The sequence below is a fragment of the Peribacillus deserti genome, from assembly GCF_002863585.1.
Lineage (GTDB): Bacteria > Bacillota > Bacilli > Bacillales > DSM-1321 > Paraperibacillus > Paraperibacillus deserti_A.
The window spans coordinates 1-57,671 of the sequence record NZ_PGUY01000045.1; the positions used below are offsets into that span (position 1 = coordinate 1).

The 57,671-nt window shown below is 42.4% G+C and carries 54 protein-coding genes and 2 riboswitches (1 of these 56 running past the window's edge); of the genes, 8 read left to right on the forward strand and 46 right to left on the reverse strand.

Going from position 1 to position 57,671, the window contains the following annotated elements:
- Positions 1-633: 633 nt before the first annotated feature.
- The 16 genes from CUU66_RS14415 to accB form a co-directional block, all read right to left on the reverse strand.
- Positions 634-1,293, reverse strand: a complete 660-nt coding sequence (locus tag CUU66_RS14415) for a M23 family metallopeptidase (protein ID WP_101643481.1) — start codon at positions 1,291-1,293, stop codon at positions 634-636.
- Between the two features lie 150 nt (positions 1,294-1,443).
- Positions 1,444-1,989 (reverse strand): DUF6241 domain-containing protein, encoded by a 546-nt coding sequence (locus CUU66_RS14420; protein WP_101643352.1) that lies wholly within the window; start codon positions 1,987-1,989, stop codon positions 1,444-1,446.
- 255 nt (positions 1,990-2,244) lie between these two features.
- On the reverse strand, positions 2,245-3,039 hold the full coding sequence (gene spo0A / locus CUU66_RS14425; protein ID WP_101643354.1) for a sporulation transcription factor Spo0A: 795 nt from the start codon (positions 3,037-3,039) through the stop codon (positions 2,245-2,247).
- 362 nt (positions 3,040-3,401) lie between these two features.
- Complete coding sequence (gene spoIVB, locus CUU66_RS14430; RefSeq protein WP_101643357.1) at positions 3,402-4,691, reverse strand: SpoIVB peptidase; 1,290 nt, start codon at positions 4,689-4,691, stop codon at positions 3,402-3,404.
- A gap of 160 nt (positions 4,692-4,851) precedes the next feature.
- Positions 4,852-6,558 carry a DNA repair protein RecN gene (gene recN / locus CUU66_RS14435; protein WP_101643359.1) on the reverse strand — a complete coding sequence of 569 codons (1,707 nt, stop codon included), beginning with the start codon at positions 6,556-6,558 and terminating at the stop codon, positions 4,852-4,854.
- An 18-nt stretch (positions 6,559-6,576) separates the two neighbouring features.
- Entirely contained in the window at positions 6,577-7,026 is a 450-nt protein-coding gene (ahrC, locus tag CUU66_RS14440; protein WP_101643361.1) for a transcriptional regulator AhrC/ArgR, read from the reverse strand.
- Positions 7,027-7,204: 178 nt separating this feature from the next.
- Positions 7,205-8,044: a TlyA family RNA methyltransferase gene (locus CUU66_RS14445; RefSeq protein ID WP_101643364.1), complete on the reverse strand. Its 840-nt coding sequence runs from the start codon at positions 8,042-8,044 to the stop codon at positions 7,205-7,207.
- Between the two features lie 3 nt (positions 8,045-8,047).
- Positions 8,048-9,940 (reverse strand): 1-deoxy-D-xylulose-5-phosphate synthase, encoded by a 1,893-nt coding sequence (gene dxs, locus CUU66_RS14450; protein WP_101643366.1) that lies wholly within the window; start codon positions 9,938-9,940, stop codon positions 8,048-8,050.
- Between the two features lie 380 nt (positions 9,941-10,320).
- Positions 10,321-11,214 (reverse strand): polyprenyl synthetase family protein, encoded by an 894-nt coding sequence (locus CUU66_RS14455; RefSeq protein ID WP_257968009.1) that lies wholly within the window; start codon positions 11,212-11,214, stop codon positions 10,321-10,323.
- A gap of 3 nt (positions 11,215-11,217) precedes the next feature.
- Complete coding sequence (gene xseB / locus CUU66_RS14460; protein ID WP_101643367.1) at positions 11,218-11,448, reverse strand: exodeoxyribonuclease VII small subunit; 231 nt, start codon at positions 11,446-11,448, stop codon at positions 11,218-11,220.
- Complete coding sequence (gene xseA, locus CUU66_RS14465; RefSeq protein ID WP_101643369.1) at positions 11,441-12,796, reverse strand: exodeoxyribonuclease VII large subunit; 1,356 nt, start codon at positions 12,794-12,796, stop codon at positions 11,441-11,443. The genes xseB and xseA overlap by 8 nt, the downstream gene beginning before the upstream one ends.
- A gap of 294 nt (positions 12,797-13,090) precedes the next feature.
- Positions 13,091-13,951, reverse strand: a complete 861-nt coding sequence (folD, locus tag CUU66_RS14470; protein ID WP_101643371.1) for a bifunctional methylenetetrahydrofolate dehydrogenase/methenyltetrahydrofolate cyclohydrolase FolD — start codon at positions 13,949-13,951, stop codon at positions 13,091-13,093.
- A gap of 40 nt (positions 13,952-13,991) precedes the next feature.
- Entirely contained in the window at positions 13,992-14,384 is a 393-nt protein-coding gene (gene nusB, locus CUU66_RS14475) for a transcription antitermination factor NusB (protein ID WP_101643373.1), read from the reverse strand.
- Between the two features lie 739 nt (positions 14,385-15,123).
- Entirely contained in the window at positions 15,124-15,534 is a 411-nt protein-coding gene (locus CUU66_RS14480) for an Asp23/Gls24 family envelope stress response protein (RefSeq protein WP_101643375.1), read from the reverse strand.
- A 21-nt stretch (positions 15,535-15,555) separates the two neighbouring features.
- Entirely contained in the window at positions 15,556-16,908 is a 1,353-nt protein-coding gene (accC, locus tag CUU66_RS14485; RefSeq protein WP_101643377.1) for an acetyl-CoA carboxylase biotin carboxylase subunit, read from the reverse strand.
- Between the two features lie 18 nt (positions 16,909-16,926).
- A complete protein-coding gene (gene accB, locus CUU66_RS14490; RefSeq protein WP_101643379.1) occupies positions 16,927-17,412 on the reverse strand; it encodes an acetyl-CoA carboxylase biotin carboxyl carrier protein in 486 nt (161 codons plus the stop codon).
- Positions 17,413-17,733: 321 nt separating this feature from the next.
- On the opposite strand from accB, the gene CUU66_RS14495 reads away from it, so the two are divergent.
- Positions 17,734-19,215, forward strand: a complete 1,482-nt coding sequence (locus CUU66_RS14495; protein ID WP_101643381.1) for a methyl-accepting chemotaxis protein — start codon at positions 17,734-17,736, stop codon at positions 19,213-19,215.
- Between the two features lie 101 nt (positions 19,216-19,316).
- On the opposite strand, the gene CUU66_RS14500 is transcribed toward CUU66_RS14495, so the two are convergent.
- The 12 genes from CUU66_RS14500 to aroQ all read right to left on the reverse strand — a co-directional run bounded on the left by CUU66_RS14500 (position 19,317) and on the right by aroQ (position 33,446).
- Complete coding sequence (locus CUU66_RS14500; RefSeq protein WP_101643383.1) at positions 19,317-23,426, reverse strand: phosphodiester glycosidase family protein; 4,110 nt, start codon at positions 23,424-23,426, stop codon at positions 19,317-19,319.
- Between the two features lie 1,796 nt (positions 23,427-25,222).
- On the reverse strand, positions 25,223-25,786 hold the full coding sequence (locus CUU66_RS14505; protein WP_101643385.1) for a SpoIIIAH-like family protein: 564 nt from the start codon (positions 25,784-25,786) through the stop codon (positions 25,223-25,225).
- Positions 25,787-25,846: 60 nt separating this feature from the next.
- On the reverse strand, positions 25,847-26,500 hold the full coding sequence (gene spoIIIAG, locus CUU66_RS14510; RefSeq protein ID WP_101643387.1) for a stage III sporulation protein AG: 654 nt from the start codon (positions 26,498-26,500) through the stop codon (positions 25,847-25,849).
- Positions 26,490-27,110, reverse strand: coding sequence for a stage III sporulation protein AF (gene spoIIIAF, locus CUU66_RS14515; protein WP_257968010.1), 621 nt, complete (start codon positions 27,108-27,110; stop codon positions 26,490-26,492). The genes spoIIIAG and spoIIIAF overlap by 11 nt, the downstream gene beginning before the upstream one ends.
- A gap of 3 nt (positions 27,111-27,113) precedes the next feature.
- Positions 27,114-28,301: a stage III sporulation protein AE gene (gene spoIIIAE, locus CUU66_RS14520; RefSeq protein WP_101643390.1), complete on the reverse strand. Its 1,188-nt coding sequence runs from the start codon at positions 28,299-28,301 to the stop codon at positions 27,114-27,116.
- A 28-nt stretch (positions 28,302-28,329) separates the two neighbouring features.
- The gene (gene spoIIIAD / locus CUU66_RS14525) at positions 28,330-28,725 is read right to left on the reverse strand and encodes a stage III sporulation protein AD (RefSeq protein ID WP_101643392.1); all 396 of its coding nucleotides are present in this window, start codon (positions 28,723-28,725) and stop codon (positions 28,330-28,332) included.
- A 9-nt stretch (positions 28,726-28,734) separates the two neighbouring features.
- Entirely contained in the window at positions 28,735-28,941 is a 207-nt protein-coding gene (gene spoIIIAC / locus CUU66_RS14530; protein ID WP_101643394.1) for a stage III sporulation protein AC, read from the reverse strand.
- 21 nt (positions 28,942-28,962) lie between these two features.
- Positions 28,963-29,478 carry a stage III sporulation protein SpoIIIAB gene (gene spoIIIAB / locus CUU66_RS14535; protein WP_101643396.1) on the reverse strand — a complete coding sequence of 172 codons (516 nt, stop codon included), beginning with the start codon at positions 29,476-29,478 and terminating at the stop codon, positions 28,963-28,965.
- A complete protein-coding gene (gene spoIIIAA, locus CUU66_RS14540; RefSeq protein WP_101643398.1) occupies positions 29,471-30,400 on the reverse strand; it encodes a stage III sporulation protein AA in 930 nt (309 codons plus the stop codon). Before spoIIIAA ends, spoIIIAB begins: the two co-directional genes overlap by 8 nt.
- Before the next feature lie 960 nt (positions 30,401-31,360).
- On the reverse strand, positions 31,361-31,918 hold the full coding sequence (gene efp / locus CUU66_RS14545) for an elongation factor P (protein ID WP_101643400.1): 558 nt from the start codon (positions 31,916-31,918) through the stop codon (positions 31,361-31,363).
- 19 nt (positions 31,919-31,937) lie between these two features.
- On the reverse strand, positions 31,938-32,999 hold the full coding sequence (locus tag CUU66_RS14550; RefSeq protein WP_101643402.1) for a M24 family metallopeptidase: 1,062 nt from the start codon (positions 32,997-32,999) through the stop codon (positions 31,938-31,940).
- The gene (gene aroQ / locus CUU66_RS14555; protein ID WP_101643404.1) at positions 33,000-33,446 is read right to left on the reverse strand and encodes a type II 3-dehydroquinate dehydratase; all 447 of its coding nucleotides are present in this window, start codon (positions 33,444-33,446) and stop codon (positions 33,000-33,002) included.
- 309 nt (positions 33,447-33,755) lie between these two features.
- On the opposite strand from aroQ, the gene CUU66_RS14560 reads away from it, so the two are divergent.
- Both CUU66_RS14560 and CUU66_RS14565 read left to right on the forward strand, forming a co-directional pair.
- Positions 33,756-34,697 (forward strand): DUF1385 domain-containing protein, encoded by a 942-nt coding sequence (locus CUU66_RS14560; protein ID WP_101643406.1) that lies wholly within the window; start codon positions 33,756-33,758, stop codon positions 34,695-34,697.
- A 102-nt stretch (positions 34,698-34,799) separates the two neighbouring features.
- Entirely contained in the window at positions 34,800-35,180 is a 381-nt protein-coding gene (locus tag CUU66_RS14565; RefSeq protein ID WP_101643407.1) for an SA1362 family protein, read from the forward strand.
- Positions 35,181-35,196: 16 nt separating this feature from the next.
- Here the strand turns inward: CUU66_RS14565 and CUU66_RS14570 are convergent, their stop codons facing one another.
- From CUU66_RS14570 to CUU66_RS14580, 3 genes are all read right to left on the reverse strand, one after another.
- A complete protein-coding gene (locus tag CUU66_RS14570) occupies positions 35,197-36,081 on the reverse strand; it encodes a patatin-like phospholipase family protein (protein ID WP_101643409.1) in 885 nt (294 codons plus the stop codon).
- Between the two features lie 119 nt (positions 36,082-36,200).
- On the reverse strand, positions 36,201-37,229 hold the full coding sequence (gene splB, locus CUU66_RS14575) for a spore photoproduct lyase (protein ID WP_101643411.1): 1,029 nt from the start codon (positions 37,227-37,229) through the stop codon (positions 36,201-36,203).
- 311 nt (positions 37,230-37,540) lie between these two features.
- Positions 37,541-40,072, reverse strand: a complete 2,532-nt coding sequence (locus CUU66_RS14580; protein ID WP_374703003.1) for a vitamin B12-dependent ribonucleotide reductase — start codon at positions 40,070-40,072, stop codon at positions 37,541-37,543.
- Positions 40,073-40,811: 739 nt separating this feature from the next.
- Here CUU66_RS14580 and CUU66_RS14585 point away from each other — a divergent pair.
- Positions 40,812-41,195: a rhodanese-like domain-containing protein gene (locus CUU66_RS14585; protein WP_101643415.1), complete on the forward strand. Its 384-nt coding sequence runs from the start codon at positions 40,812-40,814 to the stop codon at positions 41,193-41,195.
- A 113-nt stretch (positions 41,196-41,308) separates the two neighbouring features.
- Here the strand turns inward: CUU66_RS14585 and gcvPB are convergent, their stop codons facing one another.
- The 3 genes from gcvPB to gcvT are packed head-to-tail and all read right to left on the reverse strand — an operon-like array spanning position 41,309 to position 45,245.
- The gene (gcvPB, locus tag CUU66_RS14590) at positions 41,309-42,778 is read right to left on the reverse strand and encodes an aminomethyl-transferring glycine dehydrogenase subunit GcvPB (protein ID WP_101643417.1); all 1,470 of its coding nucleotides are present in this window, start codon (positions 42,776-42,778) and stop codon (positions 41,309-41,311) included.
- Positions 42,775-44,118 carry an aminomethyl-transferring glycine dehydrogenase subunit GcvPA gene (gene gcvPA / locus CUU66_RS14595; protein ID WP_101643419.1) on the reverse strand — a complete coding sequence of 448 codons (1,344 nt, stop codon included), beginning with the start codon at positions 44,116-44,118 and terminating at the stop codon, positions 42,775-42,777. Before gcvPA ends, gcvPB begins: the two co-directional genes overlap by 4 nt.
- Positions 44,119-44,138: 20 nt before the next feature.
- A complete protein-coding gene (gene gcvT / locus CUU66_RS14600) occupies positions 44,139-45,245 on the reverse strand; it encodes a glycine cleavage system aminomethyltransferase GcvT (RefSeq protein WP_101643421.1) in 1,107 nt (368 codons plus the stop codon).
- A gap of 169 nt (positions 45,246-45,414) precedes the next feature.
- Positions 45,415-45,500: riboswitch (glycine riboswitch) on the reverse strand.
- A gap of 3 nt (positions 45,501-45,503) precedes the next feature.
- Positions 45,504-45,597: riboswitch (glycine riboswitch) on the reverse strand.
- Positions 45,598-45,875: 278 nt separating this feature from the next.
- Between gcvT and CUU66_RS14605 the strand changes: the two genes are divergently transcribed.
- Both CUU66_RS14605 and CUU66_RS14610 read left to right on the forward strand, forming a co-directional pair.
- Positions 45,876-47,564 (forward strand): DEAD/DEAH box helicase, encoded by a 1,689-nt coding sequence (locus tag CUU66_RS14605; RefSeq protein ID WP_101643423.1) that lies wholly within the window; start codon positions 45,876-45,878, stop codon positions 47,562-47,564.
- The gene (locus CUU66_RS14610; protein ID WP_101643426.1) at positions 47,542-48,330 is read left to right on the forward strand and encodes a YqhG family protein; all 789 of its coding nucleotides are present in this window, start codon (positions 47,542-47,544) and stop codon (positions 48,328-48,330) included. Before CUU66_RS14605 ends, CUU66_RS14610 begins: the two co-directional genes overlap by 23 nt.
- Before the next feature lie 497 nt (positions 48,331-48,827).
- On the opposite strand, the gene CUU66_RS14615 is transcribed toward CUU66_RS14610, so the two are convergent.
- Genes CUU66_RS14615 through comGA form a run of 9 tightly spaced genes read right to left on the reverse strand, consistent with a single transcriptional unit; the run spans position 48,828 to position 53,495 of the window.
- On the reverse strand, positions 48,828-49,004 hold the full coding sequence (locus tag CUU66_RS14615; RefSeq protein WP_101643428.1) for a YqzE family protein: 177 nt from the start codon (positions 49,002-49,004) through the stop codon (positions 48,828-48,830).
- A gap of 28 nt (positions 49,005-49,032) precedes the next feature.
- On the reverse strand, positions 49,033-49,536 hold the full coding sequence (locus CUU66_RS14620) for a shikimate kinase (protein ID WP_101643430.1): 504 nt from the start codon (positions 49,534-49,536) through the stop codon (positions 49,033-49,035).
- 14 nt (positions 49,537-49,550) lie between these two features.
- Positions 49,551-49,925 carry a competence type IV pilus minor pilin ComGG gene (gene comGG, locus CUU66_RS14625; protein WP_101643432.1) on the reverse strand — a complete coding sequence of 125 codons (375 nt, stop codon included), beginning with the start codon at positions 49,923-49,925 and terminating at the stop codon, positions 49,551-49,553.
- Positions 49,922-50,359, reverse strand: a complete 438-nt coding sequence (comGF, locus tag CUU66_RS14630) for a competence type IV pilus minor pilin ComGF (protein ID WP_180955294.1) — start codon at positions 50,357-50,359, stop codon at positions 49,922-49,924. Before comGF ends, comGG begins: the two co-directional genes overlap by 4 nt.
- A complete protein-coding gene (locus CUU66_RS24240; RefSeq protein WP_101643435.1) occupies positions 50,340-50,672 on the reverse strand; it encodes a hypothetical protein in 333 nt (110 codons plus the stop codon). The genes comGF and CUU66_RS24240 overlap by 20 nt, the downstream gene beginning before the upstream one ends.
- The gene (gene comGD / locus CUU66_RS14640; RefSeq protein WP_101643437.1) at positions 50,662-51,123 is read right to left on the reverse strand and encodes a competence type IV pilus minor pilin ComGD; all 462 of its coding nucleotides are present in this window, start codon (positions 51,121-51,123) and stop codon (positions 50,662-50,664) included. Before comGD ends, CUU66_RS24240 begins: the two co-directional genes overlap by 11 nt.
- Entirely contained in the window at positions 51,101-51,397 is a 297-nt protein-coding gene (gene comGC, locus CUU66_RS14645; protein WP_101643438.1) for a competence type IV pilus major pilin ComGC, read from the reverse strand. The genes comGD and comGC overlap by 23 nt, the downstream gene beginning before the upstream one ends.
- 12 nt (positions 51,398-51,409) lie before the next feature.
- Positions 51,410-52,441 carry a competence type IV pilus assembly protein ComGB gene (comGB, locus tag CUU66_RS14650; protein ID WP_180955295.1) on the reverse strand — a complete coding sequence of 344 codons (1,032 nt, stop codon included), beginning with the start codon at positions 52,439-52,441 and terminating at the stop codon, positions 51,410-51,412.
- Entirely contained in the window at positions 52,428-53,495 is a 1,068-nt protein-coding gene (gene comGA, locus CUU66_RS14655) for a competence type IV pilus ATPase ComGA (protein ID WP_101643442.1), read from the reverse strand. The genes comGB and comGA overlap by 14 nt, the downstream gene beginning before the upstream one ends.
- Positions 53,496-54,560: 1,065 nt before the next feature.
- Between comGA and CUU66_RS14660 the strand changes: the two genes are divergently transcribed.
- Entirely contained in the window at positions 54,561-54,806 is a 246-nt protein-coding gene (locus CUU66_RS14660) for a DUF2626 domain-containing protein (RefSeq protein ID WP_101643444.1), read from the forward strand.
- A gap of 56 nt (positions 54,807-54,862) precedes the next feature.
- Here the strand turns inward: CUU66_RS14660 and CUU66_RS14665 are convergent, their stop codons facing one another.
- Positions 54,863-55,966, reverse strand: a complete 1,104-nt coding sequence (locus CUU66_RS14665; protein WP_101643447.1) for a class I SAM-dependent methyltransferase — start codon at positions 55,964-55,966, stop codon at positions 54,863-54,865.
- A gap of 24 nt (positions 55,967-55,990) precedes the next feature.
- A complete protein-coding gene (locus CUU66_RS14670) occupies positions 55,991-56,620 on the reverse strand; it encodes an MBL fold metallo-hydrolase (protein ID WP_101643449.1) in 630 nt (209 codons plus the stop codon).
- A 334-nt stretch (positions 56,621-56,954) separates the two neighbouring features.
- Between CUU66_RS14670 and CUU66_RS14675 the strand changes: the two genes are divergently transcribed.
- Positions 56,955-57,128, forward strand: coding sequence for a DUF2759 domain-containing protein (locus tag CUU66_RS14675; RefSeq protein ID WP_101643451.1), 174 nt, complete (start codon positions 56,955-56,957; stop codon positions 57,126-57,128).
- A 62-nt stretch (positions 57,129-57,190) separates the two neighbouring features.
- Here CUU66_RS14675 and CUU66_RS14680 read toward each other — a convergent pair whose 3' ends face one another.
- On the reverse strand, positions 57,191-57,671 hold the 3' portion of the coding sequence (locus tag CUU66_RS14680) for a hypothetical protein (RefSeq protein WP_101643454.1). It continues 614 nt past the right edge of the window; 481 of the gene's 1,095 nt are visible here — the last part of the coding sequence; the start codon falls outside the window, past its right edge; it ends in the stop codon at positions 57,191-57,193.

Genomic DNA, 57,671 nt, shown 5'->3' on the forward strand with positions numbered 1-57,671 from the left:
ATGGCGATTGGCTTATGACCGAAGGTGTCAGTCCGGAGCTGGACAATACCCGCTGCTCCCGCACAGAAAAGCGGAAAGCGGTGCCTGCCCAACATGTAAATATTAAACGCTCAGTGAAAATCCCAATAGATATAAAATTCTAAACAAATTGGCAGGCAGATACCCGATAAAGAAGACTTGCTGATTGGCGAACGACAGTGAAGACAGAAGCTTAGTCGCACTTATGTGTCAGCCAAGCATAAGACGAGCCGGCTGTGGGGAGTGCTTTTCTCCGCATGGACGGATCGGCTTATGACTCGAGGGTCTCAGCTTGTAGCTGGATCAAGGAGTCTCGCACCTTACGTTCCAATCGACCTGACTGAACAATAGGATGACGTAACAAAACATATTAAAAAACAACAATCTTTTAGAAAAGAGCCTTTTAAAAAGGCCATGTTTGATGTCTGGGAAACCACGAGGAGGCGCCATCTATCTTCCTTCTATATAAAATGCTTAAATTTGCCTGTTGATTGCAGCGTAGGGCACTCGCTTTCCGCGGGTGGTACGGGAACCACTTCGGTTTTTACGCCTGTGGGTCTCACCGGTTTCCCCGCATAAGTCTCGCATATCGGCAGCCATCTGAATCGTCATGGATCATGAGGCATTGAAAATTCTCGCTCCTGTAGAACGAGCACCGTATATATTAACTTTGCCAAAATCTGAGGTTACGATCGTGTATATGTCCTGTCCTGGAGTTCCGACTATATTGTACTGCAGCCCGCCAAATTTTTTAGGATTCAAATATCCTGCTTCATTTCCCTTTATCGGCTGCTTATCAAGCGGATACACTCTCCAAGATTCAGCTTCAGCAGGAAGGATAATGATTTGCTTCGTTTCTTTAACGCTTTCTGGTATATCGCCAATATAATCAAGCGGGTTAACAACATTTGATTTTGTACCGTTCCATCTGCCTCTGTGCAGCTCAAAATGAAGATGCTGCCCTGTTGCATCACCTGTACTTCCCATGTAGCCGATTACCTGTCCCTGTTTCACAGTATCACCCGCCTGATATTTACGAGAGCCCTTTCGCATGTGAGCATATACTGTTTCATATGGTTGTCCATTTATATCATGCAGAATAAAAATTACCTCACCATAGCTGTCTGAAACATAAGAACGGGTAACTGTTCCTGCAGCCGAAGCTTTTACTGAGACATTTCCAGGGAGTGCAAGGTCGATTCCAAAGTGTTTCGGGTTAGACCTTATTTGGAAAGAATTAGTTAATGTTCCGAGAGACGGTTTAATAAAATCCATGAAATCACCCTTATTAAAACCAAATTTACTATAGGATATGCATGTCCTGATCCATCCGCAACTTGCTATCCGCCTTTTTCCCGCAATCAAAAAGCACCTTTTACAGGTGCCTGATTTAAAAACAAAGCTTAATGAAATTAAATTCCCCATCTATTCTTCAATATCGAAATGCTCCTCTATAAACGCTCTCTCCTCTTCCATTGTCATTATCCCAGTTGCTTCTCCAACGGTTCCATCTTGAAGCTTCCAGATAGCATTATGATCCTTATCTACTTTTGTAAAATCATTTTTGTGCCAGCGGCTTAGAATGTTCAAGTAAATTTCGGCATTTTCGTATTTCGCTTCATTTTTCTCTACTACAGTGATGAGCCGTTCTACTCTCTCATGAGTCAGCGGAGTAAATCCCCACTTATCTTCAGCAATGATTTTCTGATGAGTCATTCCATGAATGGCTTCTTGCACATCATACTCATTCATTTTCATTGGTAATTCTTTTTCAACCGGCTCTGTTCTTTTTTCTGCAACCTCAATGATCTTTCCTCCTGCAGGCGTACTTTCCTCTTTCACTCTTATCGTTTTCCCATCTAATTCTGATTGTTTTGAAGAAGTTAAATAAAAATAAATGCCGGCAGACAAAACAGTTAAGATCAATACAGAGCAAAATACTCCGGCGGATTTTTTGACGATTTCTTTCACACGGAGACTCCTTTCAGGAAACCCTGCTAAGAGCGGTTATCCTTATAGTAGAATGGTTACTCTTTCACATTGATATGTTTGAGCACCAGTAAATACTATGGTGAATCATAGTGATAATAGCAGCTAAGCGAAAAGATGAACTATAACAAGCCATAAAAATAAAAACCCCTGAACAAAAGTCCATAGGGCGTGCACTTAAAGAATGGAACATGGTTTATAAATCAACTATAATGCCGGGAGTTATTCCTAACCCTTTCAAGAAGCCTTGTGTTCAAGACGAAGCTTATCGGCTACCATCGCAATAAACTCGGAATTTGTCGGCTTTGCTTTTGTCATGCTCACTGTATATCCAAATAAAGAGGAAATGGAGTCAATATTGCCTCTGCTCCATGCTACTTCAATCGCGTGGCGGATCGCTCTTTCTACCCTGCTTGCTGTTGTATTATATTTCTTTGCAATATCAGGATACAGGACTTTTGTAATCGAACCTAAGAGTTCAATATCGTTATAAACCATTGAAATCGCTTCTCGCAGATACAAATACCCCTTAATATGTGCCGGTACGCCAATTTCGTGGATAATGCTTGTGATGCTTGCATCCAGATTTTTAGGCTTGGATTCCATAGAAGAGGATTTATACGTAAAGGAAGAAGGCTTTTTCATGAATGAATTGCTTTTTCCGCTGATTTGGCGGATATTATTTGCCAGGTTCTCCATATCAAACGGCTTTAAGATGAAGTATGAAGCCCCAAGATCTACGGCTTTCTTTGTCACATCTTCCTGTCCAAAGGCGGTTAGCATGATAACATGAGGAAGGGAGTTTTTCTTAATGTCGCGGATTCTTTCTAATACACCCAGACCGTCCAGGTGCGGCATAATTATATCCAGGATCAGGACATCAGGATCAACCTGGCTCAGCATCTGCAGGCAATCCTGGCCATTGTGAGCAATTCCTGCTACCTCCATATCATCTTGAGACGAGATATATTCTTCAAGGAGACCGACTAATTCCCTGTTATCATCAACAATACAAACTTTTATTTTCTTCAACCTAGGTTTCCTCCTCTAATGAGTCCTTCATTTATCTATTTTCTATTCTAAATTAAGTTTTCGACAATGCAACTCAAAATCCTTTTTAATTTTAAAAAAATAGAAAAAAATAGAGTTTAGCTTTAATTTTCTCTTGTTTTCTTCTGTTTTCGACTGAATTCGATTCTTTCTTCTCCTCTTGTCGAATTTCCTTTAATTTTTCTGTGTATCGTGACCTATTCAACTGATTTTTCAGGCCCCTTTAGGATTGCTGTGCCGCCCATGTCACTTTGTTCCGGCAGGAGTCTCTTGCAAGTAACAAAGTGTCAAATCACAATAAACGTTCATAGAGCAAAAAAAGAAGCAGGCTGTTGACTGCCTGCTTAGCTAGCTTTTCGGGCAGAATGCCCTTTTTCATAAATGTTGATTCCTGCCTCATTTAACATCCATTCAATATGAACGCCATATCCGCTAGTCGGATCATTAACGAATACATGTGTTACAGCCCCGATTAATTTACCATTCTGGATGATTGGGCTGCCGCTCATTCCCTGAACTATTCCACCTGTTTTATTTATCAGCTCCCGGTCAGTAACTTTAATGACCATTCCTTTAGTCGCAGGGAATTTTTGCGGGATCGTACTCACAATCTCTATATCATACTTCTCCACTTTATCGCCATCCACAACAGTCAGGATCTGAGCCGGCCCTTCCTTAACCTCATGAGACAAAGTGATTGGGATCGCTTTATCCATAATATGATTATCGATTTGTGCATCAAGCTTGCCAAATATGCCAAAAGAACTGTTTTTGTTAATGTTGCCTATTACTTTATGATCTGAAGAAAAGCGTGCAAGCTTTTCACCTGGATCTCCATGGCTTCCTTTTTCAATCGATGTAACAGTCGACCTAACAACCTGTCCGTCTTTTACAACAATCGGCTCTTTCGTATCCATATCAGAAATTACATGGCCCAGAGCCCCATACTTTTTGGAATTCGGTTCATAAAAAGTCATGGTTCCAATTCCTGCAGCAGAATCTCTAATATATAGGCCCAGTTTATAAATGTTTTCCTGCTGATCCTTCAAAGGCATTAAATTTGCTTTGACCTTTTTGTTTTTACGGAAGATGCTTAACTTTAAGGGCTCATGCTGTTCGCCTGCAGCCTGTACCAATGGAGCGACATCTTCCATTTTCCTGATATTTTTTCCGTTAATTTCGGTAATAATATCTCCAACATGCACCCCTGCTGTTTCACCGGGAGACTTTTTCCCCGATGCAGTCGAAACTAAATGGTGGCCTACCACTAATACTCCAAGCGTGTTTAGCTTTACACCAATTGACTGGCCGCCCGGGATGACTTTAAAGTCTTTAAGTACTTCTATGTCGACTTTTTTAATGGGAAAACCCGCAAAATCTAGAAGAAGCTCATTCGTTCCTGGTTTTTCAGCACCAAGCGTTAATATTTTGCTGCTATCATGAACACTCACATTTCCCTGGGAAACGGAAGCAGAAACAGATAAAGATTTAGGTATTTGGTAATCCTGACCTTCGAAAAGAACAATCTTGTCAGGAATGCTTAAATAATTTTTCAATGACTGGCTGAAACCTAACAGTAAAAGTGAAACAAGGAGAAGACCGCCAATAATCTTTTTTATTAAAACTACATTCAATCCATTTCACTCTCCTCGCTTCTAGTCCACACTCACTTTTATGGCTACAATTTTAATTTAGCCTTTCAGGCGGTCATTTATAACCCGGAGCCAAAATAAAAGCTATCCGTTTATGGATAGCTTTACAATGAATAAACTATTTAACATGAAGGCATGCTCATTAGGCACTTTTAATCTGGTTCGCAAGCTGTATAAGCTCTCTTGCATGTTCTTTAGTTAACTCCGTAATCTCGACACCAGAGATCATTCTGCCGATTTCCTTTATTTTTTCATTTTCATCCAGCGGATGGACTTTTGTTTTTGTTCTCCCATTCACTGTTTGTTTAGAAATAAACAAGTGGGTATCGGCCATAGCTGCTACTTGTGGGAGATGGGAGATGCAAAGCACCTGGGAACCTACGGAAACCTTGTAGATTTTTTCAGCCATGGATTGGGCAACCCTGCCGCTCACTCCTGTATCCACCTCATCAAAGATGATGGAGGTGATCCCTTGATGTTCGGAGAAAATATTTTTAAGCGCAAGGATGATCCTTGAAAGCTCTCCCCCGGAAGCTATTTTATTCAACGGCTTCAAAGGTTCACCCGGGTTCGTGGAGATAAAAAATTCAACGATATCAAAACCGCTCCGATGAATCTTCTCTGTCATATCGCCATGCTCCACCGCTGTCTGATGGAAATGCACTTCAAATACTGTTTTCTCCATATACAGGTCTTTAAGTTCTTTATGGATTTGATCTGTAAGCTTTTTCGCATATTTTTGTCTAAGCAGAGATAAATTCTTTGCTTCTACAACTAAGTCCTTGCGGATTGATGACAATTCCGTCTCAATTTTCGCAATATGGGTTTCTCTATTCAGGAGAGTTTCAATTTCCTCTTCAATAGCTGCGGAATATTCTAAGATGTCCTCAACCGTTTTGCCATATTTTCGTTTCAATCCATTGATTTCATTGAGCCTTCCTTCAATAAAGTCCAATCTTTCAGGATCAAATTCAAGAGAATCAAGCTGGTTGCGGATCGATGAGATTGCATCCTCAAGAATATAGAAGCTGTTGGCTACCTGCTCCGAAACTTCTGAAAGCGCAGGGTCCAGGGAGGCTGCTTCTTCCAGCTGGTTCATGGCCACACCTATCCAGTCGAGCCCCTTCTGTTCTCCACCGAGCGAATGATAAGACGATTGCAGGGCTTCATGTATTCTTTCGAAGTTGGATATTCTTTGCTTCTCTTCCGATAACTCTTCATCTTCGTTTAACTTTAACTCAGCTTTGCTTATTTCATCATATTGAAATTGGATTAAATCCAGCCGGTGAGCCATCTTCTGTTCATCCTGACTCAAGCTTTTTAGCTGTTTAGCTGCAGTTTCGTATCTTTTGTAAAGCTGCTGGTACTCATGGAGAGCACTGGAGATATCTTTTCCGCCAAAGTGATCCAGGAGCGGCAAATGAAGGTCTGCATCCATGAGTTCCTGATGTTCATGCTGGCTGTGTATATCGACAAGTGTACCTCCGATTTCCCTCAGGACTGCAATGGTAACCAGCTTGCCATTAACACGGCAGACACTTTTCCCAGAACTGGAAATATCACGCCTCAGCACTGCCATTCCGTCGCTGACATCAATGCCGAACTCTGCAGCCTTAGCAACGATTGCATGGTTACTCTCTATTTGAAATAAGCCCTCTAATTCGGCCTTATCCTCGCCATGCCGGACAAATTCAGAAGAACCTCGTCCACCGATTAAGAGATTAATCGCATCAATAATAATAGACTTTCCCGCACCCGTTTCACCCGTCAAAACGGTTAAGCCCTTCTCGAATGAGACGGTCAGGGATTCAATGATGGCGAAATTTTTTATTGATAATTCAGCTAGCAATTTCTGCACCTCACCTTTTTAGAGCATGTCAAGGAATCGATCCCTAATGGTTTCGGTATCTTCAGGTGTACGGCAGATAATCAGGCACGTATCATCACCGCAGATCGTTCCCATAATTTCTTCCCAGTCAAGATTATCAATAAGTGCACCAATAGCCTGTGCGTTACCAGGCAATGTTTTCATGACCAGTAAATGACTTGCAGAATCGATCCTGATAAAAGCATCCATTAAATTCCGTTTTAACTTTTGCAGCGGATTGAATCTCTGGTCTGCCGGCAGGCTGTATTTATACCGGCCATCCATAAGCGGCACCTTCACAAGATGAAGCTCTTTAATATCCCTGGATACCGTAGCCTGGGTCACGTTATATCCGGCACTCTTTAATTCATCGACTAGATCGTCCTGTGTTTCTATATCGTTATTAGCAATAATTTCTCTAATCTTAATATGGCGTTGCCCTTTATTCATGTAATATGAGCACCTCTCAAAAAATTCACTTATCTATTTGATATGTTAGCGTTTTTTGTATAAAAAGTACAATCTTTCTGTGAAGCACCGCTATAGTCTTTTTTTAATAGAGCTAAGTCCGGCTGGATCACAGGCAAAACCCCTTACCAGCTTTTCAAGTAAGGGGTCTGCTTAACGCTCATTTTTTTTCTTTTTGTTCTTTAAATGCTTGATGCGCGTCCTCCACTACCGTATCCAAGGAAATGTCAGGTGACATCTCACCCTGCACTTGTGTTCCTTCCCAGCGGAGATGCAGTAAAAACTCAATATTTCCGTCACCGCCTGTGATAGGCGAGTAGGATGCTCCTGCCACATTATACCCTTCAGCCAGTGAGAATTGAGCTATTTTATCGAATACTTCCTTGTGCACCTTACTGTCTCTGACAATTCCCTTTTTCCCAACCTGTTCCCTGCCTGCCTCGAACTGTGGCTTCACAAGGGCGACGATGTCACTTCCCGGCACTAATAATGTTTTAAGTACTGGGAGAATCAGGGTAAGCGAAATAAAAGAAACATCGATGGAAGCAAGATCCGGAGTTTCATCTTTTAGATCTTCTGGTGTTACATAGCGGAAATTCGTTCTCTCCATTACGATTACACGCGGGTCCTGCCGAAGCTTCCATGCAAGCTGATTGTATCCGACATCCAATGCATATGAAAGTTTCGCCCCATTCTGGAGGGCACAGTCGGTAAATCCTCCTGTCGAGGATCCTATATCCAGCAGTACTTTATCTTTTACGTCTATATGAAAGACCTTTAGCGCCTTTTCAAGCTTGAGTCCGCCTCGGGATACATAGGGCATGACCTTGCCTTTGATCATGAGCGGTGAATCCTCGGGAATTTTCTCCCCGGGCTTATCCAGGCGCTGCTCATTCGTGTAAACCAGCCCGGCCATGATGGACCTCTTTGCCTGCTCACGCGTTTCTGCAAGTCCTCTTTCAACAAGTAATACATCAAGTCTTTCTTTTTTTATCTTCATTCCTTAAGCCCTTTTTTGTTTTTTCATTGTAATGGATTTTAATTTTTTGACTGCGTCATCTACTGTAAAGTGTATTTCTTCAAGCAGCTTATCCACTTCACCATGTTCGATGAATTGATCGGGAATACCCATTCGGTCAATAACCGCGGAACTAAAACCGCGCTCTGCGGCAAATTCCAGGATAGCACTGCCGAATCCGCCTTGAAGAACCGCCTCCTCAATCGTTAAAACAGGCATCTTAGACCGGAAGATTTCAGAGAGCATATCCTCATCTAGCGGCTTAATAAAGCGGGCATTAACTACCTTAATAGAATACCCCTGCTTTACTAAAATATCAGCCGCCTTCAACGCCATTCCTATGGTTGTACCAAATGTTAATATACATGCATCCGTTCCTTCTCTCAGAACTTCCCATGTACCAATAGGAATGGACTTTAACTCCTCATCCATCGGCACACCCAGGCCGTTCCCTCTTGCAAACCGCATCGCAATTGGGCCGTCATTGTAAGTAAGGGATGTATATACCATATGCTGTCCTTCATTTTCATCCTTCGGCATCATCAGGACCAAATTAGGCATATGGCGAAGGAAAGCTATATCAAATACCCCCTGATGCGTTTCCCCATCCGCTCCAACTAGACCCGAGCGGTCGATTCCAATGAACACGTTCAAATTCTGCCGGCAGACATCATGCAGCATTTGATCATAGGCTCTCTGAAGGAAGGTTGAATATATTGCTAGGAACGGCTTCATATCTTGAGCAGCAAGGCCGGCTGATACAGTAACAGCATGCTGTTCCGCTATCCCAACATCAAACATACGATCAGGAAACTCCTTTGCGAAGCTTTCGAGCTTAGAGCCAACAGGCATTGCAGGTGTTACAGCAACAATTCTTTCGTCCTCACGCGCCATTCTTCGGACTGTCTCGCTTACAAGCGAACTCCAGGACGGGGCAGCGGTAGCAGGTTTTACAAAAGCACCGGTTTCGATCTTATACGGGCCAGTACCATGCCAGGTGCCAATTGTATCACTTTCTGCCGGGTGATAGCCCTTCCCTTTTTTCGTAATCACATGCAAGAGAACAGGACCGCTAGTCTTTTTAGCATATCGAAGCTGTTCAATTAGAGCTTCATAATCATGCCCATCTACCGGGCCTAGATATGTAAAGCCGAGTTCTTCAAAAAACATCCCTGAAACCAGCAAGTATTTCACTGTATCTTTAATGCGCTCTGCTGTAGCCGCCAATTTACCGCCCACAGCCGGTATCTTTTTCAGCAGCTGCTCCAGTTCATCCTTTGCCCAGTTGTACTTCCCGGCCGTTCGCAGCCTGCCGAGCACGTTGTGAAGAGCTCCCACATTAGGGGCGATGGACATCTCATTGTCGTTAAGAATGACGATCATATCCTTTTTCTCGGAACCAATATGGTTAAGAGCCTCCAGTGCCATTCCACCGGTTAAGGCGCCATCCCCGATCACGGGAAGTATAAAATTTTTCTCTTTCTTCAGGTCCCTGGCAATCGCCATACCCATTGCTGCAGACAGCGAAGTGGAGCTGTGTCCGGTTTCCCAGACATCGTGTTCACTTTCTGCCCGTTTCGGGAAGCCGCACAGGCCTTTATGTTTTCTTAATGTATCAAATTCGCATGCGCGCCCTGTAAGGATTTTATGGACATAGGATTGATGTCCGACATCCCAGATGATTTTATCCTGAGGGCTGTTGAACTCCTTATGCAGAGCGATTGTCAGCTCTACTACTCCAAGATTCGGGCCAATATGGCCGCCCGTTATTGAAAGTTTTTCAATTAAAAAATCTCTTATTTCCTTACTTAATATCTCAAGTTCACTTATGTCCATTTTTTTTAAAAATGAAGGGTCCTTTATAGATAGAAGATCCAAACAGGATCACTCACTTTCATTTCGGTTTCTTTACGTCTGTTAGATGTGTACTTTCCTAATTATAAACAACTGTTATATTAACTCAAGCGATTTATAGCTGTTCTTCCATTAAAGCTGCTGTTTATAGTATACAAAATTTCACAGCGGTCACGGCTGCGGAGCCTCCCTTGACCCTATTTATGCCCAGGGTCCATCACCGGCAATGAAGGTCCGCATAGTGCCAAATCTAATCATGAGCATAACTGAGTCAAATGGAAAAAAAGCCGCTAACACGTAAGTGATAACGGCAGCGTTCTGTATCTGGCGATTTCATTATGATTACATTTACTCTTGATATTACTATTATTATAGCATACTGACTATATCACCACAAATAAGGCTTAATGGTCTCTTACTGCAATCAAATCAGTAAGCTGCAATAACATTTCAATGTTCAAGCTTGTCTGGGCCAAGGATTGTTTAGCCAGCTGGATATGTTCACTCAGTTTTTCTTTTGCACCATCTAATGTCAGCAGTGCCGGATATGTGTTTTTCTGGTTTCCAACATCGCTGCCAACCGGCTTTCCTATCTTATCCTGCATTCCGATGATATCTAGAATATCATCCTGGATTTGAAAGGCAAGCCCAATATGACGGGAAAAATCCCTTAGAAGCTCGAGTGTCTCAGAATCGCTGTCTGCTAATAGTGCTCCCATCATCACACTGCAGGTCAGCAGTTTCCCAGTTTTATTCCTATGGATATATTCCAGTTCTGTGAGATTCAGCACTTTCCCTTCAGCTTCAATATCTGCAGTCTGGCCCCCTACCATTCCTTCTGCGCCAGCAGAAACCGCAAGCTCTTTAACCAATAGCAGTTTTGTTTCAGCCGAAGCTTTTTCAGGGTCTAATGCGGCCAACAGCTCAAAGGCATACGTTAATAATGCATCCCCTGCCAGAATAGCCGCCGCTTCTCCGAATACTTTATGATTTGTAGGCTTGCCTCTTCTTAAGTCATCATTATCCATGCTTGGCAGATCATCGTGAATCAACGAATACGTATGAATCATTTCAATCGCGGCAGCAGGTTTCAGCCCTATTTTAGGATCCCGGCCAAACGCATCCAGTACGGCAAAAATAAGCAGCGGCCTGATTCTTTTTCCGCCTGCCTTTAGTGAGTATATCATCGCCTCTTTTAGAACGGCAGGAGCTGAAAGCCGCTCAACAAGCGAGACTGTTTCCTTCTCTACTAACGTTTTGTAAGTTAAACTGAAGTCTTCCAGAAGGGAGGATTTCACAGTTTATTCCTCCTCTGCGGTAAACTTGGCCAGCTCTCCGTCTTCACGAAGGATTTGTGTAAGCTGCTCTTCAACAGATTTTAATTTCTTATGACATACTCTGGAAAGATCCATGCCTTCTTTATAGATCGCAATGGCTTTTTCAAGAGGGGCTTCTCCGTCTTCTAGAAGTTCTACAATGCTCTCCAGCTTTTCCATTGCTTCTTCAAAGCTTAATTCTTTTTCTTCACTCATCTATCGGTCTCTCCTTCTTATCTTCTACCTTACAGGATATTTCTCCATCTTTCATTTTCACCACAATTTTATCTCCTGGCTTAACACCTGCTGCGCTTTTAACCAAATGTTCTTCCTCTGTATACACCAGACTGTATCCTTTGTCCATTATCTTCAATGGACTTCTGGCATCAAGGGCAGAGGCAGCGTGGAGGAAGCTTTGAAGCTTGGATTTATAAATGCCGTCCATCAGCCGCTTCAGCATCCTGGATTGAAGGTCCAATTTTGAATGAGCAGCTTTGAGCAGCTCTTCCGGATCTCTTCTCCTAAGTGCCGCTGATAATCGCTGAACAGACTCCTTTTTTCTTATGAAATACTTATCAAAACCTCTGTTGAATCGATCCATGGTCCTGTCCAGCTGTTCGAGCTTTTGCTCATACAGCCTCTGCGGGTAACGGAAAGCATATGATTTCTCCAGATTCTGCAGCCTATTTTGTTCTGTGGACAGCTTTTTTTGCATCTCCCTTGTCATCCGGTTTTTCCTGCTCAGCAGTTTTTCCAGGACTTCATTGATATGCGGCACAGCAAGCTCCGCAGCTCCTGTAGGAGTAGGAGCCCGCAGATCAGCGACAAAGTCGGAAATCGTAAAATCCGTTTCATGTCCTACAGCGGAAATGACCGGGATTCTTGAAGAAAAAACGGCTCTGGCCACTTTCTCCTCATTGAAGGCCCATAGCTCTTCAATCGATCCGCCGCCTCTTCCAATTATCAGAACATCAGCCTCATCCCTGCTGTTAGCCGCTTCAATCGCTCTAACAACAGACATGGGCGCCTGGGTTCCCTGAACAAGAGCTGGGTAGATGATTACATTTGCAATCGGGTACCTCCTGCGAAGGGTAGTGATGATATCCCTTAGCGCAGCACCAGTCGGAGAAGTAATAACCCCGACTGTGTTGGGATAAGGAGGAAGCGCTTTTTTGTACCTATCCAAAAATAACCCTTCCTGCTCCAGTTTCGTTTTCAGCTGTTCATACGCTAGGTATAATTCACCGATTCCATCCGGTGCCATTTCTTTCACATAAATTTGATATTGCCCGCTTGGCTCATAAACGGTTATATCGCCTTTGATCAACACATGCATTCCATTCTCGGGTACAAATTTCATTCCCGAAGTGTACGTTGAGAACATAACAGCTAAGATCCGGGCCTTTTCATCTTTCAGGGTGAAGTACATATGGCCGCTGGAATGCTGTTTTAAATTAGAGATTTCCCCTTTTATGTACATGTTTTGCAAATGGGGGTCGGCATCGAACTTGCGTTTTATATATTTGGTAAGTGCGTGAATGGTTAAGTAAATTGGCTGATTCATTTCATAACTCCTTTAGTGAAAAGGCTCTGTTAAACTCGTCTGTTGATTGCCGCAGGAGGTCACTCGCTTTTTTGACTAGGTCTGTGAGCCTTCTAGAGCGGCTCCTCTGTAGACAATACACGCTTATCCCGCAGGAGTCCCGCAATCAATCAATAGTTGAAAATCAACAATGGACTTTAACAAAGCCTAAAAAAGCCTTAAGCAGGATTAGAAAATAGTGCCTAATAGAAAAGCTGTCTATTTGTTATTATAAAACAAGCAGACAGCTTCGTTTAGTATTTTAACCATTTAAGGCTATAAATTATTTTTATTCATCAATTTCAGTGATTTTACTGTGTTAAATAATAACATGGTAATGGTCATTGGACCAACTCCGCCTGGGACGGGGGTAATGTATGATGCGATTTCTTTTACTTCATCAAAAGCTACATCGCCGCATAACTTGCCCTCGCTGTTTCTGTTCATAGCAACATCTATGACAACCGCACCTTCTTTTACGTGACGGGGACCGATTAAATTTTCCCTGCCTGCTGCCGCAATCAGGATATCGGCTTGTTTGGTATGATACTCCAGATCAGCCGTTTTGGAATGGCAGTATGTGACTGTAGCATGAAGATTAAGGAATAGCTGTCCAACGGGCTTTCCGACTATATTACTTCTGCCTACCACCACTACATGCTTACCTTCAGGGTTCACGTTGATAGCTTCCACCATCTTGATGATACCATATGGTGTGCATGGATAAAACGTATCCTGTCCTGTCATCAGCCTTCCAATGCTGACAGGATGGAATCCATCTACATCTTTATCAGGCGAAATGGCTTCAATGATTTCCGTTTCATTTATATGACCGGGAAGGGGAAGCTGGACCAATATCCCGTGTATTTCAGAGTCTTCATTTAGGTGCTGAATTTGTTCAATAAGGCTTTCCTTGCTGACGGTATCCGGCAGTTCAACCATCACCGAATGAATTCCAAGCTCCTTACAGGCTTTTTCCTTCATGGTAACATACGTTCTGGATGCCTGATTATTCCCCACTAAAATAACAGCTAAACCAGGAATCAAATTCTGTTCCTTCAAGCTCTCCACTTCAGCTTTAATCTCTTTTCGAATGTCAGCAGCAATTTCTTTCCCATTAATAATAGCAGCAGTCAATTTTCTCTTCCCCTTCCGATTGTCTCTGTATTTTTGGCGGTTACTTGCTTGATTCGTCTTTAACTTTTGATAAAACGGCATTAACAAATTTCGGAGATTGATCATCCCCAAACGTTTTTGCAATTTCAATTGCTTCATCCATAATAACGTTCACAGGAACGTCTTCCGAGAAGGTCATTTCAAAAACAGCAAGCCTGAGCAGGTTTCTGTCAATAGCTGCAAGACGCTCAAGCTTCCAGTTCTCAAGATGAGATGTGATCGTTTGGTCGATGGTTTCCATATTCCCGGTCGTTCCGGTGACCAGAAAGTCAAAATATTCGTCCTTTTCCATTCCATCCAAAACATTCTCCATGCTTTCCTGTACATCTGCTTTTCCTATTTCTATTTGAAAAAGTGCCTGCAAAGCCTTTTCTCTAGCGGTTCTTCTCTTCATCGTATTACTCCTTTACTGTTTCAATCAGCTTATAAAAATAATAGCATAAACGAACATTACACGATAGGGTACATTGAAATATTAAGAAAAATTACTTTTTTTACTGCTGCCTGTGTTAAGATTTAGTCTTGTTTTGGCGCCTTTGTTATCTTTCGGCCGCTTATACTTCTTAGGGAAAAACCCGGTCAAGGGAGGTTCCTCGGTGTGCAGCAAACCGAGGAACCTCCCGGACATGTCGCGAAACCCTGGATCAGAAATGACAGAACTTAATTAAGAAGACGGGTTAATATAAATATTTTGCACTAATTTCCCCTTTCCAAAACCCTTTGGGATTTCCGAGAGTCTCTCCGAATTTTTTCGCTTAAGATTAACATATTGAAATTAAAACAAAGTTCTTACGTTCCGTGTTGATTTTTTTCACTCTGTTGATTGTAACGGATATGCGAGACTCCTGGGGGATAAGCGGGTATTGCCCAGCTCCGGACTGACACCTTCGGTCATAAGCCAATCGCCATCAAAAGGCAATATGCGCAGCGTTTAATCAAGACGGCAATCCATAGTGCTGTAACAATAAATACTTGAAAAGCACCATCCTCCGTTTTTCTTTTAAGGGAGACCACACAGGTGCAAAGCGCCTAGGCAGCCCTGACCACCTCGTGGTAAGGTAGTGTGCCTGCTAGCTTCGATCAACAGTCACTAACAGAGCTAAAAGAAAAAAACCAAAGACATATGCCTTTGGTTACATTTCTTGATCAAACTCTGCGTCAGGCTTTTGGTTTTCAAATTGAATGCCGACGATGTGAACATTCACTTCATCTGGCTCAAGAGCTGTCATATTGATTAGTGCCTGCCTGATATTGTCTTGAACTTCCTGGGCCACTTTTGGAATGGAAACCCCAAATTTCATCGTACAATAAATGTCGAGTTTGATTCCATCTTCCGAAAGATCCACTCTAACACCTTTGCCGTGATTTTTCTTCCCAAGCTTTTCAACTACACCGGAAGCAAAATTCCCGCGCATGTTTGCCACACCCTCTACTTCATGTGCCGCAATACCAGCGATTACCTCAATAACTTCCGGAGCGATCTCTACCTTGCCTAATCCCTTATTGTTGTGACTCATCTCAAGAGTTGATTGATTTTCGCTCATTATGAGCACCTCCTGTTTTCATTATGAGTTCATTACATCATACATTTCAAGAAATTTAGTGTTGAAATTTCCCTCCACAAACTTTTCATGCTGAAGAAGTTTTAGATGGAACGGGATGGTAGAATAGATGCCTTCGATCACAAATTCACTCAAGGCCCTTTTCATTCTATTTATAGCCTCTTCCCTTGTATCACCATATGTAATCACCTTGGCAATCATGGAATCATAGAATGGCGGTATTGTATACCCCGGATAGGCTGCTGAATCGATCCTCACACCTAATCCGCCTGGCGGAAGATACATCTGAATCTTTCCAGCTGAAGGCATAAAATTCTTATCAGGATTTTCAGCATTTATACGGCATTCAATGGCCCAGCCTTTAAACGTTACATCTTCCTGCGTCAGGGATAGTTTCTCCCCGGAAGCCACCTTGATCTGTTCTTTGATCAAGTCAACCCCTGTAACCATTTCTGTGACTGGATGTTCCACCTGAATTCTTGTATTCATCTCCATAAAGTAATACTTATTGCTGTTGTAGTCAAAGATAAATTCTACAGTCCCCGCTCCTGTATAATCAACGGCCTGGGCAGCCTTAACGGCGGCAAGACCCATTTCAGCTCTAGTTTCCCCATCAAGTGCAGGCGAAGGAGTTTCCTCCAGAAGTTTCTGCATTCTGCGCTGAATGGTGCAGTCCCTTTCCCCTAGATGGATGACATTACCAAAGCTGTCGGCCATAACCTGGATCTCCACATGCCGGAAATCTTCAATGAACTTCTCAAGGTATACTCCCGGATTACCGAACGCCGTCATTGCTTCCTGCTGTGTAACCTGAATCCCTTTTACCAGTTCATCTTTGGTGCGGGCAATCCTGATTCCTTTCCCGCCGCCTCCTGCTGTAGCTTTTATAATAACAGGGAAGCCGATACCCTCGGCAATTTCAAGACCTTCTTCTGCATCCTTTATAATGCCCTGAGATCCTGGCACAATAGGTACTCCTGCGGCTTTCATTGTTTCCCTGGCAATGTCTTTTGTACCCATTTTAGAAATGGCCTCAGGTGAAGGGCCGACGAACGTGATGCTGCACTCTCTGCACAGCTCTGCAAAGGCAGAATTTTCTGCCAGGAATCCGTATCCTGGATGGATAGCATCCGCACCTGTCAGAGTGGCTGTTGAAATGATATTGGCAAAATTTAAATAGCTGTCTTTGGAGGCTGTGGGCCCGATGCAATAAGCTTCATCAGCAAGCTGTACATGAAGTGCTTCACGGTCCCCTTCAGAGTACACGGCAACCGTTTCAATTCCCAGTTCCTTACAGGCACGTATAACGCGTACAGCAATTTCTCCTCTGTTAGCTACCAAAAGCTTTTTTATCATAATTAAAACGCTCCTTACTTAAAGCTTTACTAAAAATAGCGGCTGGCCGTATTCTACAAGCTGGCCGTTTTTTACTAATACTTCTACGATTTCCCCATCCACTTCAGCCTCAATTTCATTGAAAAGCTTCATAGCTTCAACAATACAGACCACGGAATTCTTAGATACCTTCGATCCTGTCTTTACGTATGCATCCACTTCTGGAGAAGGTGATTGATAGAACGTTCCAACCATTGGCGAAGTGATTTTATGTAAATTATCTCCGGCTGCTTCCGTCTCCTTCTCTTCAGCCGGCTTAGCTGCTGGTGCTGGCTGTGGGACTGGAGCTGCCTGAACGGCCTCACCTGGTGCTTCCTGCGGGATCACTTGCTGAACCGTATAACCGCCAGGCTGGAGGCTATTCTTTTTCATGACAATCTTTGTTCCATTCATTTCATATTCAAATTCATCTAGTGTAGATTGATCAACCAATTTAATAAGTTCACGAATTTCCTGTACCTTCAAAACACTCGCACCCCTTGTCCTTTTTTGCTAATAGTATCATATTTCTCTGCTTGCTGTGGATGGCTGTCAAAGTCTCGAGGAAAATTTAATAGATAACATTAAATATATACCTTGATTATGACTAGCTACTAATATCATACGATAATACCTTGTACAAATTCAATAAAAGACCTATAAAGATGTTTCCCAAGCAACTGCCAGTTGTCAAATGTGAGATCAAATCGTTTTTTTTAAATATTCTAAAATTATATTGTAAAAATTTACTATGTATTTAAAATTAGAACTAAAGACCCGAATTTTTAGAAAGTAGGAGACAAACGTATGAGTACAATTGAACAGCTGATGCAGGAAGACCTAAACAGAAAGAACAGCATTGTTGTAAGAGCTACCTTGGTTTCCGTCTTACTTGCTGCGTGTGTAGATTTTTTTATGAAAAAAGACCTAGCTTTAGTTCTATCGATTCTGATTGGCGGCGGCATCGGATGGGGCATATTAGCCATCCTCCATCATTTCAAGAAAGCCCTTGCTTTTATACCTTATATAGCCAGTTTCCTTGTATCTGCTGTTATTTTTGTCATTATGGAAAACAGCATTTCACCCTCCGCGTTTTTCTTGGTGTATTTCATTTTAGCCACTGCTGCGATTTATATGAACGGCCCTGTATTATGGATGGGCAGCGCGCTTGGGTTAATCGTCATAACGATGTTCATACAGCTTCATCATTCAGTTCTTCCCTTTGAAACCAAAAATTATGTGACCATTTATCTATTACATATACTCGTAACTATTCTTTTATCCTTTCAGCTTAAACTTGCTAAGCAGCTGACCAGGCAGATGTATAAACTCCATAGTGAAACACAGGAAATGATGGCTGGTAATCAAAAACGCCAGGCAGCTCTTGAAGAAAATACGGCCGTTATCTCTGATATGATCAGTTCGGTTAACCATACCAGCCAGGAAAATTATCATGGTGCGTTAGAAATGACTCATTCTATCGCGGATCTTTCTGCAGGGGTACAGGTTCAGGCGGATTCTGCTTCTGCTATTTCTCATTCCCTTGAAAATACGACTGCAATGGGGGCTGAGATTTCACGGCTCTCTACAGAACTCCTAAAGGATGCCGGAGCGGCCCAATCTGCATCCAAGCGTGGAAATGACTTATTAACACAACTGGAAATCGAAATCACAACATTTTCATTTGAATTGACAACTATTTCACAAAAAATGTTTTCACTCTCCATCGATGTTGAAGAAGCAGTGGACTTCGTAAAGGTCATTCAGGGTATCGCCGAACAAACCAATCTGCTTGCTTTGAATGCTTCTATTGAGGCCGCGCGGGCCGGAGAGAGCGGCCGGGGATTTGCAGTTGTCGCACAAGAAGTCCGAAAGCTTGCAGACCTGACAAATCAAACTGCCAGCCAAATATCTACTAACCTTGGAAAAGTAAAAAAGGAAACGGACGAAACTAATTCTTCCATATCTGCCGCAGCCGACAATATGAAAGCAAACCTGACTCTTTCAAGAGAATCAAAAGAAGCATTCTTGGCTATCTTCGAGGTCATTAATGCCCTGAAAGATAAACTCACTTCTTATCATCAGCATATTCAATTGATCGAAACATCATCTAGGGAAATCGAAACTGCAGTCAATGATTTCAGCTCCGTTGTACAGGAAGCCAGCGCAAGCCTCGAAGAATTAGCTGCCACGATCCACTCCCAAACCGAGCAGTACTCCCATCTGGTCCACTCCCTGGAGGATGCTGATACTTCAATGCACAAGCTTATTCAGCTTTATCGGGAATGAGTCAAACAAGAAAACCCGGATCCTCGGCTGGATTCGGGTCTTATTTTGCTATTGGTTTTAAAATCAGCTGTTTTTTTCGGATCTCGCTGAATTTTTTAGTCTTAGTCTTCCCTATCATAGTCCTCATTTTTTATTGTGAACGTATCGATGATTTCCCCGTCTGAGGTAATTGTAGTAAAGGTAATTTGATCTTTATCTACCTTTGCCTGCATAGAAACGGCAATGTTGTCCATGTTTACGTAGTCGAATATTTCATCGGCCACCGCATCATAGTGTTTTTTACCTGTTGTGCCGGCCACTATGTAGACCGTGCCGCCCGGATCTTCCTTGCCCGCTTTCAGCTTCTTTGTTCTTCCGTAAGAATGGTCATGACCCGAGAAAACAATGTCGATCCCCAATTCATCCATGATTGGCGGCAGTTTTTCTTTCATGTCTTCATTCCCGCCAAATGGGTTGGTATAATACGGCGGTTTGTGTGTAACAAGGATTTTCCATGGCTTGTCGGACGTTTTCACATCTTTTTCCAGCCATTCCAGCTGCTCGTCCAAAACTCCTTCATCACTGGTAAACCCCATTACGCTGAAATGGATATTATTATAATCAACGGAATACGTACCTCCTATATCTGCCGCGGGACCATTTTCAGGGGTATTGAAGATGGCCTTAGCTAAATGGCCGTCAGCGTCTCCCATATATTCATGATTCCCTAAGTTTGCAACAAGGTCCGTTGCACGGATGTTTTTGTACTGGGACATGGTGCCTAATGTATCATCCCATTGTGTGAATTTCGCCGATTCATCTATCAGATCTCCAACATGGATCATGAGTGACAAGTCTTTATTATTAAGTTCTCCTAGTATGCTATTAAAGTCACGTAAATCTGCTGGTGATTGTGTATCACCCAAAATCGCAAACTCAAAGCTTTGCTTTCTTTTCAATGTAGTGAACTCCTGCAGCTCCGACCAGGTTTCGCCATCACCTACACGGAAGATATAAGTTGTATCCTGCTGCAAATTCTTTAATGCTGCCTCATTTACGCGGGCGATTCCATTTTTAGAAATATTCTGCTCTCCGGAAAATACCTGGCTGCTCCAAGTACCAGTGAATGTTTCAAGCGAACTATTTCCTTTCCTGTCATAATCCTTCTTTTTCGCAGCCTGTATCAATGTCTTTCCCTTTGCAAGCGGACTTGACATCCAGGTAAAGTTCTTTTCCTTATAGGGATCACCTGCAGCAGTGGATATGAGATTTTTTATCTCACCGTCTCGAGTCAGCGGCGGGAAGGTTTGAGTATTCCATTTAAATGAATACTTACCTTCCTTAACTGCATATAACGCGATTTTCTTCACTTCATTCGTAATGGAATCTACCTTTACAGAACCGCTGCTGTCGGTTTTACCAAGTAAAACGGGTTCCTTACTGCCGTCTATTTCGGCAAATACTTCAACATCGCCAATCGAATTCTTATCGTTATCTTTGACTGTGATAATCGCTGGTTTCCCAATTAATACCGGTTCGGAGACAATCTCATAGGCGCCTTTTACTTCAACAGTTGCAGGCTTCATAGAAAATGTGGGAACGAAGTCATCCCCCTTTGGTGTATGGAAGTTTATACTTCCTTCTGTTAGGTCATAGGTTAATTTACTGCCTTCCTTAGTGGAGGGCGGTATTCTTATAGATATAACGGCAGCCTCTGCAGCAGAACCTGCATCACCGCTGTTCACTAAGTTCAAGGAAACGATTCCCGTATCGGCATCATAGCTGGATGTACTTCCATCAAATCCTTCTGAGAACTGGATTTTCTCAACCCTATAATTTTTATCAATGCGAAGGTTCATATCCGCCCCAAACATTACATCAGGATGTAACGCCTTTACTGTAAGGTCAAATACATCACCTAATAATGCCGCCTCTTGTCTCTTACCTACTTCAAGCTTGGCTGACCCTGTGTTTACGGTAAAATAACTTGTTTTAACCGCCTGGTTTCCAAACTTGTCAGGAACCTTAATGATTACCTTATGAATACCATCAGCCCATTTTAAGCCGCTTAATGATACTGAGCCGTCCATATCATAAGAGTAATGGCCTTCAAAATTAGAATAATTCTTTCCATCTACAAAGATGCTGATTTTCTCCCAATCAATTCCTGTCTTGAAAGGATCCTCTTCAAACTCATTCACCACCGCTTTTATCACGACTGCATTCGTTGTATAGGTTTGCTCTTCTACGTTAACGGACTGAATAACAGGCGGATGTAAATCATCTACTTTCTCACCGTATACCGCCCTGATATTATCGACATATACCGAGCCTTTCGTCATCGGGCCGGTAATTCCTGATTTGGTGGACATCAGCCTGATGGCCTGTGTTCCGGAAATTTTGAATGGCCCGGTAAAGGAGGCTGGTATCTCTGCCTCAATGTATTTCCAGCCAGTCCAGTTAATCCCGGAGTTTTCCTCAGTAAGATTAAGTGTCTGGCTTTTATTGTTCCCATCGACAAGAAGCATTCTGAGCCAGTAGCCTTGTGCTTCCGGGGTTCCGTATACCCACATCCCAATGGCTGTCGGGTTATCATTTATCGCCATATTTGTACCAGGTCCTGCATAAACCCCCAGCGTTGTCCCGGTTTGTGCATTTGTAAAGTCAAAATCGATCTGTAATGATTGATTGCCAAATATGACAGGAGCAGGATATCTGGATAAATCAAGCAGCCCTTTTTCTCCCCGGTTTGCTGTTGAGGTTTTCCAGTTTCCCATGCTGCCTTCAAAATCAAACACGACTTCAGGAAGTTTTCCAACCGATACTTTTATTTGAGCTGAAAGGCCAGTCCCCTTTAAAGCGGCTTTGATGATCCCCGTAATATTCTTATCGCCTGTATGAAGTACTCCTGTTTCATCAATGGTTCCCATTCCTTCGGGGATGTCAAAATCCATATCTTCTAAGTTCCATTTCACTTCTCTTTTTTGAAACAAAGTGGTTAATCCTAGATCCAATTTACTTTTTCTGCCCGCCGTCATCTCCCCGGCAATAAAGGACATCTGATCTGGCTGTGCCACTTCAATTATGCTTCTCCCGACTTCTTGCCCCATATGTTTGAGCAAAACATTAAGCACTCCCGTTTTGCCATTCGAGATAAATTTGCCCGTTTCATCAATGCTGCCGAATGAACCATCCGTTAATTCCCATGTTAATCCAGAAGCTGGAAGGTCAGCTGATGCCATAGATTTGTCGCGCCCTTTGGCCGAAAACTGAATCTTTGAGCCTGGCGTAAAGGATTGGTCATAAGGCTCGATATGGGCTGAATTAAATACATGGTCTGCAGGTGTTTTTGAAACAATCAGCCAAGAATTTGCTACACTTCTTTCCATCCGATCAGACGGGAGGTTGTCCACTTCCAGTTTATCCCCGCCTAATTCCCGAGTAGCAAAAGTGGATGAACCGCCTCCGTCCAGATTCAAGGCACTTTCTGCCCCCAAGTCGATCATCAGCTGTGCCAGATCTGGCATTGAAATTCCTGCTGAGTACGGTTCCTGCCTTCCATCAATCACGACAAAAAACACATCACCATCTTCCTTAATCCCCACAGCAGTCCGAGGCTCTTTATCTGCTCCTGTTTGAGGAGTTTCATAGATCTGCCCCTTTTTTACGAGAATCGCATTTCCTCCAAGCGCCTCCTGGATTTCATCCTTGATGCCTTCAAATTCCGCAGGTGTTCCAATAACGGCTTCACCTGACTTTTTTATGCCAAAAAATTCTTGTGACGCTAATGATTTGGATTTTACAGCTTGCCCGTTTTTGTAAACATAGCCAGAAGGCTCCCCGGTCGCCATATTGTAGAAGTCAGCATTAACTGCAGCTACAACTGTGTGGTTGTCTCCGCTCGCTGCACTTGCCTGTCCCCTAACTGGCTGAAGGCCGAATGCAGTTTCATCATTTGGTGTGCCGGCCTCAATCGAAAGGCTTGGATTCTGCATATCCACTTCTACTACAAAACTTTCAATCTTCTTTCCTTCTTTTCCTTCAAAACTGTAATGCTTTTCCATTACACCAGGCGCGAGATCTGCTTGATACTGGTTAATCGGCGTTTGAATGATGGGAGATCTTAAGTCGAAGCTGCCTAATGCCAATGTCAAGCTGGGTAAAATCATACTGCTGGCTAAAGTGACTGTTAAGATGATGGGTAAAAGCCTGTTCTTCCAATCCTTCTTCATCATTTGCCTCCTACGCATGTTTACTCGTTCCATGATTTCAGGGATATGTAAGATGATCTGTGCTTTCTAGTAAATCCATTAACTTAATATTAAGAATTTTCCATATTCAGGAATAGAGGGAAAAGACCTACATTTTCTGGAAAATAACCATGAACTTCTGCTGGTAAATTGGAAAAACCGACCGTTGGACCTAGTTAATGTGTTGTAGGGAGAATTTTATACTGGGATTTGATGGAGAAAGATAACAATTACGCAGTAGAGTATTCTGTTCTGTAACTGTATGGTGTAATGATTACTTAACTTGAAAAATCGCGGGGCCTTTCGCTCAATTAACAGAGGTAAACCGCAAAAAAATAGAGGCCAATTCTTTTTCGCGCAATTATTTTTTTATATGATGCAATTAATTTTTTATCCGATACAATTATTTTCTTATACGATGCAATTATTTCGTTATACGATACAATTATTTTCTTATACGATGCAATTAGGGCTAAGCCAATTGCTTTATGAATATGTAAAAGATAAAAAAGGCTAAGCAATAAGCCCAGCCTTACTTATATAATTTTATGTTGAAAGGCACCGTTCTCTGCTTTTCTATCTGTCTAGCTCCAAGCTGCGTCCCTCGAGTCATAAGCCGATCAGGCCATGAGAAGAAGAGCGCTTCTCACGGCCTGCCCGTCTTATGCTTGGCTAGCGCATAAGTGCGACTAAGCTTCTGTCTTCGCTCCGCTCGCCAATCAGCAAGTCTACTTTATCGGGTCTCTGCCTTCTTTTACATTTGGTTCTCTAGTTTGGTTCTTTCATCATTGTCCTATCAATTAGCTGACTTCGGAAGGCACCGCTTTCCGCTTTTCTATTTGTCCAGCTCCGAACTGACACCTTCGGTCATAAGCCCATCGCCATCTAAAGGTAAAAGCGGCCTTTCGCTGCCGCTCGTCTTTTGCCTTTCAGGTGTCTGCTTTTCATGTGATTTGTGAAAAAATAAGAAAAGCTAGGCGTTCAGCCTAACTTCCTTAACATTTCTTGATTAGAAAAGCACCGGTCTCCGCTTTTCTATCTGTCCAGCTCCGAACTGCCATCCTCCCGTCATAAGCCAATCAGTCCATGAGAAGGAAATGCACTTCTCACGGCCTACTCGTCTTATGCTACTCGGATGGCTGCCTTTTTAATGATGCGAAAAGATAAAAAAGCTAAGCAATAAGCCCAGCCTTACTTATATAATTTTATGTTGAAAGGCACCGTTCTCCGCTTTTTTATTTGTCTAGCTCCAAGCTGAGACCCTCGAGTCATAAGCCTATCAGTCCGTGAGAAGGAAAAGCACTTCTCACGGACTACTCGTCTTATGCTACTCGGATGGCTGCCTTTTTAATGATGCGAAAAGATAAAAAAGGCTAAGCAATAAGCCTAGCCTTACTTATATAATTTTATGTTGAAAGGCACCGCTTTCCGCTTTTCTATCTGTCCAGCTCCAAGCTGTGTCCCTCGAGTCATAAGCCGATCAGGCCATGAGAAGAAGAGCGCTTCTCACGGCCTGCCCGTCTTATGCTTGTAGGGCCGCTCCTTCGCTATCGCTCCGGACCGCTTTCCGCTTTTCTATCTGTCCAGCTCCGAACTGCCATCCTCCCGTCATAAGCCAATCAGTCCATGAGAAGGAAATGCACTTCTCACGGCCTGCTCGTCTTATGCTACTCGGATGGCTGCCTTTCATTAGTTTTATGAAAAAATAAAAGGGCTAAGCCAATTAGCCTAGCCTTGATCATATAATTTTATGTTGAAAGGCACCGTTCTCCGCTTTTCTATTTCCCCGGTTGGAATTCTACTGCTACGTTTGTTCCTGTTCCTAGCTCTTTGCTTACGGTGGTCATGATTTCGTTTGCTGCTTTGCTAGATTGCTTTTTGGATTTTACCAGTACGTGCACTTCTTTTCCTTTGATTCTTACGAGTGCTCCGTCATAATTCATGGAGACGATTAGGGATTCCAGCATTCCTTCTTTTACAGCCAGGTCATCCAGGTTGTTGATTTTTTCATAGGCTGCATTTTTTTCTTCTGCTGAGATGTCTTCTGTCATGGCTACAGCCAGTTCTTCTTTTTGTTTGTTGCGCTCATCTTCAAGTTCCATCCGCATAGCTTCGAAGACTTCGTCGTTAGCTGGGGCTGTTACTGCTTTACCGCTGTCAGCATTTTCTTTTTTAGCTGTATCGGATGTGGTTGTCTTGGCTGCTGGTTTTTCTTTCTTTTTCTCCTCGGTCGCTGCCATATCGGAAGCAGGCTTTTGCGGTGTAGTGATGTAATAGACGGATAGGACTACAACAAGGCTTAACATTGTTAATAACCATACTGTTTGTTTTTTTAATAACATGAATGATCCTCCTCAGATTTCTTATTTATATGAAATGCTTTTAAGCACATTGATCCTGCATTATTTCTTAGCTAGTACAGATACGCGGTGGCTGGATACATCCAGTACCCTGGTAACAGCTTCCCGGATCCATTTTTTGACCTGTATATTATCTGCGCCTTTTGCGACAATCAGGACTCCCCTAATAGACGGCTTTTGTGTCTGAGTGACGAGCGGGACCTCGGATTCGCCATCCCGGGTAAATACAAGCTGTTCATCAACCGAGCTGTCTTCCACCTGGCGCTTGCCGCCATCCCTGTCTTCCTCGTTGGTTATTTGCTTTCGGGTGACTTTATTTTTCTCGTACACTTTTTTTTCTGATGAGTCGACATTGACCATTACGGTGACGTCTTCAATGCCTGCAACATCCTCCAGGGCTTCTTTCAACAGTGTTTCATATTGTTTTTCATAATCGGTGAACATCTTCTTTCCTGTGGCTTTCTTCATCCCAAATGCGGCTACGTCATCCTTAGACTGACTGCTTCCAGTCTCGGCGGCATCTCCCATTGTAGTGGTGCTGGTTTCTGTGTTTGTAAGAAAGCTGCTGGCTATCATAAACCCGACGCCTATTACTAGAACCGCTAGTACATATGCATGCTTGGAAGGCTTCCCGGGCCCCTTCTCCTTCTTAAGGAGCTTAGCCAGCAGGGAAAAAGGACCTTTGTCATCTTTCACTAATAACTCCCCCTCCCTCTAGCTCAATAGAAAGAATTTCTTCTTCTACTGACCATTTTGCTGCAAGGAAATTCTTTATTTCTTTCGTTTCTGCATATTGGCTGGGCCTCGGTGTACTGGTGTCGATATTGACTTGTGCCACTGTTTCCACTGAGCCTAGGTCATCAGCAGGCTTCAATGTGAGATGAATATTTTTTATGTCTTTGGGAAATTCAGGCGTGTCCACTTGTTTAGCTTCTAGATCAACTGTTTCTACATTCATCTGGTACTTATTCATCAACTCCTCTTTTGCATCTGTTTTGAGTTGGACAGCCATCTGTTTTAAAATATATGCTTGCTGTGAGGCTTGTATTTCTTTTTTCTTATCTTCAATTAAATTTTCTATATTTTCTTGTTTCTGGGATGTATGTAGAGCTTTCGATACAACCTGTTCAAAATCAGTTGAAAAGAGCTTTAATATTGGAGATAAGATAATGGCAATCAGCAAAAGACCAATGACCATTTTTGCGTATTTCTGCATCGTTGAATTCGGAAGCAGCAGGTCGATTACCGTAGCTAATAGAATAAAGAGAATAATATTTGTGACCCAGCCTGTTAAATATTGCATCATCCCTCACCTCACCATCATCGTTACATTTCCTGCTGCAATGATCACTGTAACACTCAGGAAAAACATAATGGATACGATGGCAAGTGCCGCAAAGATATACACCATGCTTTTACTGATCACACTTAAACAGCTGATGACCGGTCCGCCCCCGAGAGGCTGCAGGATCGCTGCTGAGAGCTTGTACACAAAAGCGACAATTAATATCTTAAGAGCGGGGAACACGCAGATTAACAGCAGTACAACCACCCCTGCCAGCCCAACCGTATTTTTTAAAAGTACAGAAGCACTCATGACTGTGTCGGTTGCATCGGAAAACATCCGCCCGACTACTGGGATAAAATTACCGGTGATAAACTTTGCTGTCCGAATGGTGATACCGTCGGCGACTGCAGATGATGCCCCTTGGACGGAGATGACTCCGAGAAAGACCGTCATGAACGTACCAATCAGCCATATGCTGCCATTTCTAAGGAGATTTGCCAGCTGGGTGACCTTATATTGTTCTGTTAACGTGCTGACTATGCTAAGGATTGCAGATAGCAGTAGCAGCGGGAGCACGACGTACTGCATCAATAACCCGCTTGTATTCATCAAAAACACCAGGACTGGGTGGAAGAATGCGGCTGAGACTACACCTCCCGATGCAGCAATTAAAGCCAGCAGCAGCGGAATGAGTGCCATCAGAAATGAAATCATCATACCTATCGTTTCTTTCGTATACTCAATGGCCACGTGAAAACTGTTTAAAGCGATGATAATTAATACCATGAATACAATGGCATAGGCTACCTTGCTGACAGAACTTTTTTCAAATGCTGACTGAAGGGTCTGGAGAAACATGCTTAGAACAGTTAGAACAACTAATGTGCCAAGCAGTTTTCCATTTACCAGAAGTTCATGAAATATAAATTTGGCTAGACCCTTCATCCATTCGTTAAAGGAGAACTTTTTTTCACCGCTTACGAAATCAAAAAAGCTGCCTTTCTGGCTTTCCGGCAAAAACCCGCCATAATCGGTGACAACCTTGTCCCAAAATCCCTTAAGGTCATTGATTCCAAGGTTCTCCAGCTGTGAATTAACGATTTCTTCGTTACTAATGGGTGCTTCTTGATTCGTTTCAGCAAAGGCCCGATGATCACTCGAAAATATAAATACTACTGCTAATAAGAAGAGAAGCATGCACTGTTTCATGAAACATCCACCTCACCTGCTGTTATTGTCAGCTGGGAATTAGTTTTATAATGGTTTCTATAATGACAGTCAAAATGGGGATGGCCATGGCAAGAATCAAAATTTTACCGCCAAGTTCAATTTTAGAAGCTATGGCACCCTGCCCGGCATCTTTTGTGATCTGGGAAGCAAATTCCGCAATATAAGCTATTCCGATAATTTTTAAGATTGTTTCCAGGTAAATCATGTTTACATTGGCTTTGACGGCAATTCTTTCAATCATATGAATAATCTGTGAGATTTGATCAAGCAGCATTAAAAAGATGGAACAACCGACAAAAACCACTAATAAAAAAGCAAAGGTAGGTTTCTGCTCCTTTATAACCAGCGCGAGAAAGGTAGCTATTAAGGAAATACCGACTATCTTAAGAATCTCAATAGCAATCTGCCCCCCTTATCCCTCAAATAAAAAAACAGACTTGATCTTTTGAAATAGGTCATCCATAACGGAGGCCACCATAAACAAAATAAAAATAAACCCAACGAGCGTCACCCATTGCGCATACTCCTTTTTGCCGACCTGATCCAATACGGTATGAAGAAACGCGACGATAATCCCAACTCCGGCTATTTTAAAGATTAAATCAACATCTATTCCCATTTCTTTTCTCTCCCTTTTGGTTTACAAAAGTATGATAATCAGCAGCAACCCAGATAAAAAACCGAGGCTTTTAATCATTTTTTCATATTTGCTCTGGCGGTCGAGCGCTTCTTTTTCTTCTCGTTCCAGGTGGGTCAATGTTAGGATGATCTGTTTTTGCTGGCTCATCCTGTCATGCCTCCCCAGCGTTTCTCCGAATTGGACAAGTATTTCATATTCGCTCTGCTTTAAGGAGAGTGATTTCCAGACTTCCTGTAAGCTTTCCGTCCATGCGTCTCTTACAGTTGTTTCATTGTTCTCCATCTTAGAGGCGAACGCTGTAAAAAATAAGGACAGCGGCTGAGGCAGCTGCTTTGACAGTTTTAGGGACGCATCCCTGAGAGGGGTATGCCCATACATGATTTCGGCTTCGAGTGCCTGAAGAGAGGACTTTAGCTGCCTTAGCTGCCTAGGTCTTTCCGTGAACCCTCTTGCTATCTCAAAACCAGACCAGGTAGTAGCCAGTAAAATAAATGCTGCCCCTATGACTTTAAACATAGGCAGCCCCCGTTCCTAAACGGAGTTCCTTGCCGGAAGCATCCCGGACTGTTGAAATAGTCCCTGGAGCTGCACCCCTGGTGACCTCAACGAAACGTTCAAAAATATGCTCATCCAGTATTCTTTGGATAATAGGCCGCTTTCTTATTTCTTCCAGCGAATTCCCATGTGTCGTGATAATCAGTTTAATTCCGGCATTTGCCGCCTCTAAAACCGCTTCAGTATCTTCTTTTCTGCCAATTTCATCAACCACCAGGACATCTGGCGACATAGACCGGATTAACATCATCATTCCTTCAGCCTTCGGGCAGCTGTCTAGAATATCAACCCGCGGACCCAGCTCGAGCTGAGGAATCCCCCTCACGCATCCTGCAATTTCAGAACGCTCGTCCACTATACCAACCTTACGGGACCCTATTCCCTTCGAATCCATGCCGCTCGATACAATACGGGCTATATCCCGAAGCAAAGTGGTTTTGCCAGTCTGCGGCGCCCCGATTAAAAGTGTATGCTTCCAGCTTCCATCAAATAGGAGTGGAACCAGCCTTTCAGCTGCTCCGATTTTCTGCCTCGCAATCCGTATATTGAAGGAAGAAATATCACGAATAGCTTTCACACTGCTGTTCTCCAGGACTACCTTGCCGGCCAGCCCCACTCGGTGCCCGCCTTCGATCGTCACGTATCCCCGTCTAAGCTCTTCTTCAATCGTATATAACGAAAACTGGCTTAAAGCATTCAATAGCTGATCAGAATCCTCATATGTAACCACATAAGGCAGAAAATGAGGCTCCCCTCCAGCCATAATCTCAAGCGGCCTGGCAATTCGTACTCTAATTTCTTCCATACAGTCCTGAACTGCTTCCGGTAAAACTCTCAGCTGATCTCCAATATTCCTTGGCAAAATTGAAAAGACGGAATCCATTTTGACCCTCCTATTGCCAGTTCTCATAATTCATTTGTATGGCAGGCCTGTACACTTTATTACTAGATTTTTATAAACATAGGAGACGCGGGCTGCTGCAATGGATTGTGGGTGGATAGACTCTATTAGAAATATGGAAATTTCCCTTTTAAAAAAGGAAGTGCTATGAAGTTATGTGCTTCTTACTTCTTACTCCAGTTGTTAAGGGTGCTGCATTCTGGAGGATGGCAAGTCCTTTAAACTAGTTAAAATGTACTTTACTTTTGAATTTTTTTACATTTGGGAGGGATTTTTTGAGGGAAAAGCAAAATTGGGTTAAAAAACTCATAATTTAGAAGAATGTCGATGTTATTGAGGATTAATCGTTTCATATATGCTTGGGTTTTCGATGTTTACGCTTATGTTTGAAAGATTTATGCTTATATTTTCCATAAACATGCTTACGTTTATACCTTTTATGCTTTTCCTGCTGACAGCTATGCTTCTCGGGATGGGGTTATGCTTATCTTTGGCGACTTATGCTTATTGTTAAGCTCTTATGCTTACCCTAGTTTTTTTCTCTCAACTCCCCCCTGCAGGTCCTATTCACTTTGCTGGCAGCATTTTGCTCTCATCTACCTTCCCTCTTACCCTAGTTACTGCCATCATTCCCCACTTCTAATCCTGCTTTAACTATTTATAGTTTTCACGGTCATCTGACGCTAGCTAACCTGCCGAGTTTATTTAAGGTATCTTTTACTTACAATTAATTCCACTATGCTAATGATAAATCCAGTACTGGCATCTTCTAAGATATATATCCCCTTCGGCTTTCAGCCGACTCCATGCCAAGCCATTTCCTCACCTCCCAACCACCTTTACATCTCCAACCAGACTGCCCAGCCCTGGTGTTTACCATAATCTATTTATGCCCCCTGATCCATAAAAAAACAGCCCATTTACCAATGGGCTGTTTCAACATTATCCTCGGGACACGTAGCTTCCGTCGGTTGTATTAATGATCAGTTTGTCTCCGATATTTACAAAGAAAGGTACTTGAACGACTAAACCAGTTTCCACAGTTGCTGGTTTGGATCCTCCAGAAGCTGTGTCACCCTTTATTCCTGGCTCTGTATCTGTTACTTCGAGTGTTACTGTATTTGGAAGCTCAACCCCTAGAGTTTCACTTTGGAACGTCATGATGTAGACTTCCATGTTTTCTTTAAGGAATTTAAGCTCACGGTCGATTTGAGCTGCTGGGAGTTCGATTTGCTCGTATGTTTCGTTGTCCATGAATACGTGGCTGTCTCCAGAAGCATATAGGTATTGCATTTTACGGTTTTCGATGTGTGCTTTGGCTACCTTTTCACCTGCACGGAATGTTTTTTCCTGAATAGCTCCCGTACGAAGGTTTCGAAGCTTGGAACGCACGAATGCTGCACCTTTACCTGGTTTAACGTGCTGGAATTCGATTACTGTCCAAATTCCTCCGTCTACCTCAATTGTTAATCCTGTACGAAAATCGTTTACTGAAATCATGTATGTACCTCCTAATAGTTTACAAAATAATAAGTTCTTTAGTTGAATGAGTCAAGGATTCGTTACCTTCAACTGTTATGAGAGCATCATCTTCAATACGAACACCGCCGAGACCCGCTACATAGATGCCGGGTTCTACAGTAACAACCATGCCTGGTTCAAGGATTAAATCTGATTTTACTGAAAGGGCAGGCCCTTCGTGTACTTCTAAACCAATCCCATGGCCAGTTGAATGCCCAAAGAATTCACCATATCCTTTTTCAGCAATCAGGTTTCTAGTCAGTGCATCGGCTTCCTTACCCGTCATGCCTGGCTTTATGCCGGCCATTCCCCGCAATTGTGCTTCCAACACAATATTATAGATTTCTTTAAGTTTCTCGGCCGGTTCTCCGACAGCAAGCGTACGGGTAATATCAGATACATACCCATTAAAGTATGCCCCATAATCCAAAGTAACAAAATCCCCTGATTCAATTACTTTGCTGGTGGCCACTCCATGCGGTAATGCCGAACGTATCCCTGAAGCGACGATAATATCAAATGAGGACGATTTTGCCCCCTGCTTCCTCATAAAGAATTCTAGCTCGTTGGAAACCTCCAGCTCCGTTAAGCCCGGACGGATAAATTCTATAATATGTTTAAAAGCTAAGTCTGCTATGCTCGCTGCATCCTTTAATATCTTAATCTCAGATGGAGTCTTAATCAAGCGTAAATTTTCTACAACACCGCTTAATGGGACAAGCTCTCCATTAAATGCTTCCTTATATGCGTTATACGCAGAAAAAGTAAGGTGATCCTGCTCAAACCCGAGTTTCGAGATTCCCATCAATTTTGCCTGTACGGCAACTTCTTCTGGAATGACTCCTTTGTGCTGAACGACTTCGTACCCTTCTGCCTGCTCTCCAGCCTGTTCCACATATCTGAAGTCGGTGATGAATTTGGCTGTTGATTTTGAAATCAGTACAACTCCGGCAGATCCTGTGAAATTAGTCATATAACGCCGGTTATATGTACTGGTGATTAATATCCCATCAACCTCTTTTTTCTCTAATTCTCTGCGTAAGCGGTCCAATTTTTCCATTTAATTTCCCCTCCTTATTATATGTAACAGAGCCGTTAATGCTAAATTATAGCCTTGAATTCCCAGCCCCACTATTTGTCCGCGTGTGACGGGTGCGGTGACTGACACATGCCTGAATTCTTCACGTGCGTGGATATTTGTAATATGTACTTCGATAACTGGTTTTGTTATGCCGGCGATGGCATCCCGGATCGCATAGCTGTAGTGTGTATATGCGCCAGGGTTTATGATAATCCCCTGTACTTCTGTATCTTCGGCTTTATGTAAAGCGTCTATAATTTCGCCTTCAGAGTTAGACTGGTAACATACGGCTTCAGCATTGTTTTCTGCGGCAAAAGCCTTTAGGCCTGCTTCAAGCTTTGATAATGAAGTGCTGCCATACTTTTCAGGTTCCCGTTTTCCCAATCTGTTTAAATTAGGACCATTGATTAGTAATATCTTTTCCATGACTCTCTCCCTAAGCCTGCCGTCGTCTAAGATTCAGGATAAAATTTCTTGTTCGCTAATACAAACATTCTAACATAATTTAGAATTTTCTTACCAACCTAAACAACAGTGCGGATGTCAAATGGGAAAGTTCGGAGGAGATTAAATATTCATCTAGAGGTTTTAGTTTTTTTTCTGTAAAATAAGATTATAACTTATTAGCTTTTAGAAAATATCCGTTAACCTGTATTTTATTGTTCGCATCAGGTAACCGTTTATCCTTATTCGCATTATAAGCTAAGGAAAATTACAATACAGGCTGGTGGACACATGTCAGAAAATCAAAAACCCGTATACGGCGGGCAGGCAGTAATAGAGGGTGTCATGTTCGGCGGCAGGCATTACACCGTTACGGCGATCCGCAGAAATGATTCATCTATAGATTATTTAAGAGTTCCAAAAAAAACGAAGCCCATACTTGCAGCTCTTAAAAGAATTCCCTTTTTAAGGGGCATAGCGGCCATAATTGAAGCAAGCGGTATCGGGTCCAGACATTTAAATTTTTCTTCAGAACGGTATGACCGGAGCCCTAATGAAGATGATCAAATCAAAGAAGAAACTTCAAAGCTTGCGATGACACTCGGAATTGCCGCTGTCGGTGTCATTTCTTTCCTATTCGGAAAGTTTATTTTTACCTTAGTCCCAGTTTTCTTAGCCGTAATGTTTAAACCTATTTTCTCAAGTGACTTTAGCCAGGTGCTATTAGAAGGCTTGTTCAAGCTCATCCTTCTCCTTGGATATATCTATGCAGTATCACTGACGCCGCTGATTAAGCGGGTCTTTCAGTATCATGGGGCAGAACATAAAGTCATTAATGCTTTTGAAGAAAATAAAGAGCTTACTGTCGGGAATGTCCAGGCTGCCTCCAGGCTTCACTACAGGTGCGGAAGCAGTTTTATTCTATTTACCGTAATCATCGGCGTTTTCGTTTATATGCTCGTACCGACTACTCCGTTATGGCTGAGGGTTGTAGACCGGCTCGCGCTGATCCCCGTGGTTTTAGGTATTTCCTTCGAAGTTCTTCAAATTACAAATAAAGTAAGAGATATCCCAGTTTTAAAATACTTGGGATACCCAGGTCTTTGGCTGCAATTGTTAACCACAAAAGAGCCCAGTGATGACCAGGTAGAGGTCGCGATTTCTTCTTTCAATGTATTACTGAAATTGGAAAAAGGGGCAGCAGAAGGTTTAGATTCAGAGGAGATTGTGTAAGAAATATAGAAGTATATAATTTTCGCAAACGGGAATTTTACGATATATAGAAGTTTAAACTTTATTAAAGATGCGAAAGATGCTCTTAAGGAGGTGGCTTTGTTGAATCGTCCAGTGTCATTCTTGGTTTATGGAATAATCTTCTTGGGGGCAATTGGCTTATTAGGCAATTTGGTGTCAAACCCAGCCGGCTTCATAAAAAATGCAGTGATCTTAGCCATTACGATTGGTATTGTCATCTTTGCTGTAAAGCGATTAACTAAAAGCAAGCCTAATGCGCAGCATGAACGTTCCTTCATGAAAGCTGCCCGCGACTCAAAGAAACGTTTAAAAACCCGTGATGCCGCAAAAGGTAAAGCGGATAATGTCCAAAGCTTTTCTCTCGCCAAAATGAAAAGGGCTAGAAATCGAAATCGATCAGATATCCACTTAACCGTTATTGAAGGCAAAAAAGGCAAAAAGAAAAATCGCGCATTATTTTAATGCGTGATTTTTCTGCTTAATAAGACCATCTCTTTAAAAAGGCCTCCGTACACTTCCTGCCCCACTCGATCAATTCTTGTTTCTTCTCGTCTGTTAGATGGAACTCCGTTGCCCCTGTACCTTTGGTTGGAATGAATAAAATGTTTGGTGTTAACTTTCTGGAAATATACCTTGAGTCATGTGCATCTTTCATCGTCTCGAATAATCCGCCGAATAATTCAAATGCATTCTCAATTTCCTTTGGCTCCCCCAGAAATTGATCCGTGGCAATTTTAATCCCTAATACCGGCCTTACTTTTTTTACATTTTCAGAATCAAAGAGCCACATAGGAAAATTACTGAGTACCCCGCCATCCACAATCAGATTTTTTTTCTTCCCAATTTTTAATTTTACCGGTTCAAAAAAATAAGGAATGCTGCAGCTCATCCGCACGGCCTTGGCAACAGAAAACGACCTTGGATCAATTCCGTAATGCTCAAGGTCATCCGGCAGCACCACGAGCCTTGCAGTGCTTAAATCTGAAGCAATGACCCTGAACGCCTGCGGGGGCAAATCGGAAAATGAATGGATGCCCTTCCCCGCAAGCTTCGACCCAATCCATTTCTCCAGCGCATCCCCTTTATAAAGGCCCATCCGTTTATATAAAAGCAGCCACTTGGCAAAAGGAATGGGTAGCCAGAGCTTTCTTTCATCCAATAATTTGCGGAAATCTGTTTCTTCCATCATTTGTTTTATTTCGCTGCTGGAATATCCGGCCATGATAAAGGCTGCAACGATTGCACCAGCACTTGTTCCTCCTAAACGAATAAATTTAAATCCTCTTCGTTCAAGCGCTTCATAGGCCCCGACAAACGCCAGCCCTCTAATCCCTCCTCCAGAAAACACGCCATCCACATGCATTTATCCATCCCCCTGATGTACATTTTGATACATCTTATGCCTGAGGATATTAGCCTGACAGACACTGACGGGCTGTTTTTCTGTTTTACATTAAAAAAAGGAGCGCCGCCGGCATCTCCTTAGGTAAAATATTGAACGTGTGAAAGTGGAAAAAACTCTGCAATATACCCTCTGATCGTATCTTCTAATTCTTTGGCCTCTTCATTTGTATATACATACTTCCCTATACCGTATCGGCCCCATTTATATTTTCTCTTACTTTCATCCAATTCAAGTTTGGACTTAGGATAATTTTTCAGAATTACCTTTTTAGCAGGAGAGGTGAATCGGTGCTGAATCAATTCAAAAGTTAAATCTGGGAGATCGACACCTTTCAGGGAATTATAAAGCCGCTCAAAGAGCTCGTGATATCCCTCTTTCCAGTTTTCATGTCTGTAAATGGGAGCAACAATAAACCCGAGCGGATATCCGGCATCTGCGACTTTTCTCGCTGCTTCAAGGCGTCCTTCGAATGTGGAAGTACCTGGCTCAAAATTCTTGATAACATAACGGGAATTCACACTAAAGCGAAAGCGGGTTTTCCCATTGTGTCTAGCATCCAGAAGATGATCAACATGCTCAAACTTCGTAACAAAACGCAAAGCCCCAAATTCCTGCTCTCCAAAAAACTCAATGGCTCTCTTGAGTGAATGCGTCAGATGATCTACGCCTACAATATCGGAAGTACATGCTGCCTCAAACCTGGTGATTTCAGGCTTTCTTTCTTCCATATACTTGGCTGCCTGTTCAAAAATTTCATCAATATTTACATAGACTCTGATATACGGTTTACTTCCCAGAGTTGTCTGCAGATAGCAGTAATGGCAGTGGCCCATGCACCCCGTCGCAAGGGGAATCGCATATTCAGCGGACGGTTTAGATGTGTCAAACTTAAGGGTTTTTCGAACTCCAACAACCAGCGTAGATTTAGCTACTCTGTATTTCTGAAAATCGCTTTCTCCCGGGAGATTCCTGATTTGATTATGTGAGGTTGTCTCTCTTATTTCAATATTCATGTCTTCAAATTTCTTTTTAAGCTCCCTGCCTAGAGGATATTCCAAGGCCCGCGGCTCAATATAGACAAGCTGAGGGATAAAAGGCTTTCTCATGAACTTCACCACTTTTATGTTGTTTTAGATTTCCTTATGTAGTATTCGTTTTTGTGTCTGATACATGATTTCCTTGTTATGGCAGAGAATAAATTACATGAAAAAGCGGATGATCCCCGGCTTGTGTAGATATTCATTCTGTGTATGCGCTGGTTTCTTAGGAACGAGAAAAAGGATACTATACCGAACAAGTTTCAGATAGTCGTGCTGAGGCTGGACCGAGTCGCATATATCAGGAAAGACAAAAAGGCCGCCGAGATATTCTCGACAGCCTGGGGGTCACTTGAACACCGTCACCCTTTTTTACATTCTTACAACCCGCATTTTAGCTGAGACCCACAGTTCGTGCAGGTATTACATCCGCCGATTTCTTTGACCTTTCCTTTGCGGCAGACCGGGCAGGTATTTCCTACTTCTGAGCCGATCGTCACATCCGTTGAGCGGAGCGGGGAAATCGTATCAACCAGTACAACCTTTTTCTTTTCTTCAACGGAAGTCTCTTCTTCCTCAAACGTATTTTCTTCTGCTTTCAAGGTCAGTACCTGGGAATCCCGGCTTCCATCTACATAAACCGTTCCTCCTTTAGCGCCGCCTTTATATAAGCGTTCATATACCTTCTCTACCTGCTCCACGGTATATCCTTTAGGAGCGTTAACCGTTTTACTGATCGAGCTGTCAATCCAGCGCTGGATGATGCACTGAACATCAGCATGTGCTTCCGGGGCAAGCTCCATAGCGGAGATGAACCACTTAGGCAGTTCATTAGGATCTACCCCAGGATTCTTCTCTAGGTATTCCTGTACTATATCTGCTTTTACTTCGATGAACTTGCCCAAACGGCCGCTTCGATAGTACGTGAAGGAGAAGTAAGGTTCCAAGCCTGTGGAGACCCCGACCATGGTACCTGTGCTTCCAGTCGGAGCAACAGTTAATAGGTGGGAGTTCCGGATCCCTTTTTCTAAAATACTCTCTCGTATATCTTCGGGCATCTTCTGCATGTACCCGGTATTAATAAAACGATTGCGCAGGTCGTTTGTTTCCTGTTCTGTCGCCCCTGTCAGGAATGGGAAGCTTCCTTTTTCCTCTGACAATTCCACTGAAGTGCGATAAGCTGTCACAGCAATGGTTTCAAAGACTTTATCTACAAGTTGATTTCCTTCTTCTGAGCCGTACTCAGTCTCACAATAGATCAGTAAGTCATGAAGGCCCATAACACCTAAACCTACACGGCGTTCTCCCAGTGCCTGTTTTTTATTTTCTTCCAAGAAGTAAGGAGTGGCGTCAATTACGTTATCCTGCATCCTCACACCGACTTCAACCGTCTTTTTCAGTTTTTCAAAGTTAACCGTTTTGTTCTCTTTATCTGCCATTTCAGCAAGGTTAACTGCGGCAAGGTTGCAGACAGAGAATGGTGCCAGCGGCTGCTCGCCGCAAGGGTTTGTTGCTACTACCTGCTGACCGTATGCTTTGGCATTTGTCATGTCATTGGCATTATCAATAAAGAAGATACCTGGTTCAGCACTATAAGTTGCACAAACATTAATCAGGTTCCAGAGCTCTTTAGCTTTGATGGAGCGATAAACACGTACCTTGTGTCCAGCTTTTTCCCATTCCCTTACGTCTCCAACTTTGTGCCATTCCCGATTATAGACTTCCATTTCTTCTTTATCATAGCTTTCCACATCCGGGAAACGAAGGTCGTACATTTCGTCATTTTCTACAGCAGCCATAAATTCCTTGGTTAAGCAGACAGAAATATTTGCGCCTGTCAGGAATTCAGGGTTATGGACGCTATAGGTACCCCCGGTACGTAATTTTGCCTCAGCATCTTTAATAATTTTTTCATTAAAGCCGCCCAGGCCAGGCATATTTTTATAATTAATGATTCCCTGATACATGGCCTCTTCCGATTCAATGTAAGGAGTAAACTTAAGCTTTTCACTCGCATATTGCTTAATGGTTTCATCCGTTGTATTTTCGATCAGGAATCTCAAGATCCTAGGATTTTGCATTTTTGATATGATAAATTCAACGATATCAGGATGTGAATCTATCAGCATGATCATTTGAGCCCCGCGTCTTGAACCGCCTTGCTCAACAAGATGTGTAAGCTTTGCAATGTCATCCAGCCAGGAAACAGAACCCGAGGATTTTCCGTTTACTCCTCTTGCCAGAGTGTTCCTCGGACGAAGTGTTGAACCATTTGTACCAACACCGCCGCCACGGCTCATGATTTCCATAACCTGTTTGCGGTGCTCAGAGATTCCCTCTCTGGAGTCCTGGACAAATGGCATTACATAGCAGTTAAAATATGTTACATCTGTGTCAGCGCCAGCACCGTAAAGAACCCGTCCTGCTGGAATAAAGTTAAGAGAAACAAGCTCTTGATAAAATTTCTCAAACCATTCTTTGCGCTTTTCCTCTGTTTTTTCTACTGATGCCAGTCCTGTTGCATTCCTTTTAGCAATCTGCTCGTAATAAACTTCTAATGGTTTTTCAATGACATCCAGCGAGCGGTTCACAATTCCGGTTTCCACTTCTTCCGGCTTACCAAGCGCACCCCGGTACTCCTCTTCTACCAGCACCTTAGCCTTTTTCGTTTCCCAATCGATATCTACGACAAACCCAAGACCGCGTGCAGGAAACTTCGGATCTTCCTTAATGGTCAATACTACAAAGTCACCCTGAGTCAGTGTCACCTTAGCGGTATCTTTAAACGAATAGCGGTCAAGCATAACTAATCTTGATACGCCCTTATGGGTAAGCTTCATATCTTCAGTAATTGGGTGTACCTGTGGAAATATGCTGATGTCCTGGTTTAATCTTTCAATATTCAGCTTCATTGGGTTATTCAATACAACAGACAAAGCGATCTCTCCTTCAAAAACAATTTAGAAAAAGCGACAAATTACGCCGTTTCAATTCGAGTACCCTTAATCTATCACATACAAACCCAAATAATCAATATATAGGTCTTATAATATTTTCGACATACTACATATGGTATCAGGGTCAAAAGACGACAATTTTGTCAAACCGATAATCTCGTAAAAATCATGCGAAATAACGAGAATGATGTTGATTAATATCAGTTTTTGACGGTTTTTAAACAGTTTTACAGTTTGCTTTTATAATCGGTTCCTGAACCCCTTGATATCCTTGTAGTCCATACTTAGTCAACAAATAAACCATAAAAAAATATATTTTTTTATGAAGAATCGATTTTCCAAAAATAGCAGGAAAATAACTATATCTGACTTTACTGCTTTATTTAGGGAGATAGCCATCTTATATCGAGGGGTTTATGCAGCCAAAATCAATGAAGTGCAGCCCCTGAACAAATTGGACCAGAGCTTGTGATTGAGGGAAAGGAATAAGCGGGTGCAGCGGATTACTGATCGAAAAAGCCCGATTGATGACCGCCGTCAAAATCCGGCATTGAATAACAATTTATTAGGAAAAACAAAAATATTAATGACATTTTTTTTATAAAGCGTACTATCAAAATTAGTTTTGATTCTTTAGTCTATCAATTATATAATTAAAATTGCTGGACTTTCAGTGTAAAAGGGGGTTTGAATATTGACTACTATATACTTCTTACTGGTTATTCTTGGTGCCTTTATTATCTATACATTAATAATGTGGCTTAACCAAAAGCGTATATTAAAAACGTTGACTCAGGAAGAGTTTATCTCAGGGTATCGAAAGGCTCAGCTTATTGATGTCCGTGAGCCGAATGAATACGAAGCTGGCCACATTCTTGGTGCGAGAAACATTCCAATGACACAGATGAAGATGCGTTTGAAGGAGATCCGTCCGGACAAGCCTGTATATCTATACTGCCAAAGCGGTATCAGAAGCGGGCGTGCAGCACAGATGCTTTCCAAAAAGGGATACAAAGACCTCAGCCATTTAAAAGGCGGCTTTAAGCAGTGGGGCGGAAAGATTAAAACTAAAGGCTGATACTGTTAATCCCCTGTCAAAATAAATGGCAGGGGATTTTACGGCTAGGAAGTCAGGTGCAAACTTTCACACCAAAAAGGCAGCTCTAACGATAGAGCTGCCTTTCCTATTGCTTATGATTCTTTTCTATATCGAAGCACAGGCTTACGTGCTGCAAGTGTTTCGTCAAGGCGTTTGATGACTGTTGTGTGCGGAGCTTCCTGAACGATTTCAGGATTCTCCTCTGCTTCCCTGGCTATCTGGATCATGGCATCGATGAATGCATCAAGCGTTTCCTTCGACTCTGTTTCGGTCGGCTCAATCATGATACATTCCTCAACATTTAATGGGAAGTAAATGGTTGGCGGATGGTATCCGAAATCCAGCAGTCTTTTCGCAATATCCAGTGTTCTTACACCCAATTTCTTTTGACGCTTCCCGCTCAGTACGAATTCATGCTTACAATGCCTGTCAAATGGCAGATCATAATGGGAAGATAAACGTCTCATCATGTAATTTGCATTTAAAACGGCATATTCGGTAACAGCATTCAAGCCATCTGGACCCATTGTCCGGATGTACGTATAGGCACGTACGTTGATTCCAAAGTTTCCGTAATAAGGCTTAACCCGGCCAATTGTCTGCGGGCGGTCATAATCCAGTGTAAAGGCTCCACCCTTCTTCGTTACAATCGGCGCAGGAAGGAAAGGAATTAAGTCTTCTTTGACCCCTACAGGTCCTGAACCAGGACCGCCGCCGCCGTGAGGACCGGTGAATGTCTTATGGAGGTTTAGATGCACAACATCAAAGCCCATGTCCCCTGGGCGTGCTTTAGAGAGAACAGCGTTTAGATTCGCTCCATCATAATATAGCTTTCCGCCTGCTTCATGCACAATTTGTGCCATTTCCAAGATGTTTTCTTCAAATAACCCAAGTGTGTTTGGATTTGTCAGCATTAATGCCGCTGTGTCCGGTCCAACCACACGTTTAAGATCTTCAAGATCCACCAGGCCGTTTTCATTTGACTTAACGGTAACCGTTTCGAATCCAGCGACAGTGGCAGAAGCCGGGTTAGTGCCATGCGCAGAGTCGGGTACAATGACTTTGGTTCTTGCTGTATCCCCATTTGCCTCATGGAAGGCGCGGATCATCATTAATCCGGTCCACTCCCCGTGAGCACCAGCAGCAGGCTGAAGAGTAACTTCATCCATTCCTGTTATTTCAATTAAATGCTCCTGCAGATCATACATCAGCTCTAGGGCACCTTGAACCGTGCTTTCTTCCTGCAGCGGATGAATATGTGCAAAGCCATTAAAACGGGCTACTGCCTCATTTATTTTTGGATTATATTTCATTGTACAGGAACCAAGCGGATAAAATCCGGAATCCACGCCATGGTTTCTTCTAGAAAGAGCCGTATAATGACGCATGATATCCAGCTCCGATACTTCTGGAAGCTCTGCCTCTTCTTCTCTTAAATATTCGTTTGGTACGATGCTGTCCAGGCTGATTTCATCTATTTCAAGATCCGGCAAACTGTACCCGATTCTTCCGGGTGTGCTTAGTTCAAAAATCAATGGTTGGTCTTGATCATGGTTGCTCATGCGCCATCCCCCAATTCTTTAACAAACGTATCAATTTCTTCTTTTGTTCTTAATTCCGTTACAGCAATCAGCATATGATTTTCAAGCTCAGGATAGCTTCTGCCCAAGTCATAGCCGCCAATGATTCCATTACGTATAAGGTTCTGATTGACCTCACTCACAGGCTTGTTAAGTTTAATGACAAATTCGTTGAAAGCTGGTCCATCAAATACTACTTCAACGCCGGTTTGTTTAAATTGAGTCTTAGCATAATGTGCTTTTTGAATATTTCTTGCAGACATTTCCTTTACACCCTTTTTGCCCAATGCCGTCATGGCAACGGAAGCCGCCAGTGCGTTCAATGCCTGATTCGAACAGATATTTGAGGTAGCTTTATCACGGCGGATATGCTGTTCACGGGCCTGCAGAGTAAGAACAAAGCCCCTTTTGCCGTTTTCGTCTACCGTCTGTCCGACTAAGCGGCCAGGAACTTTACGAACAAGCTTATTCGTAACCGCGAAGTAACCGCAATGTGGACCGCCAAAAGCCGTTGGAATACCGAATGGCTGGGCATCCCCGGCTACGATATCGGCACCGAACTTTCCAGGAGGCGTGAGCGCTCCAAGTGCAACGGGGTTACTGGATACAATAAACATGGATTTATGAGCATGGACGATTTCCTCAATCTCTTTAAGAGGCTCAATTCTTCCAAAAAAGTTTGGATATTGAACGACTACGCCCGCGATGTCATCCCCAGCAAGCTCCTTAAGAGCATTCAAATCTGTAATTCCATCTGCATATGGGATTTCAATAACTTCGATATATTGTCCCTTTGCATAGGTTCTTACAACGTCTCTTGTCTCAGGATGTACAGCAGCAGAAATCAGGATTTTTTTGCGGCGCGTTTGCCCTGCACTCAGCATTGCAGCCTCAGCTAAAGCAGTTCCTCCGTCATACATGGAAGAGTTCGCTACATCCATACCTGTCAGTTCACAGATCATGGTCTGAAATTCAAAGATGGCCTGCAGCTCTCCCTGTGAAATCTCAGGCTGATACGGAGTATACGCCGTATAAAATTCTGAACGGGATATAACATGATCTACAATAGTTGGAATGTAGTGATCGTATACACCAGCTCCTAGAAAGGAAGTATTTTGCTTTAGATCAGCGTTTCTGGAAGCCAGCCTGGTCAATTCCTTCAATAGCGTAGATTCGGGCGCTGCCGGTTTAATGTTATACTCACCTTTAAAGCGGACGCTCTCAGGAATATCCTGAAACAATTCATCTATAGAATCAACACCAATTGCATTAAGCATTTGTTCTTTATCTTGTTCTGTCATTGGCAAATAACGATGCTTCATAGAAATTTCCCCTTTCCTGCTTAGTTTCTTGGTCTTTTATAAAATGGTGTCGGCACTACTTTGGCTTTCAAGTGTTTGGAACGTATTTCAACTTCAACCTCAGTTCCAAGTTCTGCAAATTCTTTTTTTACAAGCGCAAGGCCAACATTTTTCTTTAGTGTGGGCGATTGAGTCCCAGTTGTAACTTCCCCAATCAATTCGCTGCCTGCATATACTGGATACCCATGGCGCGGAATTCCCCGGTCAATCATCTCAATACCGGCCAGTTTACGGGGCGCCCCATTTTCTTTTTGGTCTTTTAAAACAGACTTTCCGATAAAATCCTCTGTTTTATTTATATTAACAGCAAAGCCTATTCCCGCTTCAATAGGAGTGATATCTGCAGAAAGCTCTTGTCCGTAAAGAGCTAGATTTGCTTCAAACCGCAGAGTGTCCCGGGCTCCGAGGCCAATTGGGAGTACACCTTCTTCTTTTCCGGCCGTTAAGATTTCTTTCCATAGCTCCACGGCGTCATTGCTGCTGCAGTAGATTTCAAAGCCGTCTTCACCTGTATAACCGGTCCTGGAAACCAGGGCAGGTACACCGTTCAGCTCCACGTTTTCCTTGAATTTGAAGAAACCGATTTCGTGTAAGTTATGTTTAGGTGCCAGCTTCTGGAGGACCTTTTCTGCTTTTGGGCCCTGCAAGGCAAGCTGTGCTATGTTACTTGATATATTATTCAGTTCGCATTTTTCAGTTAAGTTTTCATTCAGCCACTCGTAATCTTTTTGTATGTTTGCTGCATTCACAACAAGCAGGTAATCATCATCCGCTTTTTTATAAACGATCAAGTCATCAACAGTACCGCCATTTTCATAGCACATCGCGGTATATTGGGCACCGCCGTCTTTTAGTTTAGAAACATCATTTGTCATCATCTTCTGCAAAAATGCCAGAGATTCAGGACCTTTGACTTCAATTTCTCCCATATGAGAAACATCAAATAAGCCTGCTTTGGTTCTGACAGCTTCATGCTCTTCTTTAATGCTTGAAAATTGGACAGGCAGATCCCAGCCCCCAAAATCAATTGTTTTTGCTCCGTATTCCGCATATACCTCGTATAACGGCGTTCTTTTTAACTCAGACAAAAAATTACCCCCTAAAAGCGAATGATTACCAGCTTTCAAAGCCAGGTAAGAAGAACTTGATTTATACTCCGATAAAAGAGGTTAAATCAGCTGTTTTTCTTCAGGGTTAGGATATCAACCTCCTAATCCGCAAAAAAAGACAGGGAAATGCCGTCTAACAACGCCATTTCCCTGTCCTGTTACCTGAAAGTTTACCCTGTTAAAGGCTTTCCCCTTTGGTGGTTTAAGCGTGGTGTGCTCAAACACTCTCCAGAGCCGCGTCCAGCAAGAGTTCTTTTGCCTGAGAGATTCACTTACAATAAGTTTGCTCCTTCGGCGCTGTTTTCTTAACAGTCTCTCCCCTTGCGTTCATCCGCTTATATTAAATTCATTTATGGCCATACTATTACAAAGATAATGCATAAGTGAAAAGTATGATAAATTTTAATACTTTGAAAGCTAGTTACATCCTATCATTAAAATTTATATTTCTGCAATATATTTTTTCTATCAAATAAGCAAAAAACCGTTTCCAAAACATAATAAATAAAATATAGTTCGTTATTTAACCGTTTTTTATTTAATTTATTTTTATATCATGGGCCTATTTCGTAAAAATACGAACGTTTGACTTTCAAGGAGGTCAAGATCATGAAAATCCGCGTTGAATTTGATTCCGGGTGGGAAGAAGGGTTATTGAATAAGATTCAATCAGACGGTCCCTGGGCAAACTGGGAGCTGTATAAGCTTGCCGTGGAAGTTGAAAAACATTTAGTCGTGCCGGAATTTGAAGGACTGCAGGCTCCAAAACATCTGCCGCAGCTGAAGCCTCTCCCCCATCAGCTGGAAGCGGCCAGAGAGGTAGTCGAAAATATGCACGGCAAGGCTATATTAGGCGATGAAGTGGGTCTGGGGAAAACCATTGAAGCAGGTTTGATCCTGAAAGAATACATGATTAGGGGATTAGTGAAAAAGGTATTAATCCTCGTGCCCGCTTCTCTCGTTTCTCAATGGGCCTACGAATTAAACAGCAAGTTTCATATTCCAGCGGTCGCACAGCGGAAAAGCTATGTGTGGGAAGCTTATGATGTAGTCATTTCTTCCATTGATACAGCAAAGAAGCAGCCGCACCGGGATATTATTTTTCAGCAGGCATACGACCTTATCATAGTGGATGAGGCTCACAAATTAAAAAACAATAAAACAAAAAACTATGAATTTGTTCAGAGCCTTAAAAAGAAATTCTGCCTGCTTCTGACAGCAACTCCGATTCAGAACCGGGTAGATGAGATTTTTCACTTAGTGTCCTTATTAAAGCCCGGGCACTTAGGAAACGCATCACTCTTTGCTGAAAAGTTCAAAGGGAAAAAGCGGGACTTAAATGAAGACGGGCGCTTAAAAGAGCTTGTGAACAAAGTAATGATCAGAAACCGGCGGGCGGATACAGGAATTGAGTGGACAAAGAGGCATGTAGAAACAGTATTGATTGAATTCACTGAACAGGAACGCGCATTATACGATGCCGTATCGGCTTTCAGACCGTATGCAAATGAATCAGTCGGCAGCGCTTTTTCAACGCTCACACTTCAAAGGGAAGCATGCTCGAGCCGGGAGTCCGTTTTTTATACTCTCAAAAAAATGCTGCAGAAGACGGAAGACCCTGATGCCTTTTATGAAACTAAATTGAAACCGATATATGCCCTTATAGATTCAATTGAACAAAATTCGAAAGCCGAGAAGGCACTCGAGCTTATTAAAAAGATTGATGATAAGGTGATTATCTTTACTGAATACAGAGCCACACAGATGTATCTGCAATGGTTTCTAAAAACGAACGGAATCAGCTCCGTTCCATTCCGCGGTGGTTTTAAACGGGGAAAAAAGGATTGGATGAAGGATCTTTTCGAAAAACAGTTCCAAGTTCTCATTGCTACAGAGGCAGGAGGAGAAGGTATCAACCTTCAATTTTGCCACCACTTGATCAATTTCGACCTGCCTTGGAACCCTATGCGGCTCGAACAGCGGATTGGGCGTGTTCACAGGCTGGGCCAGGAACATGATGTAATGATTTATAATTTTGCAACAAGAAATACAGTGGAAGAACACATTCTTAAGCTCTTGTATGACAAAATCCAGCTATTTGAACGAGTCGTCGGAGAACTTGATGATATACTGACCAGACTCGATATCGGAAAGATAGAGGATTACCTGATAGACGTGGTAGGACATTCTAAAACCGAGGGCGAAATGAAAATAAAAATGGAGAACCTTTCTTCCATGATCTCTTTTGCCCAGGATATTAAAAAGGGTGAGATGAATGCAGCAAGCGGAAATTCATAAATTCTTAATCCAGTATTTCAAGTCCAATGATTGTGAGATCGTGGAAAGCCATCCAGGCTATTTTGTTGTTCAGTTAACCATTGCCCAGGATAAACTTTTAATGAATCGTCCGTTTTACTGGCATTATCTTGAAAAAACAGGCGGTGAGCCAAATCCAGGAAAATTAACCTTTATTACAGAGCCAGATCTTGCTCCTGATGATATAAAAGGTGAATTCATCCATTTCGGGTCTCCGAGACTGCATCAAATATTTGAAACGACGAAACAGCTCTCAAGCTATATCAGGCTTTTTGAGGACTGTACAAACAAGGCACAGCAGAACCCCTTGTACCCCTGGATTGGGTTGAATGTAAAAGTCTCGTTTCAATGCAACCGAAAGAAAGACATTTTCCTATCACTTGGCCTGAATCTTATTTCCGGAAAGATTCATGAAGCATTTCATGATCGGGTACTCTCACTGTCAGTTACTCCCAAAATCCCGGATTACACCTATACGCTTTCTCCGCTCATTATGCCAAAAAGCGGGATCTCAAGACTGGACAGCCATATCCGTACAAGTTTGTCCTTTGAAGACCACTCCTGGGCAGAAGAGGCGTTTACGAGATGGCAGAATGACCTGGAGCTGCTGGAGAATTTTTACCAAGACCAGGAAAAAGGAGAAAGCTATGAAACAGAAAAAGAAGCACTTCGTGAACAGTATGAACCGAGAATTTCCATTAAAGTAATTAACGGCGGGCTGTTCTATTTAAGCGAAACCGCCATATAAATGCTGGATCATCAAATTAAAAGGCTCTTTTCTAAAAGATTGTTGTTTATAAGTTCTGTGAACCTGCCTAATTGTTAAACAGGTTCATTGGAACGAAAGGTGCGAGACTCCTTGATCCAGCTACAAGCTGAGACCCTCGAGTCATAAGCCAATCCGTCTATGGAGAGAAAAGCACTCCCCACAGCCGGCTCGTCTTATGCTTGTCGGGTCTCTGCCTGCCACTTTGTTTGCAACTTTATATCTATTGGGATTAACACTAATCTTTTAATATTTATATGTTGGGCAGGCACCGCTTTCCGCTTTTCTGTGCGGGAGCTGCGGGACAGGTGAGACCCCACAGGCGAAGCCGAGGAGGCTCAGCGCCCGCCCCTAAGGTCCGCGAGCATCCTCACGTTCCAATCAACCCCCTTGTTCAATAACAACAAAGTTTGCGAAAACAGCCAATTAAAAAGAAAGCAGCCCTCATTGGTGTCAAGGGCTGCTTTCTTCTACTATCTTTAATTCTTTTTAAACAACATAGAAAGGGATAAAGGAATGAACCCAAACAAATTGTATGAAAGAGAAGTTTTTGCCTGCTTCTTCTCCAGCCGTTTAGATTTTCTTTGTTCCTTAGGCTGGTCATAAAACAAGACGAGCTGCTGCGTAACATATTTTATAAGATCATTTGTAGACATTTACCTACCACCCTTTACCCAGTATGTCCTACACACGATCTTTTATACGTTCTACAATCTCCCTGCAGACTTCTTCTGCCGATTTGTAAGTGGTTGAAATGGTAACAGGTGCCAGAAGATAGATAGGAAGCCTCTGTTGATAAAGTTCTTTCATGTGCGCTCTTCTATCACCAGCTATCAATGGCCGGGCGGTGTCATGCTGCAGCCGTCTTTCGATCTCCTCTATATCACAGTCAAGATAAATGACCGTTCCTTTTTCATTCATCCATTGTCTGTTCTCATCACTTAACACAGTCCCGCCGCCGACTGTAACGATAGAATCCTCCACCGGGAGCGTCTTTAGCACTTCACTTTCTTTCTGCCGAAAGTAGATTTCACCCTTATCTGCAAAAATCTGTGAAATAGGTTTCCCTTCAGAACGTTCAACCTCCTGATCGGAATCATAAACAGGCAGACCTGTAAGTTCTCCAAGCATCAGCCCTATTGTTGTTTTACCCGACCCCATGAACCCTGTAATGTATATTGCCTTCATTTTTACACCTCAAGCTATATTTCTATCCATTCTATCATCTTTTGCTGAAGAGAGTCATATTTAAAAATAGCTTCCATTTTCCGATTCTGTTTCGTAGAAATATAAACATGTACATTATGAATGTAATCGCCCTCTTTATTTATCTCGTAAAATAAATCCCCATGGAGATAAAATAAAAATCCCGCTGCCGTCTGTTCCTTCTTAGCAATCATTTCCAGGATTTCATTTACGCCCAGCCTCAGGATATAGTCAGCCTTAAGCTTCTCAGCACTTTCATAATAAAATTTCTTTTCGGTAATAAATATATCTACAGCTGCTGTGAGTGCCATCAAAAACACAGCAGCAAAGATCAATACCATAGGAAATGCGATACCGCGTTGATTCCTCACGGAACTATACTCCTTTTAATTGGTACTAGGAATGCTTGGACTTGGCCGCCATATTTATCTTTCACTTCCAGGTTTAAGCCTTGTTCACCTTGTTTAACATTGAACGCACCCACATTTTGCAGAAGAATCTCATGGCCAGACCCATCAACTCTTCTTCTAATTTTGTCCTGGTACTTTTCAATTGTGATTGCTCTTTCCTTTACGAAAAGGGTTAATGTGCTTCCCGATGCTATTTGTGTGTTTGATGTTCTTACATCCCTATTGACCTGATGTAAAAAGATTTCCCATTCTAATTTATCTATGCTTTTCACTTCAAGGTCTTTCTTTAGAAAAACGACTCCTGTCAGGATTAAGGAAGATATTGTTGATAGAATAACAAGTGATAGCAGCATTTCAATCAACGTAAAGCCCTTTTCATTTTTTCGCCAGGTCACAAAGTTCAACTCTCTTTTGCTTTAAATTCGTATATTGTATACAGCCCATATAATATAAGGGGAAATCAGGGTTTTCCTTCCAAGAAATGAAGAATCCCACATCATCCTTTACAATAGCTCCCTCCTTCACAGTTCCTCGGGATTTCACGCTTAAAAGCTGTTCATCTAGAACATGCCTGGCAGTCATGTACAAATATGCATTTTTTCTATCTGTTTTTATTTGAACATATAACGGGATACAGGATGAAATAATAAAACAAAGAACCAATAGAGCGGCTAAGAGTTCTGCATAAATATATCCATTATCCTTCATTGATATAAAATCTTCCTTTACCAAGCATAAAATGAATCCTGCTTGTTTTTTTGCCATGGATCACGTAAAGCACTCCTGCCTTGCTGATATTGCCTGAAGGAACAAAGTGGAACTTTAATCCCATGGTCCCTGGGAGAATGTCAATATCTCTAGGGATCTGCTTTCTAAATACTCTCCCTGCAGGCGTTGACCCTGTGTACGCATGTCCATTTGTATCTATGGTGATAAACACAAGTGTGCTGTTGCTGATCGCATATTGCTGGCCGTACTGTATATCACTAGTAAACTGCCTGAGGAATAACCTGGTTTTAAACTCTTGGTGAGATGTAAAATTGAGCTGAAAGCAGATTGTAATAATCATGAGGAATATCGAGAGTACAAAGAGCGATTCGATGAGAGTAAAGCCTTTTTCATTACTAGTCCTACTTTTATGTTCCTTCGGCTGCCTCACCGTTTACTCCTATAGTTACTGCCTTTCCATTCGGGCAGGACTTTTGTTTTAAGTATCCCTCAGTTACTAACACATCTATGGTTTCTGGAAGCTTGTCATTGTCGAGTTCATATGCCTGAATTTGGGCATCTACAACTTTTAGAAAGGCATCACATCCCTTAGAACGAACAGTGGTTTGATTTTTTGTGATATTAGGGATGGTAATGATTAAGAGGACAGAAATGATTAAGAGGACGATCATCATTTCTATCAATGTAAATCCTTTTTCATTCATAACAAAACTCCTTTATAAACTGTTTAATAAAGAATACATCGGCAGCAGAACGGCCATGTAAATGCTGATGATTAATATGCCAACAATAGCAAAAAGCGCGGGCTGCACAACGTTTAAGCAAGACTCAATCCTTTCTTCCAGCAGTGCAAGAAGTTTTTTGCTGTAATAAGCAAGCTCCTGGTCCAGTTTTCCGTACTTTTGGCCGCTTGCAGTTATACTGGCTAAATTCTTTTCAAAGTAAGGCATCATGCTTAAAATACTTCCCAGAGATCTCCCTTTTGTTAATTCGTTTTGGATGTTTTCAGAAACCCGCTGGTAAAAAGGCTGCTGGCCTGATACGGAGAATAAATAAAAGCATTCATTGATAGAAAGCCCTCCAGCAAGAAGACCGCTGAGCTGGCTGGCAAAGAACTGTGTATTGAAAATCCGGATAAAACGTCCAGCTATAGGAATTTTCAGCTTAATAGACATTTGTTGAAGAGGCCCGAGTTTTCTAAACCAGAGAAGGTAAATAAGACCTGTTGATAGGAGCAGCAATGAAAAAACCAACGGGAGCTTTTTGAGGAAATGAGAGAAAGAAGAAATCATCATGAGGTACGTATTTCCTGAAGGGTTCATCGATGTAAATAAAGTTTCGAATTTGGGAAGCAGCAAGGAATCAAACCCGTAAAATACGAGCGTAACAAAAACGAGCAAAAACAGCGGATACAGTGCGAGCTTTTTCATTTTTTCCGCCTCCGCACTTCGTTTCAGCCAGAAGTTACCGGATTCTTTCAAACTCTCAGAAAGCATTCCGTGCTGTTCCGCAAAAAAGACAAAGCTAGTCATGTTTTTCTGGAATTTTAGTGCTTCAAGAACGGAATAAAAAGGGTTTCCGTCTTTTAATAGCTTAAGCGCATACTCTATGTCTCCTGCTCTTTTTCTATTCTTATTCAACTGTACGAAAGAAAGGGCATGAGATAATGAATAACCCAGTTCTAGCAGCTCGCCCAGCTCAATTAAAAAACCTGCCTGTTCTCTTACAGGCCATTTACTGGCTTTCATATTCATACACCCACCGGTAAAACTCTTTTTCCTGTACATACCCAAGTGCTACTGCTTTATTGATTTCATCTTTCAATATGCGGTAGTCTTTGGAGCTTCCCTCCCCTTTCGCTTCCGCAAATACTTTTGCCAGGTCCTTCCCGCATAAAAGTTCATACACGCTTGCTCTTGTTTTATAACGGTTGCTGCAGGTTCTTTGGCAGGTGCCTCCACAGTTCGGGCATGAAAGCTCCAGCAGCCTTTGTGCTGTTACTCCAATAAGTGTCTGCTGTACCTCCTGCAAGGAAACCCCGAACTCCAATAACCTGTACACCGCCCCTTTTGCATCCCGTGTATGCATGGTGGAAAGAATAAGGTGGCCTGTAAGGGCAGCCCGGACAGCAATTTTCGCTGTTTCGGCATCACGGATCTCGCCTACCATGATGATATCAGGGTCATGCCTCAATGCGGCTTTTAACCCAACCGAATAAGTAATTCCTGCTTTTTCATTGATTTGGACCTGGAGGACCTGTTCAGAGTAATTTTCAATCGGGTCTTCCAGCGTGATTACATTTCGGTTGATGAATTCGGAGGCATGGTTTAATAGGGAGTATAAGGTCGTTGTCTTTCCACTGCCGGTAGGCCCTGTGAAAATCAGCAATCCATGGGAATGTTTCAATAATGCCATCAGTTTAGAGACTGTCTTTGGAAATAACGACATTTGATTTAGCGGAAGAATGTGCTGTTGGGGAATGAGGCGGATTACTAAGCTTTCAGTGTTTGCAGTCGGCAGTGTTGAAAATCGCAAGCCAACCTGTTTATTATCAATCGTTACTGAGAATGAACCGCTCTGCGGCCTTCGTTTTTCACCAATATCCATCGATGCTAAAAATTTAAAATGTGATAGAAGCTTTTGTGCATGTTTGTGTGGAAGTGCTTCATGGGGAATGAGATTATTTGCGATTCTAAGCTGGACCTGGAAGTCATCTTTCCGGGGAATAATATGAATGTCTGAGGCCTGCTGCCGTAAGCCGGCGGTTAAAATCCGATCGGCTGTTATTTCAATAGGCTCCAATTATACCACCTTCCTTTCTTTTTATTTGGCTCTTTTCTAAAAGATTGTTGTTTTTTAATAGTTCGGTGAACCTACCCTATTGTTAAACAGGTTGATTGGAACGTAAGGTGCGAGACTCCTGCGGGAGCAGCGGGTATTGTCCAGCTCCGGACTGACACCTTCGGTCATAAGCCAATCGCCATTAAAAGGCAAAATCGGCCTTTCACTGCCGCTCGTCTTATGCCGGGCTAACGCATAAGGGCGACTAAGCTTCTGTCTTCGCTATCGCTTGCCAATCAGCAAGTCTTCTTTATCAGGTGTCTGCTTTTCTTTTAGTGTTTTGCCTCTACTTAAGAAAAGATCATCATTCAGCTTTTGGATGGATCTTTTCTCGAAAAGCACCGTCCTCCGCTTTTCTATCAGGTGAGACCCCACAGGCGAAGCCGAGGAGGCTCAGCGCCCGCCCCTAAGGTCCGCGAGCATCCTGTAGTGGAAATCAACCCCCTTGTTCAAAAACAACAAAGTTTTCGATAACAGCCTTTTATTTTAATTCGACACGAGCTATCAATTTCCTTCTTCATTTTCCATATTTTTTAAAATATTTACCTTCTCTTATCGCCTCACACGTGCTTTTTCTGCTTCTGATTGTGTAAAGATAGTCTTGAAGCATAAGACAGGGGCTCGTCACCTTGCAGCTTCATTATTATTAAATATAAGGCAAATGTCCGTGATACGTTTCTTTTTACAAGCAGCCTTACCATAGGAAATGAGAATTTCCAGACCTAAATCCTGCAAGTTGTCCGTGATACGCTGACATTCTATAATTTTTCCGCCACCGCCGGCAATAATTCCGCGGTCATTTTATTAAATCCGCCTTCGCAGAGGTTTATTTCCGCCATAGTCCCTCTTTTTTCCGCCGTTTGCTGTTCCCGCCTATAAATTCCCCACTATCCTCCTAGCACATGTAATTGCTTTCATTCTTCCCGATGCATTACCGGATTAGGCGGCAAACTATTCTTTACATTCAATATCTTGTTAATTTATAATAATTTAGGATAATACTGTTACAACAAAGGAGGGGAACAAATGGAGCGTATGTTTAGAGTCCTTGGCTTCTGGACAGGTATCTTCGCAATTTTCTTCTATATGGGAGACATGCACACAGCAGCTATGCTATTTTTCGGTCAAACTGGATTTTTTGTTTTATTAAGTTATTTAAAATTATCAGAACGCATGTACATTTATGTTTTTGGTGCATACCTTACCGTCTTTTTCGCCGGATTTACTTACTGGACAACTTTTATGATGACACCTGGAGCCGGCGGACATTAATACACATACATAGCCCATGAAACTAGGTTTCATGGGTTTTATCATGTATATTCATATCATTTGGTCACAGGCAGAAAAATGTCTGTCAGGCCTTTAGAGTGTATATCGACCCTGAAGAATGAGCTGATGCCCCCTGGAATTAACAGATTCCGAATGGCTCTATTCCTCTTGCTTATCTCAGAAAAGGGGTTAGGGTCATAATGTTCCTCCAGCTCCTTTAAAATTCCAAGCTTCAGGAGAAATTCATCCTGCCTCAGCAGCCCTTCATGCCGGAATCCCATGCGTCCTAAGCTGCTGCTTAACGCAGTAAAATGGATATGGGAAGTAATATCCATTTCTCCCGGCTTGGAAAGGACATCCTCGATCATTTCATGTCTGTAATACCCTCGGATACTGCCGTTTCTGTGCTGTGGAAGCAGCCATTCTTCGTGGGTATATCCGTAGTCAACAGTAACCATTAAACCCTTTGATAAGATTTCAGCTATCTTTTTCAAATAAGCTGCCATCGACAGCGGTACTTCTAATCTCTGCTCATTCTTTAAGATCAGGTTCTCTCTTTCTAAGTAGTTTATGATTTCTCTATTGTTTAGCGGGGCAAGCTTTTCAATCAGTTCATTTCCATTGCTGCTGCAGCCAACCATTACCTCAAACAGTCTGTCATCATGTTTCTCAACAATATGCACAGGAAATGCGTCGAAAAACTCGTTTGAAAAAACAATGCCTTCTATCTGCCCAGCTTCTTCTATGGTGCTGAACACCTTCACATTTGGGAAGGATTTTAGACATTCGCGCTGGAGCTCTCGATGATAGGGACTGGTTTCCACGATGATATACTCTGTCTGTTGAAGCATGACGGGATCAGTTCTCCGTATCGTGTTTAATATATGGCGCGCGAGCTTCCCTGTTCCTCCGCCAAGCTCACAGATTACAGGATGTAAGCCATGTGAGTTAAATAGGCTGCAAAACCACTTTCCTAACAAGGTACCCAGTACATCTGAAAGATTGACCGAAGTATAAAAGTCCCCGCCCTTCCCGATTTTGTCCATACTTTTCATATAGTACCCTAACTCAGGGTCATACAGTGCCGTTTCCATAAATTCGCTGAATGTAAGAAGCCCGTTTTCATGTTCGAGAATTTTATTTTTAATTAAATGAAGCATAATTTCCCCCGATAGATTTACATTCTATACCAGAAACGGATTTTCCCTGCTTTCTTCTCTGATCGTTGTCGAAGGTCCATGACCTGATAAAACGATTGTATTGTTAGGCAGAGTCAGAAGCTTTGTTTTTATGCTTTGTATCAGCTGTTTATGGTTACCGCCTGGAAGATCCGTTCTTCCGATGCTCCGGCTAAATAAGGCATCTCCAGAAAATACAGCGCCCAGCTCTTTAAAATAATAGGATACACTCCCAGGTGAATGTCCCGGTGTTTCAATCAGTTCAAAGTCAAAGCCCTTAACCGACAGTGTTTGTTCTCCCTTCATGATATTTTCTGCCGGGTTTAGCTTGAGTGGACTGTTCGGTGTAAACAATTTTGATCCATTTAAACTTGGATCAATGAGCCAATCTGCTTCCTTCTCATGAATATATGCCTGAATTTTATATTCCTTCCTAATATCATCCAAAGCTCCGATATGATCCAGATGGGCATGGGTCAATAAGACCGCTTTTGGTGTCAGCTCTTTTTCAGTAATAAACTGTATAAGCTTTTGGGATTCATCTCCCGGATCAAATATCAAACATTCTTTTTGTCTATTGACTAATATATAACAGTTTGCCTGAAAGCTTCCCAAAGGCAGCTGAAACCATTTCATTGTAATCATCCTCCGCAATGTAACTGTTTATCTTTAACATTAAACATGCCAAAAACAAAATGCAAGAAATTGAAGCCGCAGTAAGTTATGGGTGTTAGCTTTTATTCCTAGCAAAAAAGCATAAGAATGAGGAAATGAGTATGCGTTCACCTGTATTCCAACATCAAGCAAACGCTTTCGAAAGTGTATGATTTAACCTCGACAAATATTTGAAAAACCATTAAAATAATATCGAATGCAATTTTCTCTACATATTTTTAGTAGAATTACCGTCAATTGGGACATTGACAGCTAGTTTAGATCTTCTCACATAAACAACAAGGGGGTTTAAAAGATGGGTTTACCAATTATTTTTGCGCTAGTCACAATTCTGGCAGTATTAGGTCTTTTTAGTTCTTTTAAAAACAAAAATTTAATGGGTATCATATTTGCTGGAGGTTCAGTTGCTGTCTTTGGATGGTTCACTGTCATGACTGTACTAAATCATGGCTACCCAGCTGGACATTAATATGAGCACAGTAAAGAAAACCTCGAATCTATCGAGGTTTTTTTTATTCTTTCTAACTAGTATCACAGCAGGTTAAAGATTTCTTTTGTTTCAAGATTAATTATTTTTTCTAATCTGTTTCCCATCAGACACCAATTACCCCCAGGAGAAAGCTGGATCGGCTCATTTGGGGAATCTTTTATGATGATTGTACGTTTCCCAGTTTTCCAATTATATTGGATCAGCTGGTAGGTTTCGTTCCCATCCCTTTTATAATTCGGAATGACCGCTGCGAATTTATGATTACTGCCATTATCAGTCTGCGGCAGAATCCAGCCTGACATGCTCTCTAAAAGGGGTACTTTGAAGGACCCTATTTCTCTTAAATCTTTATCATAAAAAGTGTACTTTCCTTCACCGCTTGAATTGTTTTCGAGAGTTACAAGCCCATCTTCTTCCTGCTTGAACTCAATAACCCGGTTCTTTATCACTGTTTTACTTTGGCCCGAAATTTGTTTACTCATAAGAGGAGCTGATTTATCAGTTTTCTCCTGATCCCAGTCA

Bases quoted from the DNA above. Each gene is read 5' to 3' on its own strand.
- aroQ (WP_101643404.1), bottom strand. From the start codon at position 33,446: ATGGAAAAGATATTACTAATCAATGGTCCTAATTTAAACAGATTGGGA.
- CUU66_RS14550 (WP_101643402.1), bottom strand. From the start codon at position 32,999: ATGGAAAAATTGGACCGCTTACGCAGAGAATTAGAGAAAAAAGAGGTT.
- CUU66_RS14505 (WP_101643385.1), bottom strand. From the start codon at position 25,786: ATGTTATTAAAAAAACAAACAGTATGGTTATTAACAATGTTAAGCCTT.
- gcvPA (WP_101643419.1), bottom strand. From the start codon at position 44,118: ATGAAGCATCGTTATTTGCCAATGACAGAACAAGATAAAGAACAAATG.
- CUU66_RS14495 (WP_101643381.1), top strand. From the start codon at position 17,734: ATGAGTACAATTGAACAGCTGATGCAGGAAGACCTAAACAGAAAGAAC.
- nusB (WP_101643373.1), bottom strand. From the start codon at position 14,384: ATGAAGAGAAGAACCGCTAGAGAAAAGGCTTTGCAGGCACTTTTTCAA.
- CUU66_RS14445 (WP_101643364.1), bottom strand. From the start codon at position 8,044: ATGAAGATAAAAAAAGAAAGACTTGATGTATTACTTGTTGAAAGAGGA.
- accC (WP_101643377.1), bottom strand. From the start codon at position 16,908: ATGATAAAAAAGCTTTTGGTAGCTAACAGAGGAGAAATTGCTGTACGC.
- CUU66_RS14620 (WP_101643430.1), bottom strand. From the start codon at position 49,536: ATGAAGGCAATATACATTACAGGGTTCATGGGGTCGGGTAAAACAACA.
- xseA (WP_101643369.1), bottom strand. From the start codon at position 12,796: ATGAATCAGCCAATTTACTTAACCATTCACGCACTTACCAAATATATA.
- CUU66_RS14675 (WP_101643451.1), top strand. From the start codon at position 56,955: ATGGGTTTACCAATTATTTTTGCGCTAGTCACAATTCTGGCAGTATTA.
- CUU66_RS14560 (WP_101643406.1), top strand. From the start codon at position 33,756: ATGTCAGAAAATCAAAAACCCGTATACGGCGGGCAGGCAGTAATAGAG.
- CUU66_RS14480 (WP_101643375.1), bottom strand. From the start codon at position 15,534: ATGAGCGAAAATCAATCAACTCTTGAGATGAGTCACAACAATAAGGGA.
- efp (WP_101643400.1), bottom strand. From the start codon at position 31,918: ATGATTTCAGTAAACGATTTTCGTACAGGATTAACAATTGAGGTAGAC.
- CUU66_RS14415 (WP_101643481.1), bottom strand. From the start codon at position 1,293: ATGGATTTTATTAAACCGTCTCTCGGAACATTAACTAATTCTTTCCAA.
- gcvPB (WP_101643417.1), bottom strand. From the start codon at position 42,778: ATGAGCAACCATGATCAAGACCAACCATTGATTTTTGAACTAAGCACA.
- CUU66_RS14670 (WP_101643449.1), bottom strand. From the start codon at position 56,620: ATGAAATGGTTTCAGCTGCCTTTGGGAAGCTTTCAGGCAAACTGTTAT.
- CUU66_RS14665 (WP_101643447.1), bottom strand. From the start codon at position 55,966: ATGCTTCATTTAATTAAAAATAAAATTCTCGAACATGAAAACGGGCTT.
- CUU66_RS14605 (WP_101643423.1), top strand. From the start codon at position 45,876: ATGAAAATCCGCGTTGAATTTGATTCCGGGTGGGAAGAAGGGTTATTG.
- comGB (WP_180955295.1), bottom strand. From the start codon at position 52,441: ATGAAAGCCAGTAAATGGCCTGTAAGAGAACAGGCAGGTTTTTTAATT.
- comGC (WP_101643438.1), bottom strand. From the start codon at position 51,397: ATGAATGAAAAAGGATTTACATTGATAGAAATGATGATCGTCCTCTTA.
- spoIIIAA (WP_101643398.1), bottom strand. From the start codon at position 30,400: ATGGATTCCGTCTTTTCAATTTTGCCAAGGAATATTGGAGATCAGCTG.
- spoIIIAE (WP_101643390.1), bottom strand. From the start codon at position 28,301: ATGAAACAGTGCATGCTTCTCTTCTTATTAGCAGTAGTATTTATATTT.
- spoIIIAC (WP_101643394.1), bottom strand. From the start codon at position 28,941: ATGGGAATAGATGTTGATTTAATCTTTAAAATAGCCGGAGTTGGGATT.
- CUU66_RS14660 (WP_101643444.1), top strand. From the start codon at position 54,561: ATGGAGCGTATGTTTAGAGTCCTTGGCTTCTGGACAGGTATCTTCGCA.
- CUU66_RS24240 (WP_101643435.1), bottom strand. From the start codon at position 50,672: ATGAAGGATAATGGATATATTTATGCAGAACTCTTAGCCGCTCTATTG.
- CUU66_RS14615 (WP_101643428.1), bottom strand. From the start codon at position 49,004: ATGTCTACAAATGATCTTATAAAATATGTTACGCAGCAGCTCGTCTTG.
- CUU66_RS14580 (WP_374703003.1), bottom strand. From the start codon at position 40,072: ATGAAGCTGAATATTGAAAGATTAAACCAGGACATCAGCATATTTCCA.
- xseB (WP_101643367.1), bottom strand. From the start codon at position 11,448: ATGAGTGAAGAAAAAGAATTAAGCTTTGAAGAAGCAATGGAAAAGCTG.
- spoIIIAF (WP_257968010.1), bottom strand. From the start codon at position 27,110: ATGATGCAATATTTAACAGGCTGGGTCACAAATATTATTCTCTTTATT.
- splB (WP_101643411.1), bottom strand. From the start codon at position 37,229: ATGAGAAAGCCTTTTATCCCTCAGCTTGTCTATATTGAGCCGCGGGCC.
- CUU66_RS14500 (WP_101643383.1), bottom strand. From the start codon at position 23,426: ATGAAGAAGGATTGGAAGAACAGGCTTTTACCCATCATCTTAACAGTC.
- spoIIIAB (WP_101643396.1), bottom strand. From the start codon at position 29,478: ATGTTTAAAGTCATAGGGGCAGCATTTATTTTACTGGCTACTACCTGG.
- CUU66_RS14610 (WP_101643426.1), top strand. From the start codon at position 47,542: ATGCAGCAAGCGGAAATTCATAAATTCTTAATCCAGTATTTCAAGTCC.
- ahrC (WP_101643361.1), bottom strand. From the start codon at position 7,026: ATGAATAAAGGGCAACGCCATATTAAGATTAGAGAAATTATTGCTAAT.
- CUU66_RS14570 (WP_101643409.1), bottom strand. From the start codon at position 36,081: ATGCATGTGGATGGCGTGTTTTCTGGAGGAGGGATTAGAGGGCTGGCG.